Genomic DNA, 56,399 nt, shown 5'->3' on the forward strand with positions numbered 1-56,399 from the left:
GTCTGGGTGGGGGGCGGGGGGGTGGAGGGGCCGAACCCCCCGCTGTTGTACGGCCCCGGCTGACCCTGCGGCTGGTACGGCGTCTGCACCCCGCCGTGCTGCGGCTGGGAATTGGCGTCGACCGGCGGGAAGACGGCCTGTCCGACGCCCGCGCCGCTGTTGGCGGGCGGGCCGCCGCTGATGATGATCGGCGAGGCGCCGGAGGCGACGCCGGAACCGCCTATGCGGGTGCACTCGTCGTGCATCGCCTCGGCGGACGGGAAGCGCTCGTTGGGGTTCTTCTTCAGCGTGCGGGCGACCATCGCGTCCACCGCCGGAGGGATGGACTGGTTGATGGAGGAGGGCGACGGCGGCTCCTCCTGGACGTGCGCGTAGGCGATGGCCAGCGGCGAGTCGGCGTCGAACGGCAGCCGCCCGGTGAGCAGCTCGAAGAGCATGATGCCGACCGAGTACAGGTCGGAGCGGGCGTCCACCCCGCGGCCGAGGGCCTGTTCCGGCGAGAGGTACTGCGGGGTGCCGACGACCATGCCGGTCTGTGTCATGGATGTCACACCGGACTGCATGGCGCGCGCGATGCCGAAGTCCATGACCTTGACCACACCGCGCTTGGTGAGCATCACGTTCCCGGGCTTGATGTCCCGGTGCACGAGGCCCATCTCGTGGCTGACCTCGAGGGCTGCCAGTACGTCGCCGGTGATCTTCAGCGCCTTCTCGGCGGGCATCGCGCCGAACTGGGCGATGTCCTCGTCCAGGACCGTGCGCAGCGGCTTGCCCTCGACGTACTCCATGACGATGTACGGCACCATCGCGCCGTCGATCTCGTCCTCGCCCGAGTCGAAGACCGAGACGATGTTGGTGTGCGTCAGCTTCGCGACCGACTGCGCCTCGCGGCGGAACCGTTCGCGGAAGGACTGTTCCCGGCCGAGTTCGGTGTGCAGCGTCTTGACCGCGACCTGGCGGTCCAGCACGGAGTCGTAGGCGAGATAGACAGAAGCCATCCCGCCGGCGCCCAGCAGTGAACGGAGCTGGAAACGCCCCCCGCCGACCATGCGGCCCAAGTAGTTGCCGGCCGCCTGTGCGCCGTCGTCGCTCATCTGACTGCTTCCCCCTCGGCGGCGCTGCCCCCGTGCAGGTACGTTGAGTGATCCTTGACCCTGATACTGGCCCAAGTTTGCCCAGGGGCTCGGTCACGTCAAGTTCGTTGCCCGTTCCGTGACCGAATGCGCATACGCCCTTCGCGAGCGGCGCCCCGGACGGTCCCACGAGCGTAGAGGGTGCGTTCGCGCAGGTGTGCGCTGGGTCGGCGAGACCGACTTGCGGGGTGGCTTCTCAGCTTGTTGGATGACCACTCCTTGGCTTCGGTATTCCGTCCCACCCATTCCACCCCCCGCGTGCCTGTAGCCTCCTTGTGGGGAGTATCCACCGCGCGCAAGCCCGCGGATTCGAATCAACGGCGAGGACTGATGGCACAGACGCAAGCCGCCGGGGGCCCTTCGGACCCCGACGCGACGGGCGGCGGCTCCCTGCCCGATTCGCCGGAATTGTGGGGCAACAACGGCCTGGTCGGCGACGGCAGGTACCGCCTGACGCACCGCCTCGGCCGTGGTGGCATGGCCGAGGTCTTCGGCGCCGAGGACCTGCGCCTCGGCCGTACGGTCGCGGTCAAGCTGCTGCGCTCGGACCTGGCCGAGGACCCCATCTCCAAGGCGCGCTTCACGCGCGAGGCCCAGTCCGTAGCGGGCCTCAACCACCACTCCGTGGTCGCGGTCTACGACTCCGGCGAGGAGTTCATCGGCGGCAACGTCACGCCGTACATCGTGATGGAGCTCGTCGAGGGCAGCACGATCCGCGATCTGCTGCTGAACGCCGACGCGCCGCCGTCGGACCAGGCGTTGATCATCGTCTCCGGGGTGCTGGACGCGCTGGCCTACAGCCACCAGCACGGCATCGTGCACCGCGACATCAAGCCCGCGAACGTGATCATCACGCGGGACGGCGCGGTCAAGGTGATGGACTTCGGTATCGCCCGCGCCCTGCACGGCGCGTCCAACACCATGACCCAGACCGGCATGGTGATGGGCACCCCGCAGTACCTCTCCCCCGAGCAGGCACTCGGCAAGACCGTCGACACCCGCTCCGACCTGTACGCCACCGGCTGTCTGCTGTACGAGCTGCTGACGCGCCGTCCGCCGTTCACGGGTGAGACGCCGCTGTCGGTCGTCTACCAGCACGTCCAGGACGTTCCTGTGCCGCCGTCCGAGGTCTCGGACGGCGCGCCGCCGGAGCTGGACGGCCTGGTGATGCGGGCGTTGGCCAAGGATCCGGACGACCGGTTCCAGACGGCCGAGGAGATGCGCGGGCTGACGCAGTACGGGCTGCAGATGCTGCACGAACAGGGCAGCCACACCGGCGGCCTGTGGAATACCGGCCCGACGGCGCACCTCGGGGCCTCCACCCCGGCCATGGGCGTCCCGGGCGCCGGCGCGCGCCCGCACCCCTCGCACTCCGACACCTCCCAGATGGGCGCCCCGCTGCTGGCGGGCCCCCGGGACGACGACGGCGGCTTCGATGGCGGTCACCGGCGCGGGCGGGGCCGCGGCAGCGGCGGTGGCGGCAAGGGCGCCCGGTACACGCTGTTCGCCCTCCTGGCGTTGATCGCCATAGCGGGCGGCATCATCTTCGCGCTCAAGGCCAACAACGACCCGGGCGACAAGCCGGACAACGTCAAGCCGAGCACCTCGCACTCGAAGTCCCACAAGCCCTCCGACAAGCCGTCGCCCACCCCGACGGAGAACGACGAGGAGCAGCCGGGCACCACGGGGGACACCGGCGATGCGACCCCGAGCGATCAACCCACCGAGACGACGCCGTCCCAGACCGGTGACCCGAGCCAGACGCAGCCGTCCCAGACCGGTGACCCGAGCGAGACGGGCAGCGCCGACGGGGGTTCGGGCAATGGTGGTGGCGGCAGCAAGCCGACCAAGACCTCGGAGCCGACCCCCACAGATGGCGGCGACAGCCAGGGCGGCGGCACCGGATCGGCCGACTCCGGCGCCGTCGCCGGCACGGAGGAGTAAGCCTTCTGCGGCGGGGCCGTCCCGGGGCCCCGCGGGTCCCTCCCCGGGCGCCGCTCCCGGCGCTCCCACGCCCTGCGGCGCCGTGCCGTCAGCCGCGTGTTGACCCGTTGTCCACGCCTGGTTGACGAGGCGGCGCCGGGCCGTCGCGGACCTCTACGATGCGGCCGTGCAGCCGTCTTCCCCCGCCCTCACGGAGGGCACGCTCCACTCTCTGTTGCGGCAGTACGACGGTGCCGGGGAGCCCCTCTCGTGCACACCGGTCTCGCACGGACTGCTCAACCGCGGCTACCGCCTGACGACCACGCGCGGCTGCTACTTCCTCAAACACCACCTCGACGGCCGGGCCTCGCTCGGCCGGATCGAACGCCAGCACCGGGCGACCGCCCGGCTGGGCGCTGTGGGGCTGCCCGTCGTACCGGTGGTGGCGGGGGCCGACGGCCGTACCGTCATCGTTGCCGAGGGGCGGTGCTTCGCGCTGCACCCGTGGATCGAGGGCACCCACCGGCACGGCAGCGAGCTGACCGCTGGGCAGTCCCAGGAGCTGGGCGCCCTGCTGGGGCGGGTCCACGTCCGGCTGGCCCGGGTGATACGCGAGGCGCGGCCGGAGCAGTCCGGCCACGAGAGCGACCATGAGAGTGGCCACGAGAGCGGCCACAAGAGCCACCATGAGAGCGGCCACGAGAGCGGCCATGAGAGCGCCGACCCGGCTGCGACGTACGACATGATCGGCGCGCTGCTGGAGCGGGTCAGGGCCCGCCGCAACCGGGACAGCTTCGACGAGTTGGCCGAACACCGGCTCACCGAGCGCCGCGAGCTGCTGCGCCGGTACGCGGGGGAGCGGCCCGGTGCGGTTCCGGCGCGGTTCACCGGCTGGGTGCACGGGGACTTCCACCCGCTGAACCTGCTGTACGCGCCCGCGGGCCGCCGCCCCCGGCCGGTGGCGATCCTGGACTGGGACCGGATGGGGGTGCAGCCACGGGCCGAGGAGGCGGTGCGCGGCGCGGCGATCTTCTTCCTGCGCCCCGGCGGCACGCTCGACCTGCGCAAGGTGCGGTCCTTCGCCCGCGCGTACCGGGGCAGTGCGGGCGCTTCCCGTGCGGAGCTGGCCGCCGCCGTGCACCGGGTGTGGTGGGAGCGGCTGAACGACTTCTGGATGCTGCGCTGGCGCTATCAGCTGCGCGATGCACGGGCCGATCCGCAGTTCCCCGCTGCGGCGTCACTGGTCGTGTGGTGGAGCGGCCACTACGAGGCAGTACGCTCCGCTTTCCGTGACTGAACGCTCCGCCTTCTGTGACTGAGCCGAGCGTGGTTGCTGCGGAGATCGCCATTTCCGCCGGACTCTCGCCGGAAGTGGTGGCGGGATCAGCCGGAACGTCCGGTTTGAATACCTTCTCGGTCTCACATACTGATCCGCCCTTCACTCTTCCCGGGCTCCCGCGCCCCGGGTTACCGTGCGGGTGTCCGCGGCTCGCGAGGCCGTGACCAGTGATGTCCCGACTTCTCGCACAACTGCTTGGATTTCCTCGTTCTTACTTGGATATCCGAGCAAAGTTGCAGGTCAGGGCCGCCTCGTGCGTCTATGGAGTTGCCAGCCATGGCTGGGGCGTCCCGACCGGGGTCGGGACAGCGGGCCGCGACCGGGACAGCAGTCACCACCCGGTGCCGATCGCGACGCTCCCACCCCGTGCGCCGCACGGGACCGGGCGAGCCTCCCCCCGCCAGTGGGCGGGGGAGCCCCAGGTCACCGGCAATCCCGGCGGCCGGACAGACGGAGGAGCACACGTGACCGTGGAGAGCACTGCAGCGCGGAGCACCGCGCGCCGCAGCGGCACCGGAGGAAAGCGCGCCACCCAGGCCGCCCGCAACGGCAAGGCCGCCGAGAACGGCACGGCGGAGGCCCCCGAGCGCGCAGCCGCCTCTGGGGGTACCTCCCGGCCGGAGGCCGGGGGAGAACCCGGGAAGAGCTCGGCGAAGACCCCGGCAAAGAGCGCCCGGAAGCCCGCGGCCAAGAGCACCGCGAAGGCCGCCTCCAAGGCCCCCGCGAAGGCGGCCCCGAAGGCCCCCGCGAGGAGCAAGGCCCCAGCAAAGAGCAAGACCGCAGCGAAGACCCCGGCGAAGACCCGTACCCGCGCCGGCTCCCGGGCCCGTGCGGGCGGTTCCGGGCAGACCGAGCCCGAGCTGGTCCAGCTGCTGACGCCCGAGGGCGAGCGCGTCAGCCACCCGGAGTACGACGTCGACCTGAGCGCCGAGGAGATCCAGGGCCTCTACCGCGACATGGTGCTGACCCGGCGCTTCGACGCCGAGGCCACCTCGCTCCAGCGGCAGGGCGAGCTGGGGCTGTGGGCCTCGCTGCTCGGCCAGGAGGCGGCGCAGATCGGCTCAGGGCGTGCGCTGCGCCCGGACGACTACGTCTTCCCCACCTACCGCGAGCACGGCGTCGCCTGGTGCCGCGACGTGGACCCGACGATGCTGCTGGGCATGTTCCGCGGGGTGAACAACGGCGGCTGGGACCCCAACAGCAACAACTTCCACCTCTACACGATCGTGATCGGCTCCCAGGTGCTGCACGCCACCGGGTACGCGATGGGCGTGGCCAAGGACGGCGCCGACTCGGCGGTGATCGCCTACTTCGGTGACGGTGCCTCCAGCCAGGGCGACGTCGCCGAGGCGTTCACGTTCTCAGCCGTCTACAACGCGCCGGTCGTCTTCTTCTGCCAGAACAACCAGTGGGCGATCTCCGAGCCCACCGAGCGCCAGTCCCGGGTGCCGATCTACCAGCGCGCCCAGGGCTTCGGCTTCCCCGGCGTCCGGGTGGACGGCAACGACGTGCTGGCCTGCCTCGCGGTGACCAAGGCCGCCATCGAGCGGGCCCGCGCGGGCGAGGGCCCGATGCTGATCGAGGCGTTCACCTACCGGATGGGTGCCCACACCACCTCCGACGACCCCACGCGCTACCGCAGCGACGAGGAGCGCTCCGCGTGGGAGGCCAAGGACCCGATCCAGCGGCTCCGCAGCTATCTGGAGGGTGCGAACCTGGCCGACGACGCCTTCTTCGCCCGTATCGACGAGGAGAGCGAGGCGATGGGGCAGCACGTGCGTGAGGCGATCCGTACGATGCCCGACCCCGACACCATGGCGATCTTCGAGAACGTCTACGCGGACGGACACGCGCTGGTCGACGAGGAGCGAGCCCAGTTCGCCACGTATCTCGCCTCGTTCGCCGACTCCGACTCGCACGAGGAGGGCCGCTGATGGCCGCCACCGGCACGGCCCCCGCGACGGCCGTCCAGAAGCTTCCGGTCGCCAAGGCGATCAACCTCTCGCTGCGTACGGCGATGGAGAACGACCCCAAGGTCCTGATCATGGGCGAGGACGTCGGCAAGCTCGGCGGCGTCTTCCGGGTCACCGACGGTCTGCAGAAGGACTTCGGTGAGGACCGCGTCATCGACACCCCGCTCGCCGAGTCCGGCATCGTCGGTACGGCGATCGGGCTGGCGCTGCGCGGCTACCGTCCGGTCGTCGAGATCCAGTTCGACGGCTTCGTCTTCCCCGCCTACGACCAGATCGTCACCCAGCTCGCAAAGATGCACGCGCGGGCCCTCGGCAAGATCAAGCTGCCGGTCGTCATCCGTATCCCCTACGGCGGTGGCATCGGCGCCGTCGAGCACCACAGTGAGTCCCCGGAAGCGCTGTTCGCGCACGTCGCGGGGCTCAAGTGTGTCTCGCCCTCGAATGCGGCGGACGCCTACTGGATGATGCAGCAGGCCATCGAGAGCGACGATCCGGTGATCTTCTTCGAGCCGAAGCGGCGCTACTGGGACAAGGGCGAGGTCGATCCCTCCGCCATCCCGGCCCCGCTGCACTCGGCGAAGATCGCCCGCCAGGGCAGCGCGGCGACGCTCGCCGCGTACGGACCGATGGTGAAGGTCTGCCTGGAGGCGGCAGCCGCCGCCGAGGAGGAGGGCAACTCGCTGGAGGTCGTGGACCTGCGCTCGATGTCCCCGATCGACTTCGACACCCTGCAGCGCTCCGTGGAGAAGACCCGCCGCCTGGTACTCGTCCACGAGGCCCCGGTCTTCCTCGGCACCGGAGCGGAGATCGCAGCCCGCATCACCGAACGGTGCTTCTACCATCTGGAAGCACCGGTGCTGCGTGTCGGCGGGTTCCACGCGCCGTACCCACCGGCCCGGCTGGAGGACGAGTACCTGCCGAACCTCGACCGGGTGCTCGATGCCGTCGACCGCGCGCTGGCGTACTGAGGGAGAGCCGTGACGATGACCAACAGCGCACAGACCGGACAGACGGCCGCCGGTATCCGTGAGTTCAAGATGCCCGACGTGGGCGAAGGGCTGACGGAAGCCGAAATCCTCAAGTGGTACGTACAGCCCGGCGACACCGTCACCGACGGGCAGGTCGTCTGCGAGGTGGAGACGGCCAAGGCCGCCGTCGAACTGCCCATCCCGTTCAACGGGCTCGTGCACGAGCTGCGGTTCGCGGAGGGTACGACGGTCGACGTCGGCACCCCGATCATCACCGTCGACACCGGCGGCCCGGCCGGCGGCACCGGCGCGGGCACCGCTTCCGCGGCCCAGCCCGCGATGGAGACGGGCGCCGGAGCGGCGGCCGAGGTCGCCCAGGAGGCGGCGTCCGCCGCCACGGAGGCCGCCGAAGCGGAGGCCGCAGCTGAGGGAGAGGCCGAGGGAGAGGCCGAGCCGGAGGGGCGGCAGCCCGTACTGGTCGGCTACGGCGTCGGCACCAGCTCCACCAAGCGGCGCCCGCGCAAGCCGGTGCCCGGTCCCGCCGAGGCGCCCGCCCCGGCCCCGGCTGCGGAGCCCGTCGTTCCGGCGCCGGGCAGTAACGGTCATGGCGCGGTGCGTCCGCTGGCCAAGCCCCCGGTACGCAAGCTCGCCAAGGACCTCGGCGTCGATCTGAGCACCGTCACCCCGACCGGCCCGGACGGGATCATCACCCGCGACGACGTACACGCGGCCGCGGCCCCCGAGCCCACCCCCGCCGCCGCGGAGCCCGCGGCGGCCCCCGCGGCGGAACCCGCCGTCGCGGCTCCCGGCGTCAGGGAGACCCGTATCCCCGTCAAGGGCGTACGGAAGGCCACCGCGCAGGCGATGGTGGACAGCGCGTTCACGGCGCCGCACGTCACCGAGTTCGTGACCGTGGACGTCACCCGGACGATGAAGCTCGTCTCGGAGCTCAAGCAGGACCCGGACATGGCGGGCGTCCGCGTCAATCCGCTGCTGTTCGTCGCGAAGGCGTTCCTGCTGGCCATCCGGCGCAATCCGGAGGTCAACTCCGCCTGGGACGAGGAACGTCAGGAGATCGTCCGCAAGCACTATGTGAATCTGGGCATCGCGGCGGCCACCCCGCGTGGTCTGATCGTCCCCAACATCAAGGACGCGCAGGACAAGACCCTGCCCGAACTGGCGTCCGCCCTCTCGGATTTGGTCGCCACCGCACGTGAGGGCAAGACGAGTCCCGCCGCGATGAGCGGGGGCACGGTGACGATCACCAATGTCGGCGTCTTCGGTGTGGACACCGGTACGCCGATCCTCAACCCCGGCGAGTCCGCCATTCTGGCCTTCGGCCAGATCCGCGAACAGCCCTGGGTGCACAAGGGCAAGGTCAAGCCGCGCCACGTCACCACGCTGGCGCTCTCCTTCGACCACCGCCTGGTCGACGGCGAACTCGGCTCCAAGGTCCTGGCCGACACCGCGGCAGTGCTGGAGCGCCCCAAGCGGTTGATGACCTGGGGCTGAGCCCGCTCCCATTCCGCCGGGCCCTCGCCGTACACCCTCGGCGGCGGGGGCCCGGCCGCGTCCACATGGCGGAAGCCATCCCTCACGTATGCGTGTTGTATCTATGGTGTGCACATGGCTTCCCCCACACCCGTCACAGCGCAAGCCCTCAAAGAGGCCCGGCGGCAACCGCCGGCTGCTGAGCGGGTGTACGCCCACGTCAAGCAGGCGGTGCTGGAGCGGCGGTACGAAGGCGGTCTGCTCCTCACCGAAGGTGAACTCGCAGCGGCTGTGGGAGTCTCGCGCACCCCCGTGCGTGAAGGGCTGCTCCGCCTGGAAGTCGAGGGCCTCATCCGGCTGTACCCGAAGAAGGGCGCGCTGGTGCTGCCGGTCTCCGCGCAGGAGATCGAAGACGTCGTGGAGACCCGCCTGCTGGTGGAGCAGCACGCGGTGCGCCGCGCGGTCCCGGTGTCGCAGGCGCTGGTCGACCGGCTGGAGGAGACCCTGGCCGAGCAGATCGCGCACGCGGAGGCAGGCGACCTGGCCGCCGTCTCCGCCGCCGACCGCTGTTTTCACGCCACCATCGTCGAGGCCACGGGCAATCAGATCCTCACCCGCCTCTACGACCAGCTCCGGGACCGCCAACTGCGGATGGGCGTCGCCGTGATGCACGCGCACCCGGAGCGGATCGCCAAGAACATCACCGAGCACGCCGACATCCTGCGCACCCTGCGCGAGGGGGACAGCGAGGCCGCGGCACGCGCGGTGCACCAGCACGTGAGCCGTGTACGCCACCTGGTGCGCGGTGAGGACCTCCGCGAGGCTTTCCCCGGGGACAAGGACATCCGCGAGCACGGTGATCCGCGATGAGTGCGACGCCCTCCGCGGATATCCGGCTGCCCGGCGACCCGCCGGGCGGCCCCCGCGCGCTGTGGGTGTGGGGGATCGGCGTCGCGGTCTACTTCGTCGCCGTCACCTTCCGCACCAGCCTCGGCGTCGCGGGCATCGACGCCGCCCACCGCTTCGACATCAACGCCTCCGCGCTCTCCAGCTTCTCGATCCTCCAGCTGCTGGTGTATGCGGGGATGCAGATACCCGTGGGCCTGCTGGTGGACCGCTGGGGGACGCGCCGCGTCCTGCTGCTGGGCATCCTGCTGTTCACCGCGGGCCAGTTCGGCTTCGCGCTGTCCTCCGCGTACGGCACGGCGCTGGCCTTCCGCGCGCTGCTGGGCTGCGGCGACGCGATGACGTTCATCGCCGTACTGCGGCTGGGCGCACGCTGGTTCCCCGCGCGCCGGGGGCCGATGATCGCGCAGGTCGCCGCGTTGATCGGGATGTCAGGCAACCTCGTCACCACGCTGGTGCTCGCCCGGGTCCTGGAGACGTTCGGCTGGACGCCGACGTTCGCGGGGAGCGCGGCGGGCGGGTTCGTCATCCTGCTGCTGGTGATCTTCTTCCTGCGGGACCAGCCGGAGGGGCACGAGTCGCCGTCCGTCCCGAAGGGCGGCGACAGCGGCCACGGCCCGGGTACGGGCTACATCCGGCGGCAGATCGGCGCCGCGTGGCGGGAGCCGGGCACCCGGGCCGGCATGTGGGTGCACTTCACCTGCCAGTTCCCGGGGATGGTCTTCCTGCTGCTGTGGGGCATGCCGTTCCTGGTGGAGGCCCAGGGGCTGGGCAAGAGCACGGCGGGCGAGCTGCTGACTCTGGTGGTGGTCTCCAACATGTGCTGCGGGCTGGTGTACGGGCAGGTCATCGCCCGCCACCACGCCGCGCGCACCCCCCTGGTGCTCGGCACCGTGTCCGCCACCGCGGTCGCGTGGGCGGCGACCCTCGCTTGGCCGGGGCAGGCGCCGATGTGGCTGCTGGTACTGCTGTGCGTCGTGCTCGGCGCGTGCGGGCCCGGCTCGATGATCGGCTTCGACTTCGCCCGCCCCGCCAACCCGCCCGAGCGGCACGGCACCGCCTCCGGCATCGTCAACATGGGCGGCTTCACCGCTTCCATGACGACGCTGTTCGCTGTCGGCGTACTGCTCGATCTGACGGGCGGCAACTTCCGGATCGCCTTCGCCTGCGTGTTCGTCCTCCAGGCACTGGGCCTGCTGCAGTTCGCCCGGCTGCGGGGGCGCGCCGTGCGGCGGGAACGGGAGCGCGTGGTGGCCAGCCGGGTGGAAGCGGTCCACGTGCCTGTGTAGCGGGCTGCCCCTGTCTCGCCGTCGCAGGCTGCGAGTCCGTTGTGGCTGGTCGCGCAGTTCCCCGCGCCCCTTAATGGCTTACCCGCGAAGCTTGGGCAGTCTGCTCCCCCAAGCTCTTCGAGCAGGGGGTACCCCCAGGGGCGCAGGGTGGGCAAGCGCAGCCCCCATGCCGGGTACGCAAGATGCGACGGGCAAACGCTAGGGCGTCACCGCGAAGTGCTTCAGGATGGCGCCGGCCAGCTCCGCGTCCCCGTCAACCTTCACGTGCTCCGAGACGGCCTCTGGCCGCACGCGGCCGGCGGCGAGCCGGGAGTAGGTCTCCCAGTCCATCGCAAGGGTGGCGGCGGGTCCCAGTGAGACGCTGCCGTCCACGGAGCCGTTGCCGGCCGGGTCCACCCGTACCGTCCGCATGAATTCCACGGGTCCGCTCACATCGAAGACCACGGCGCAGTTCGGCGGTGCCCCCGCATCCTGGGCGACGACCTTCGGCAGCCGGGAGAGGAACTCGTCCCGTGCCACGTGCGCGCCCGCGGAGTCCAGGTTGCCCGGCTTGTCCAGTGCGCGCCGCAGATCCTGCTCGTGCACCCACACGTCGAAGGCGCGCAGCATCAACTGCCGCTCCAGCGGCAACTTGCGGGGGCCGAACGGCAGCACGCTGTTGGCCTCGGCGTCCGGGCCGCGCTTCTCGTTCCGCAGCTGCCGCGAGCGGCGGATGAGGGTGTACTCGAACTCGCTGGTCATCTCCGGCCCGGTGTGGTGGCGCCGCACATCCACCTGCACTTCCATATGCCGGCTGACCTCGTCGCGGACGTGGTAGATGTCGCGGGGGAGCGAGTGGATGGGCCTGGGGTCTCCCAGCAACTCGCACTCGATGCCGATGATGTGGGAGACCACATCGCGGACCGACCACCCCGGGCATTCGGTCCGCCCGTTCCACTCCCCTTCCACGAGCGGAGTGACCAGCTCGGATATGGCTTCCATGGACTGCGTCCAGGCGTCAACGTAGGGCTGAAGGCTTGGGTGGTCGGTCACGGGACCCCTCGGCGTTGCGGTTCGTTCGCGGTCTGGACAGGGCAGGGTGCTGATGCTGGGTGCTCTCAAGTTACGCTGCGCCCGGGCACCCCGGCAGTGCTTTTGGGACGATGCTAGGCCCAATCGACCCCCTCGATCGCATGGACGGTGGTACGGTGCGCGCTTCCCTCTTGCAGATTCACGTAGACCCGGATGAGTCAGTCGCATCCCGCCGGGAACGGGTGTCTTCCCTCGTACGCGCACAAGCCGGTGCCGACCTGGTGGTACTGCCCGAGCTGTGGCCCGTCGGCGCCTTCGCGTACGAGCGTTTCGCCGCGGAGGCCGAGGACGCGGATCCGGCCACCGGCCCGACGGCGCTCGCCATGTCGGCGGCGGCGCGGGACGCGGGCGTATGGCTGCACGCGGGTTCCATCGTCGAGAAGGCTCCCGAGGGCGGCGCCCTCTACAACACCTCCCTGGTCTTCTCCCCCACCGGCGAACTCGCCGCCACCTACCGCAAGATCCACCGTTTCGGCTTCGACCGGGGCGAGGCCACCTTGATGTCCGCGGGCACCACCCCGGTCACGGTGGCCCATCCACAGGCCACCCTCGGCCTGGCCACCTGCTACGACCTGCGCTTCCCCGAACTCTTCCGCGCCCTGATCGATGCCGAGCCCGAGGGCGCCCGCGTGCTGGTCGTCCCCGCCGGCTGGCCCGCCAAGCGAGCCGACCACTGGACCCTCTTCGCCCGCACCCGCGCCGTGGAGAACCAGTGCTTCGTCCTCGCCTGCGGCACCGCGGGCAGCCACGCGGGCGTCGCCCAGGCCGGCCGGAGCGCCGTCATCGACCCCTGGGGCACCATCCTCGCGGAGGCCGACGGCGCCGAGGAGACCACCGTCACCGCCGACCTCGACCTCTCCCAGATCGACAAGGTCCGCGAATCCTTCCCCGTCCTCAAGGACCGGGTGCTCTGAGACTCGGGGCCGGCTCGGGGCCCCGCCGCCGTCCCGTGAGCCGGAATGGCACCCTTGACGGTATGACCCATCGCGCCCGCGTCCGCGCCCCTGAGCTGCACGGACGGTCCTGGATCAACACCGGCGGCGAGGAGCTCGACCTGGCCGGGCTCCGGGGCCGGATCGTGGTGCTCGACTTCTGGACCTTCTGCTGCATCAACTGCCTGCACGTCATCGACGAGTTGCGTGAGATGGAGGAGCGGCACCAGGACACGGTGGTCGTGATCGGGGTGCATTCGCCGAAGTTCGTGCACGAGGCGGAGCACGCTGCCGTGGTGGACGCGGTGGAGCGGTACGGGGTGGCACACCCGGTGCTGGACGATCCCGAGCTGGCGACCTGGAAGCAGTACGCGGTGCGGGCGTGGCCGACGCTGGTGGTGATCGATCCGGAGGGGTACGTGGTCGCGCAGCATGCCGGGGAGGGGCATGTGCACGCGATCGAGAAGCTGGTCGGTCAGCTGGAGGCGGAGCACGAGGAGAAGGGGACGCTGCGGCGGGGCGAGGCGCCGTTCACTGCGCCGGAGCCGGTCGCCGGTGAGCTGCGCTTCCCGGGGAAGGTGCTGGCGCTGCCTCAGGGCACGTTCCTCGTCTCGGACACCACGCGGCACCAGCTGGTGGAGCTGGCCGCGGACGGGGAGACGGTGCTGCGGCGGATCGGTGCCGGTGAGCGGGGGCTGGTGGACGGCGCGGCGGAGGTCGCGCGGTTCAACGAGCCGCAGGGGCTGGCGCTGCTGCCGGACGGCGGGGTGCTGGTTGCGGACACCGTCAACCACGCGCTGCGCCGCCTCGATCCGGCTACCGGCGCGGTGGTGACCGTCGCGGGGACCGGTGCGCAGTGGTGGCAGGGCGCCCCCACGAGCGGTCCCGCGCGCGAGGTGGCGCTCTCCTCACCGTGGGACGTGGCGTGGTTCGCGGGACAGGCATGGATCGCGATGGCCGGGGTGCACCAGTTGTGGACGTACGACCCGGTGACCGGGACCGTGGCCGTCGCGGCGGGTACGACGAACGAGGGGCTGGTGGACGGGCCCGCCGCCGAGGCGTGGTTCGCCCAGCCGTCCGGGCTCGCCGTCGCGGCGGACGGCACCCGGCTGTGGGTGGCCGACTCGGAGACAAGCGCTTTGCGGTGGATCGAGCGCGAGGGGGACGGATTCGCGGTCCGTACCGCCGTCGGCACCGGCCTGTTCGACTTCGGCCACCGGGACGGCCCGGCCGGTCAGGCCCTGTTCCAGCATCCGCTGGGTGTCACGGCGCTGCCCGACGGATCGGTCGCCGTCTGCGACACGTACAACCACGCGCTGCGCCGCTACGACCCGGCCACCGGCGAGGTGGGGGAAGTGAGCACGCTGGCCACGGACCTGCGCGAGCCGTCGGGCGCGGTGCTGGCCCCCGACGGCGCGGACGGTGCCCCGGAGATCGTCGTCGTCGAGTCGGCGCGGCACCGGCTGACCAGGCTGCGGCTGCCCGAGGACGCCGTACGGGTCGAGGCGGTGGCGCACCGAACGCAGCGGGCAGCCACCGAGGTGGCGCCGGGCGCGCTCCGGCTCGATGTCATATTCCGGCCCCCGGCCGGGCAGAAGCTCGACACCCGCTATGGCCCGGCAACCCGCCTGGTCGTCAGCTCGACCCCGCCCGGTCTGCTCGCCGCGGGCGAGGGGACGGGCACCGAGCTGCACCGCGAGCTGCGGCTGACCGGTGACGAGGGGACCGAGGGCGTGCTGCACATCTCGGCGATGGCCGCCTCCTGCGACGAGGAGGGGGAGTACCCCGCCTGCCATATGCACCAGCAGGACTGGGGAGTTCCGGTGCGGCTGAGTGCACAGGGCGCCGACCGGCTGCCGCTGGTGCTGGCGGGAATGGACGATGGATGACCGGAGTGCGGCTCACTCCCAGTGGTGCCTGTTGTACTCCTCGACCACCGGTGCGCCGGGGGCCGGGGGTTCGACGCGGCGGCGCTTGAGGATGCTGATGTACGTGCACAGACCGATGGTGCCGACGATCAGGAGGACGATGCCCATCAGGTCGATGTTGATCCCGCTGAGGTCGAGGTCGACGGCCAGCGTCAGAATCGCCCCCACGGCCATCATGCCGATGCAGATGATGATGCCCACGAGTGATGCCTCCAAGCTCGGTTGAGCCGAACCGGCTCTGTGGGCGAGCCGTTCACTTACCGAGCGCGAGTACCCGACCTGGGGGGACACATGCAGCGGTGTGTGTGCCTGGCGGGAGTTGTACGGCTTCACGGGAATTGGACCGGCGCCCGCTCACCTCGTTCCCCGGGCGGGGTCACTCCTCGGCGTCGACCGGCACCCCGAACCAGCGCAGGGCTATCGGCCGCGTGCCGGGTGTCGCCTCTTTCCGCCCGCGTGCGAAGCGATGCAGCAGCTCCAGATACGCGTCGTGGAACTCCGCCAGCTCCTCCCGGGTGAGGTGGAGGAGGCCGCGTGAACCGCGCATCCAGCCTTCGGCCTCCGGGTGTTCGAGGGCGTAGCGGCGGGCCAGCTCCAGGTCCTCCTCCATACGCAGCCGGTCCAGTTCTCCGAGGACGGCGCGCTCGGCCGCCGTCAGCTCGGCCTGCGGCGGTCGACGTACGTCCAGCCCGCGCACCCCGCGCCACCAGCGTTCACGTCCGTTCGCCGAGCGGTCGGGGTCGTCCTCGATGAAGCCGGCGCGCTCGAGTTGGCGCAGGTGGTAGCTGAGCGTTCCGGTGTTCTCGTCGAGTACGGCGGCGAGGGTGGTGGCCGTGGCGGGTCCCGAAGTGCCCAGGCGGCGGAGGATCTTGAGGCGCAGGGGGTGGGCGAGCGCCTTCAGGGAAGCAGGGTCGCTGACGGTGTGCCGTGCCTCGTCGCCCACGCCGACCCGCTCGTTCTCGTCTTGCTCGGTCATGAACCCAGCCTACTCGCAGAGCTTCCTCTGCAGTTTTTCCTCTGCAGAACTTTCGCTGCAGAGAAATCTCTGCAATGCTGGATGGGCGAGGCCGGGCGAGGAGCGTCCGGCCAACGGTGGAGGGGGCGTGCTGTGTTGGGATTCCGCGGGACACGTCGGATGGCAAGAGTCGTGGTCGGCGTTGCGGCGACGGTGGTGACGGCGGCGGGGCTTGCTGCGGCCCCGGCGGTCGCCGCACAGGAGGGAGACGCGGCCGAGCAGGGCAAGGACAGGGGGACGTTCACCGCCTGCCCCACCCGTGCGGAACTGCCCGACGGGGCCGACCCCGCGCAATGGCGGTGCGAGGTGCAGACGGCGACGGGAAGCCTGAAGGTCGGACGGCTGAACGTGCCCCTGGACAAGCCGCTCGTCGTCACACACGCCGAGGGGCGGATCGACGGCGAGTTCCGTCAGGTGTTCGGCGGGTTGAAGGCCGACCCGTACCCGGTGCCGGGCACACCGCTGCGTGTGAAACTGCGCTACGGAGGGTCGTTCGACTTCCACTCGGACGACGAGCGCGTCGGCGAACTGGCCCTGATAGTGGGCCTCGACGGCGGGCGGTCGCCGCTTCGGCTGCCGGCGGCCTGCGCCATAGGCAGCGACGCGGAGCCGGTTCAGCTGACGCTCAAGGCCGTTGGCGCCTCCGAGCCCGGTCGGCTGCCTGCCATGGAGGACCGCGCCTTCACCGCGCCCCGCACCTCGCACTGCGGGCGCATGGGTCCGGTCCTCGACCGCGCGCTGGCCCTGCCCGCATCGTCCGGGGAAAACCGCATACGTTTGGAGAATGACGAGCGCTCGATACGCTCCTACACCGAACTGCCCTGACGGCGGTCCGGGCCCGCCTGCCGCCCCGGACCCCGGCTCACTCAGCCAGGAACGCCGTGAGGCAGTTGGCCAGCAGGTAGGGGTCGTCGGCCCCGGCCAGCTCCCGCGCGGAGTGCATGGAGAGGATCGCCACGCCGATGTCGACGGTGGTGATCCCGTGCCGGGCCGCGGTGATGGGGCCGATGGTGGTCCCGCAGGGCACGTCGTTGTTGGAGACGAAGCTCTGCCAGGGCACGCCCGCCCGCTCGCAGGCCGCGGCGAACAGGGCGCGGCCGCTGCCGTCGGTGGAGTAGCGCTGGTTGACGTTGACCTTGAGGATCGGGCCGCCGTTGGGCAGCGGGTGGTGGCCCGGCTCGTGCCGCTCGGGGTAGTTGGGGTGCACGGCGTGGCCGGTGTCGGAGGAGAGACAGACGGTGCCGGCCCAGGCCCGCGCCCGGTCCTCGTACGAGCCGCCGCGGGCGAAGACCGAGCGCTCCAGCACCGAACCCAGCAGCGGGCCTTCGGCGCCGGTGTCGGACTGGCTGCCGTTCTCCTCATGGTCGAAGGCGGCCAGCACCGGGATCGTGCCGGGCTGCGTCTCGGCGCCGCGTGCCGCGACGGCGGTCAGCGCCGCGACGCCCGCGTGCACCGACAGCAGGTTGTCCATCCGCGGGCCCGCGACCAGTTCGCAATCGCGCCCCAGGTAGGCGGGGGGTTCGACGCTGTGCGTCATCAGGTCCCAGCCGGTGATCTCGTCGGCGGGCAGCCCGCTCTCCTCGGCGAGGAAGCGCAGCAGATCACCCTCGCGCGGCTGGCCGAGCCCCCAGACCGGGGTCATATGGCGCTGGCGGTTCAGCTTGAGGCCGTCGTTGACCTGCCGGTCGAGGTGGATGGCCAGCTGCGGTACGCGCAGCACGGCGCGGTCCACGTTCACCAGGTGGGTGGAGCCGTCGCGCAGAGTCAGCCGGCCGCTGATGCCCAGGTCGCGGTCGAGCCAGGTGTTGAGGAGGGCGCCGCCGTAGATCTCGACGGCGACCTGCCGCCAGCCGTGTGCGCCGGTGTCGGGCACGGGCTTGACCCGCAGGTTGGGCGAGTCGGTGTGGGCGCCGACGATCCGGAAGGGGGTGGCGGGCGTGGCGTTCTCGGGGACGTACCACGCGATGAGCGCTCCCCCGCGCAGCACGTACTTGCCGCCCGGTGCCGCGTCCCACGCCTCAGCCTCCAGCACCTGCCGGAAGCCTGCCTTCTCCAGCCGTGCGGCCGCGTTCGCCACCGCGTGGTAGGGGGAGGGGCTCGTGGCGAGGAAGGTCAGCAGACCGTCGGTGTGACCACGGTCGAACGGCGCGGCAGTGCTCATGTCCCCACCTTACGGTGCTCCCTGGCGGCGCTTCGGCCTGTGCGGGCGTACCCACACAACGGGAGCGCCCCGCTCCCATGGGGCGGAGCGGGGCGCGGAGCCGAGAGGGGCCGAAGGAGGCTCAGAACGCGTTCTCGTCGAGCTCCATCACCGAGAGGTCCACCGCGTCGGCCAGCTCGCGCTGGACGGCGACCTGCGGCAGCACGTTCGCGGCGAAGAACTTCGCCGCGGCGATCTTGCCCTGGTAGAAGGGGGTGTCCTTCGCGGAGGCGCCCGCCAGCTTCTCGGCGGCCACGGCGGCGCCGCGCAGCAGCAGGTAGCCGATGACGACATCGCCCGCGGCCATCAGGAAGCGGGTGGTGTTGAGGCCCACCTTGTAGATGGACTTGACGTCCTTCTCGGTGGCGGCCAGGTCGGTGAGCATGGTGCCGACGATGGCCTCCAGCTCGACGGCGGCCTTGGCGAGCTGGTCGCGGGAGCCGGCCAGCTCCTCGCCGCCCCGGGCGTCGGCGAGGAACTTCTTGATCTCCTCCGACAGCGCGGTGAGCGCCTGCCCCTGGTCGCGGACGACCTTGCGGAAGAAGAAGTCCTGGCCCTGGATGGCGGTGGTGCCCTCGTAGAGGGTGTCGATCTTGGCGTCCCGGATGTACTGCTCGATCGGGTACTCCTGCAGATAGCCGGAGCCGCCCAGGGTCTGGAGGGACTGCGCCAGCTGCTCGTAGGACTTCTCGGAGCCGTAGCCCTTCACGATCGGCAGCAGCAGGTCGTTGAGGCGGCGCGCGGCGTCGGCGTCCTCACCGCTGTGCTCCTTGACCAGGATCTCGTCCTGCACCGCGGCGGTGTAGAGGACGAGGGAGCGCATGCCCTCGGCGTACGCCTTCTGCGTCAGCAGCGCGCGGCGTACGTCGGGGTGGTGGGTGATGGTGACGCGCGGCGCGGTCTTGTCGGTGAACTGCGCCAGGTCGGCGCCCTGCACCCGCTCCTTGGCGTACTCCAGGGCGTTGAGGTAGCCGGTGGAGAGGGTGGCGATGGCCTTGGTGCCGACCATCATCCGGGCAAACTCGATGATCTTGAACATCTGCCGGATGCCGTCGTGCTTCTCGCCCAGCAGCCAGCCCTTGGCAGGAGCGTTGGCGCCGAAGGTCATCTCGCAGGTGTTGGAGACCTTCAGGCCCATCTTGTGCTCGACGTTGGTGGCGTAGACGCCGTTGCGCTCGCCCAGCTCGCCGGTCTCCCAGTCGAAGTCGTACTTGGGGACGATGAACAGCGACAGCCCCTTGGTGCCGGGGCCGTGGCCCTCGGGGCGGGCGAGGACGAAGTGCACGATGTTCTCGGACATGTCGTGCTCACCGGAGGTGATGAAGCGCTTCACGCCCTCGATGTGCCAGGTGCCGTCGGCCTGCTGGGTGGCCTTGGTGCGGCCCGCGCCCACGTCCGAGCCGGCGTCCGGCTCGGTGAGCACCATGGTGGAGCCCCACTGCTTCTCGGCCATCAGCTGCGCGATCTTGCGCTGCTCCTCGGTGCCCTCCTCGTGCAGGACGCCCGCGAAGGCGGGGCCCGAGGCGTACATCCACACGGCCGGGTTGGAGCCCAGGATCGTCTCGGCGAAGCCCCACAGCAGCGAGCGCGGAGCGGTCGTGCCGCCGATCTCCTCCGGGATGCCCAGCCGCCACCACTCGGCGTCCATATACGCCTGGTAGCTCTTCCTGAAGGTCTCGGGGACCGGTGCGGTGTTGGTGTCCGGGTCGAAGACCGGCGGATTGCGGTCACCGTCCTCGAACGAGGCGGCCAGCTCGTTCTCGGCCAGCCGCGCGATCTCGGACAGGACGCTCTTGGCGGTCTCGACATCCATCTCCGCGAACGGTCCGGTGCCGTACACCGTGTCGCGCCCGAGCACCTCGAAGAGGTTGAACTCGATGTCGCGGAGATTCGACTTGTAATGCCCCATGGCGACGGCTCCGTAGTGGCTCGCTCGTACTTGTCGGTAGTCCCACAGATGATGCTACCCGTCGGTAATAAGAAGCAACCCCTCGCCGCCCTTCTGTGACTCGTTACTCTCTTTAGCTATGTACGGTTACGACCAGACCGGTGCGCCGCCCGGACAGGGCCATGGACCGCAGCCCGGACAGGGTCACGGCACGCACGGCTATCAGCACGCCGGGCATGCCTCGCACCCCGGTCAGCAAGGTCACCAGGCGCCGCCCCCGCCTCCGTACGGAGCGCAGCAGCAGGCGCCACCGTACGGTCAGCCGGGGCCGCAGCAGCCGCTGTACCCCGAGCCGTCGCCGCCCTCCCTCCAGGAGGCGATCCGCGCCTTCACCACGGGCTCGATGGGCGCCGAGGACTTCCAGGGCATCTTCTCCACCTCGAAGGTGTACTGCCCGCGCGGCGACACCCCCGGTTTCCTCGCGCTGCACAACACCCAGCAGCCCGTCATCCCCATGTTCAGCACGCTCAAGGAGCTGCGCTCCTACGCGGGCAAGGAGTCGAAGTACTTCGTCATCACCGGCGCCGAGGTCCTCGACCTGCTGCCGTCGGGATACGGCTTCGTGCTCGACATGGAGGGCGAGCACCGGGTGGTCTTCGACGCCAAGGCGGTCGAGGAGATGGTGGACTTCGCGATGCGGCGGATGTACGGCTGACGCTGCCGCTGTCCCACTCCGATGGGAGCGCGCCGGCAGGGCGTCGGGTCAGTGCTCGTCGATCTCGAACCAGATGCACTTGCCCTCGCCGCGCGGGTCCACGCCCCAGCGGTCGGCGAGCATGCCCAGCAGCATCAACCCCCGCCCGGAGGAGGCCAGTTCACCGGGGCTGCGGCGGTGCGGCAGCTCGTCGCTGGAGTCCGAGACGTTGACCCGCAGCGTGCGCCTCTCCGCCTCGTTCCCCCGCGGCACGGTGATCTCCGCGACGAGGACCGCGTCCCCGTCCGTGTGCACCAGCACGTTCGTCAGCATCTCCGAGAGCATCAGCACGGCCCCGTCCACCTGGTCCGGGTCGGACCAGTCGTGCAGCAGGTCGCCGAGCTGGTGGCGGGCGACGGCGATCCGGTCCGGCTGGGCCTGGGCGACGGTCAGCACCGTACGCCGGGTGGCGACCGGCACGCCCGCCTCCGCAGGTCCCGCTCCCGTGGCGCTCCGGGCGAGCAGCAGCAGCGCGATGTCGTCCTCGCGCCGGTCGGCGAGCGGGCCCGCCGGGGCGCCGGCCGTGTCGGCCAAGCCGCCCTGCACCGCCCGTACGAGGGCGTCGGCCACCTGCTCCAGCGCCGGCCCCCCGCCGATCTGCGGCCCGGCCCGGTCGACCAGCTCCTCGACCACCGCGCTGATCCGCGCCCACCCCGTCTCCAGGTCGTGCCCGCCCGTCTCGATCAGCCCGTCGGTGCACATCAGCAGCCGCTCGCCGGGCTCCAGCACCAGCCGCGTGACGGGATAGTCCGAGTCGGGGTCGATCCCCAGCGGAAGGCCGCCCGCGGTGGCGTGGACCAGCAGGGGGCCGTCCGGCAGCTGCACCGCCGGGTCCGGGTGCCCGGCGCGGGCAACGTCCAGGGCGCCGGTCTCCGGGTCCACCTCGACATAGAGGCAGGTGGCGAAGCGAGGCTCGGGATGGTCGAGGTCCTCGCCGGCCATCCCGCCCGGTGGTGAGAGGTCCGGGGTCCCCTCGGCCGGCGCGGTGGGCGGCGGCGCGTTGACGCGTTCGGCGGCGCTCATCTCGTACAGGAAGCGGGAGGCGCGGGAGAGCACCGCGTCCGGGTGGTGCCCCTCGGAGGCGTAGGCGCGCACCGCCACCCGCAGCTGGCCCATGATCCCCGCGGCGCGTACGTCGTGGCCCTGGACGTCGCCGATGACCAGCGCGGTACGCCCCGAGGGCAGCGGGATGACGTCGTACCAGTCGCCGCCGATCTGCAGGCCCCCGCCGGTCGGTACATACCGGGCCGCCAGGTCCATGCCGGGGACCGCCGGGCTGTGCGCGGGCCGCATCACCCGCTGGAGCCGGGCCGACAGCTCGCGTTCCGACTCGTTCAGCATGGCCCGGGAGAGCGACTGCCCCAGCATCCGCGCCACCGTCGTCAGCACGGCGCGCTCGTCCGGGGTGAAGGCCACGGGCCGCGCGAAGGCCGCCATCCACGCGCCGATGGAGCGCCCCGCGACGGTCAGCGGCAGAAACGCCCACGCGGCGTGGCCCGGCTGCGTCTCGGCCGGGCGCGCGGCGGGGAAACGGTCCGCGTACTCCTCGGGGCTGTGCAGATACAGCGCGCGGCCGGTGCGTACCGCCTCGGCTGCCGGGTCCTCGTCCGCGAGGCGCAGCCGGGAGCCGCTGCCGCGCGGTCCATAGCCACCGCCGGGCACATAGGGGTGGCCGGGCCGGGCGGGGCCGCCGGGGGATGCGCCGTAGACGGTGAGCTGGTCGCCGCTGACGACGAAGACGGCCAGCGCCTCAGGGGAGAAGCCCGGCATGGCCAGCGACGAGGCCACCCGCAGCACGTCTGCCGTGGTGTACGCCTCGGCCAGCGCCCGCCCGGTGTCCAGCAGGAACGCCTCCCGGTTGCGCCGCCAGTCCCACTGGGCCGTCCCGGCCCTCCGGTCGCGGGTGCCCCGGGCGGCTGCGGGGGTGGCCGGGGCACGGCCTCGGCCGCGGCCTCCGCGGGCTCGGGGGCCCGGTCGCTGCCGCTCGCCGGACCGGGTGGCGGGGCCGCCGGCCGGGCGGGGGGCGGCCGCCTCCGGTTCGGGCACCTCGTAGAGCAGCCCGGTGAGGGCCGCGGTGGACTCGGGCACCGCTTCGCCCCGCGCGGTCACATCCCGGGCGGCGGGGCCTCCCGGGGTGGCCGGTACGGGGCGTACGACGACGCGTACGGTCCGCTCCACCTGCCCGTCCGCGTCCACCACCCGCAGCAGTGCCTCGGCCGTGGTGTCCTCGGCGAGGGCCAGAGTGACGATGCCCTGGAAGCCGACGTAGTCGACGGCGTGCAGCCGGGAGCGGACCGCGCTGCCGGAGAGCGTGATGTGGGTGTCCGTATGCGCATCCGAGGGCTCGACGGCGACCCCCAGGAGGCGGGCCGCACGGGAGTCCAGCGTCACCAGACCTGTGGCGTTGTCCCAGGTCCAGAGCCCGGCGCCCAGGGCAGCCAGGGCGTCATCGGTGCGCATTGCACCACTTTATGCAGAGTTCTTGGGGTTGCGGAAACGGGGGCGAAGCAGGGTAGCCCAGGGCGGTAGTCTGAGGGGTACTCCACTGTGATCCCTGAGCCGAACGACTTGGATGAATGATGCATCGGTACCGGTCCCACACCTGCGGCGAGCTTCGCGCCACGGACGTCGGCACTGACGTCCGGCTGAGCGGCTGGCTGCACAATCGCCGGAACCTGGGCGGCATCCTCTTCATCGATCTGCGCGACCACTACGGCATCGTGCAGCTGGTCGTGCGCGACGAGTCGAGCGAGATCAACCACCAGCTCAGCTCGCTGGCCAAGGAGAGCGTCGTCCGCATCGACGGCAAGGTCACCGCGCGCGGCGAGGAGAACGTCAACCCCGAGCTGACCACCGGCGAGATCGAGGTGGAGGTCGCCCAGATCGAGGTGCTGGGCGGCGCCGAGCAGATCCCCTTCACCATCAACGCCGAGGACGGCGTCAACGAGGAGCGGCGCCTGGAGTACCGCTTCCTCGACCTGCGCCGTGAGCGCATGCACCGCAACGTGATGCTGCGCAGCAAGGTCATCGCCGCCATCCGCGAGAAGATGGTCGCCCAGGGCTTCAACGAGCTGGCCACGCCGATCCTGTCGGCCACCTCCCCCGAGGGCGCCCGCGACTTCCTGGTCCCCTCCCGACTGCACGCGGGCAAGTTCTACGCGCTGCCGCAGGCGCCGCAGCAGTTCAAGCAGCTGCTGATGATCGCCGGGTTCGACCGCTACTTCCAGATCGCGCCCTGCTTCCGTGACGAGGATGCGCGCGCCGACCGTTCGCCGGGCGAGTTCTACCAGCTCGACATGGAGATGAGCTTCGTCGAGCAGGAGGATGTCTTCGGTGTCATCGAGAAGGTGATGACCGAGCTGTTCCAGGAGCTGGGCGAGGGCCGCGAGGTCACCTCGCCGTTCCCGCGCATCCCGTTCCGCGAGGCGATGGTCAAGTACGGCTCGGACAAGCCGGATCTGCGCGCGCGGCTGGAGCTGACCGACGTCTCCGACCTGTTCGCCGGCTCCGGTTTCAAGGCGTTCGCCGACAAGCACGTCCGCGCCCTGGCGGTGCCGGACACCGCAGGGCAGCCGCGCAAGTTCTTCGATTCGCTGGGCGACTTCGCCGTCGAGCAGGGCGCCAAGGGCCTGGCCTGGGTGCGGGTCACCGAGGACGGTTCGCTGAGCGGGCCCATCGCCAAGTTCCTCACCGAGGAGAACGTCGAGGCGCTCACCAAGGCGCTGGGCCTTGCCCCCGGCCACGCGGTCTTCTTCGGCGCCGGGGAGTTCGACGAGGTCTCCAAGATCATGGGCGCGGTCCGGGTCGAGGCCGCCAAGCGCGCCGGGCACTTCGAGGAGAACGTCTTCCGGTTCTGCTGGATCGTGGACTTCCCGATGTTCGAGAAGGACGAGGAGACCGGCAAGATCGAGTTCTCCCACAACCCCTTCTCCATGCCGCAGGGCGGGCTGGAAGCACTCCACACCAAGGACCCGCTCGACGTTCTGGCCTGGCAGTACGACATCGTCTGCAACGGCGTCGAGCTGTCCTCCGGCGCGATCCGGAACCATGAACCGGAGATCATGTTCGAGGCGTTCGGCATCGCGGGCTACTCCGAGGAGGAGGTCGAGCGCGAGTTCGGCGGCATGCTGCGCGCCTTCCGCTTCGGTGCCCCGCCGCACGGTGGTATCGCCCCCGGCATCGACCGCATCGTCATGCTGCTCGCGGACGAGCCCAACATCCGCGAGACCATTGCCTTCCCGCTCAACAACAACGCCCTGGACCTGATGATGGGCGCCCCCAGCGAGGTCGACGAGGCCCGGCTGCGGGAGCTCCACCTCTCGGTACGGAAGCCCCCGCAGGTGAAGCAGGCCGAGTGACCCGCGGGGGGCGCCTGCCTGCGGCCCGGCGCCCCCCGCTCGACCACCCGCCGCATGCGGTGACACATGATCGAGATCGCGATCAGCGCGGCCCGGTCCCAGCTCGGTGACCTGGTGCGGCGCGCGGCGCATTCACGGAAGACCATCGCGCTCACTGACGTCGCCGCCCTTCTGGTGTCACCGCAGGTGATCGAGGACTACGAAGACGCTCTGGCGCTGGCGGAATACGAGCGTCGTAAGGCCGAGAGAACGCTCGAGGCCGGCACGTCCCATGAGGACGTGGGCAAGATGCTCGGCCTGCGGCAGTGACCTACGGACCGACGACCGCCTGCCGGTAATGTGAAACCGTACGCAGCCCGCCCTGCCGCCGAGTGGAGGCGAACGATCATGACGGTGCACGCCCTGAGCCCCCGTCCCGGCCATCTGCGCGAGGTCGCGGAGGAGATCGAGAGGGCGACTGGCCTGCGCGTGGAGATTCTGGGAGGGAAGCTCGTGATGTCCCCGACCCCGCGCGGCAAGCACGCGGGAACGATCAAGAGGCTGTTCCGGCAGCTCTCGCCTCAGCTCCCGGACGGACTCGACGCTTACGAGATGTCCTCCATCGCGCTGCCGGGTGATCCGGACGACTACTGCACACCGGACCTCATCGTCCTGCCCACGGAGTGGGAGGAGGACGACGAATGGCTCGTCGACCCAGGCGATGTGGAGTTGGCGGTCGAGGTGATCTCCAAGTCGGAGAAGGCCAAGGATGTCACCGCCAAGAACGGCTGGTACGCGGCAGCCGGCGTGCGCACGCTGCTCGTCGTCGATCCGCGGGGTGGTGACTGGGCGCTGTATACGCACCCACGAGATGGTGTCTACCAAGGCGTTCTGCACGGCAAGTACGGCGAGGAACTGCCGCTCCCGGCGCCGTTCACCCGGCCCGTGGACACCTCGTGCCTCCCGGTGTACGGCGACAAGGCAGGGCCGGCCGCTGCGGGCTCCGGCCACTGACGCTCGGCGGCCGTCACTGCTGCGCGAACCGGTCCACCAGGACGTCCATCCGTCGTGACGCCTCCGCCCGGGGCAGCCGGCCCGAGCGGGTGAGGGCGACCAGGCCGTGCACGGCTGACCAGAACACCTCGACGAACAGCCCCGGGTCGGCATCCCCCGCAAGGTCGCCGAGCGTGCCGAGCAGCGCCTCGAACCCCTCGCGCAGCGGTGCCGGTGTTGCCGCGTCGGCGAACGGGAGACCGGTGTCGAGGAGGAACATCGCGTCGTAGAGCGCGGGATTGCGCTCGGCGAAGTCGACGTACGCCGTCGCGAGTGCGGCAACCGCGTCCCGTCCCACCGGCCCGTCCGCCACCGCGTGCCGGAGCGCCGCCGCCAGTTCGGTGAAGCCTTCCAGGGCGACGGCCCCGACGATCTCCCGCTTGCCGCGGAAGTGGCTGTAGAGAACGGGCTGGCTGTACTCGATGCGTTCGGACAGCCGCCGCGTGGTCACGGCGTCCCAGCCCTGGGACTCGGCGAGTTCGCGGGCCGTCGCGACGATCAGACGGTGGCGCTGGGCCCGTTCACGCTCCTTGCGTTCCTGTACCGACATGACTCGATGCTAGCACCGCTAGACAATCAAGCGGTGCGTTGGCTAGCATCGCGCCTCAAGCTAGCGGTGCTAGGAAGAGCTGCCGGGAGGAACGGCTTCCGGGAACCCTGGGAGGGGACATGGAGAACGCACTGGCTGTTGTCACGGTCGTGGTCGTCGGTCTGCTGGTGGGCGTGGAGTTCGCGGTGGGGGTCTTCTTCAACCCGATCCTCGACCGGCTGCCTGACAACGGCGGCCTTGCGGGCCGCAGCGACGGGGCCCGGGTCCTCGGCAAGGTGATGCCGGTCTGGTACATCGGCTCGGTCGTGCTCGGTGTGCTGTGGGCCGCGCTCGCCTGGGGCGGCGCGGCGGCGGGCCTCGTCACCGCGGCCACGGCCCTGCTCGTCCTGAGCGTGCTGATGTCCATCGTCCTGCTGGTCCCGATCGCCTCCCGCGGCGCCCGGTGGACCCCGGAGAGCGTTCCGGCGGACTGGAAGCAGCAGATCGGCCGCTGGGACCGGTTCCACTATGTGCGCATCGGTGTCATCGTCACGGCCTTCGCCCTGATGGTCGTCGGCCTGGCGTGAAGCGCCGCGGGAGGGGGCGCGCCCCGCATGCTGCGGGCAGGGGCACCCCCTCACCGGCGCCTTACTTGGGCTCTTCCAGCCTCGGGAAGAGGGCCGCACCCTTGGTGACGGTGGCACCGACAGGGAGGCGCCCCCACTGCGCGGCGTCCACGATGCGCTGCTCGGCCAACCGGCCAAGGGCCGGCCCGGCGCCGAGGGTCTCCCAGAGCTTGGCGCTGGACTCGGGCATCACCGGATTGAGCAGAACCGCACAAGCGCGCAGCGCCTCCGCTGCGGTGTAGAGGATCGTGGCGAGACGGGCCTGGGCCTCGGCCGAGGCGTCCTTGGCGACCTTCCACGGCGCCTGCTCGGTGAGGTAGCCGTTGACCTGCTTGATGAAGTCGAAGATCGCGGCGATGCCGCCCGCGAAGTCGAGCTGCTCGCCGATCCGCTCGTCCGCCTCGCGCACCGCCTTGGCCAGGCCGTCCGCGATGGCCTGCTCGGCCTCGCCGTGCGCCAGGGCCTCGGGCAGGGCACCGTCGAAGTACTTGCCGACCATGGCGGCCACCCGCGAGGCCAGGTTGCCGTAGTCGTTGGCGAGCTCGCTGGTGTAGCGGGCCGAGAAGTCCTCCCAGGAGAAGGAGCCGTCCTGGCCGAAGGCGATGGCGCGCAGGAAGTACCAGCGGTAGGCGTCCACACCGAAGTGGTCCGTCAGCTCGTGCGGCGAGATGCCCGTCAGGTTGGACTTGGACATCTTCTCGCCGCCGACCATCAGCCAGCCGTTGGCGACCACCCGCTTGGGCAGCGGCAGCCCGTTGGCCATCAGCATCGCGGGCCAGATCACCGCATGGAAGCGGAGGATGTCCTTCCCGACCAGGTGCACATCCGCCGGGAAGGTCGAGCCGAACTTCTCCGGGTCCGAGCCGTAGCCGACAGCGGTGGCGTAGTTGAGCAGCGCGTCGACCCATACGTAGATGACGTGCTTGTCATCCCACGGGATCTTGATGCCCCAGTCGAAGGTGGAGCGGGAGATCGACAGATCCTCCAGGCCCTGCCGGACGAACTGCATGACCTCGTTGCGCGCCGACTCGGGCTGGATGAACTCCGGGTGCGCCTCGTAGTGCTCCAGCAGCTTCTCGCCGTAGGCGGAGAGCTTGAAGAAGTAGTTCTCCTCCTGGAGCATCTCCACGGGCTTCTTGTGGATGGGACACAGCTTCTGTCCCGCGTACTCGCCCTCGCCGTCGAGGAGTTCGCCGTAGGTCTTGTACTCCTCGCAGGGCACGCAGTACGGGCCCTCGTAGCCGCCCTGGTAGATCTCACCGCGGTCGTACAGGTCCTGGACGAACTCCTGGACGCGGTCGGTGTGCCGCTTCTCCGTGGTGCGGATGAAGTCGTCGTTCGCGATCTGCAGGTGCTTCCAGAGGGGCTTCCACGACTCCTCGACAAGCTTGTCGCACCACTCGCCCGGACTGACCCCGTTGGCCTCGGCGGTGCGCATGATCTTCTGACCGTGCTCGTCCGTGCCGGTGAGGTACCACACCTTCTCGCCGCGCTGACGGTGCCAGCGGGTGAGCACGTCGCCTGCGACGGTCGTATAGGCGTGGCCCAGGTGGGGAGCGTCGTTCACGTAGTAAATGGGGGTCGAGACGTAGTACGCCTCGGTGCCCGCCTGCTCTGATCCAGTGGCCGCCATACCCGAATCCTATCGGCCGTGTGCCATCCGTTTTCCCGCCGGTTTTCCCGCCGGGTTTCCCGTCGGTGTTTCCACCCTCCCGGCCACGGAGCGTCAAGGTGCCGAGCGATCGGTCACTCCTGGTGGGGGCCGTCGCAGCCGAAGAACAACGGTCATCGTTCGGCTACATGCGTGCACTCAGACGGCGACGAACGCTCAATTACCGCCGCGACGCGGGCACGATGCGGCCTGGGCAAAGCGTTGGCCCCTTGACGGGGACGCTGGCTGCGGCAATGCCGCCCCGCCGACGGGGGGCGACGCACGGTGATGCGCCGGGTGCGTCGTGTGCAATGTGGCGGTCGAGCGACGACAGTGACGGCGAAGGAGGTGGCGGCGTGCAGTCCGAGGGGCCCAACCCCGGTACGTGTTGCCGCTGCGATCTGCCGGTGCGGCACCGCGCCCTGATCGCGATCATCGAGACGGGCTCCGGGCCCGGCGGCAGCGCGTACGCCTGCCTGCCCTGCGCCCGTGACTATGCGAAGACCTCGCTCGCCCCGGAGTGGATCGGCGAGACGATCGCCCACGCGGAGGCCATGCGGGTGGCTTTCGACGACGAGGAGTGCGCGGCCACGGGCCGGGGCGAGGGCTCCCCCAGCCTCCGGCCGGAAGGTGCCCCCAGGCCCTGAGCCGTGTCCGGCGGAAGGAAGGGCTCCCAAGCGAAGGGGATGCGCCCCGACAGGGGCGCGGGGAACTTCGCGACCGGCCACGCCCCACCCGCAGTCCGCGTGCTTCGGGCAGGAGCGCCGCCTTACCGGCACAAGCGGACGAGCACGGCTCTCAGGCTTCGCGGGTGATCGCGTGTTCACCCGGGGTTCACCCTGAGGTCGTTCCTTCGCGCATCCGTGCGCCTAGCGTCACGGCGGCGTACGGCGTACAAGCGCACACCGCGCCATCGCGCACACCGCGCATACCGCGCACAGACCGGAGGAACGACGATGCGAAAGCCGCTGCCGCTGCTCACTTCGCACCCCACGGGAAGATCAGCGATGACCTGCCGCTACCGCTGCGGCGACGCCTGCTTCCATGAGGTGCCCAACACCAGCTCCAACGAGTACGCAGGCGACGTCATCGCCCGGGCCCTCTCGCGCCGGTCGGTGCTGCGCGCCGGTGCCGTCGTCGGTGTCGCCGCCACGGCCGTGGGCACCGGGGTCACCGGTCCCGGCTCCGGTTCCGGGACCGCGTCGGCCGCCGTACCGGCCGCCAAGGGCGACAAGGCGGGCGGCCGGCCGGCCAAGGGCCTGCGGTTCGAGCCGGTCGCGCCGAACACCGCGGACAAGGTCACCGTCCCCGAGGGGTACGGCCAGAACATCGTCATCCGCTGGGGCGAGCCCATCCTGCGCGGGGCGCCGGACTTCGACCCCGAGCGGCAGAGCGCCAAGGCGCAGGCGGGACAGTTCGGCTACAACAACGACTTCCTCACGCTGCTGCCGCTGTCCTCGCAGCAGCGCGGCCAAGGCGCCGACCAGCTCCTGGTGGCCAACCACGAGTACACGGACGAGGTGCTGATGTTCGCCGGGTACGACCCGGAGAAGCCCACCCGCGAGCAGGTCGAGATCGCCTGGGCGGCGCACGGCCTGTCCGTCGTCGCCGTGGCCGGCCAGGAGCGTACGGGCGCGCTGCGTGCCGTACCCCGCCACCCGCTCAACCGGCGGATCACCGCCACCACCCCGTTCGAGGTCACCGGGCCGGCCGCGGGCGGCGCGCTGCTGCGCACCAAGGCCGACCCGCGCGGGCGCCGGGTGCTGGGCACGCTCAACAACTGCTCGGGCGGCACCACCCCCTGGGGCACGGTGCTCTCCGGCGAGGAGAACTTCAACCAGTACTTCGCCAACGCGGAGAAGGTGACCGACCCCGAGCGCGCCGCCACCCTCAAGCGGTACGGCGTGGTGGGCGGGGCCAGCGAGCGGCGCTGGGAGGAGTTCGACGAGCGGTTCGACCTCACCAAGGAGCCGAACGAGGTGCACCGCTTCGGCTGGGTGATCGAGCTTGACCCGTACGACCCCGACTCCACGCCCCGCAAGCACACCGCGCTCGGCCGCTTCAAGCACGAGGCGGCCCAGCCGCGGCTGTCCTCGGACGGGCACGCGGTCGTCTACATGGGCGACGACGAGCGCTTCGACTACTTCTACAAGTTCGTCTCCAAGAAGACGATGCGCCGCGGGACAAGCGCCGAGGACCGCCGCCACAACATGTCCCTGCTGGACGAGGGCACCCTCTACGTCGCCAAGCTGACCGGCGACAGCCCGGCCGAGGAGATCGACGGAAAGGGCACGCTGCCCGAGGACGGCGAGTTCGACGGCACCGGCCGGTGGCTCCCGCTGGCCAGCGGCGACAAGTCGTTCGTCGAGGGCATGACGGCCGAGGAGGTGTACGTCTTCACACGGCTGGCCGCCGACAAGGCGGGCGCCACCAAGATGGACCGCCCCGAGGACGTCGAGGCCAGCCCGCGCACCGGCCGAGTGTATGTGGCGCTGACCAACAACACCGACCGCGGCAAGGACGGCAAGCCGGGGCCCGACGAGGCCAACCCGCGCAACGCCAACAAGCACGGGCAGGTGCTGGAGCTCGCCGAGCGCGGCAACAACCCCACCTCGCGGACCTTCTCCTGGCGGCTCTTCCTGGTCTGCGGCGACCCGGAGGACCCGGGCACCTACTTCGGCGGCTTCCCCAAGGACCAGGTCAGCCCGATCTCCTGCCCGGACAACGTCACCTTCGACGCGTTCGGCAACCTGTGGCTGTCCACGGACGGCAACCAGCTGGGCTCGCACGACGGGCTGTTCGGCGTGGCCACGGCCGGATCGCGGCGCGGTGAGGTGAGGCAGTTCCTGACCGTCCCGACGGGCGCCGAGACCTGCGGACCGGTGGTGCAGGACCGCCGGGTGCTGGTCTGCGTGCAGCACCCCGGGGAGGTGGACGGCGCCTCGGTCGAGAAGCCCGCCTCCACCTGGCCGGACGGACCGGGCACATATGTCCGCCCCGCGGTGGTGGCCGTCTGGCCGAAGGACGGCTCCGAAGTCGGACGGTGAGGTGCAGGACCGCGACGTACCGTCGCGAAGCGTGAGGGCGGGCCCCGTCGGCGGTGACCGGCGGGGCCCGCCTGCTGCGGGAAACTGCGCGGTGGCGACTCCCCTGGGCCCGTGCGAGGGTGACAACAAGGACAAGAGGGCCGAAAGCTCCCCCAGCCTCCGGCCGGGGACCCCCAGGCATTGCGGGTGCAGCCATGGAGCGAACCAGGATTCTGATCGTCGGCGGCGGCTTCGCCGGGGTCGAGTGCGCACGCGGACTGGAGCGTGGTCTGCGGCCCGAAGAGGCGGAGATCAGTCTCGTCACCCCCGCCAGCTACGAGCTCTATCTCCCCCTGCTCCCCCAGGTCGCGGCCGGGGTGCTCACCCCGCAGTCGGTCGCGCCGCCGCTGCGCAGGCTGCTGCGCAGGACCTCCATCGTCCCCGGCATGGTGATCGGGATCGATCCGCACGGGAAGATGTGCGTGGTCCGGCTCATCAGCGGCGAGACCGTCAACCAGCGCTATGACCGGCTGATCCTCACCCCCGGCAGCGTCACCCGCAGCTTCGACATCCCCGGACTCGACGAGCAGGCACGCGGCATGAAGACGCTCGCCGAGGCCGCCTACATCCGCGACCATGTGATCGCCCAGCTCGATCTGGCGGCGGCCACCACCAACGCGCAGGAGCAGAAGGAGCGGTTGCAGTTCGTCGTGGTCGGCGGCGGCTACGCGGGCACCGAGACCGTCGCCTGCCTCCAGCGGCTCACCAACTCCGCCGCAAAGCGCTATCCGCGGCTCGATCCCGACCTGATCAAATGGCATCTGCTGGACATCGCGCCCAAGCTGATGCCGGAGCTCGGCACGAAGCTGGGGCGGCGTGCCCAGCAGATCCTGCGCGAGCGCGGCACCGATGTCTCGCTGGGTGTCTCCGTGGCCAAGGCCGAGGAGCGGCGGATCACGCTGACCGACAACCGGGTGCTGCCCTCCCGCACCCTGATCTGGACGGCAGGCGTCGCCGCCAGCCCGCTGATCGGCACCCTGGACGCGGAGACGATCAAGGGGCGGCTGGTCGTCAACGCCGACTTCACGGTGCCGGGCCATCCGGGCGTGTACGCGCTGGGCGACGCGGCAGCCGTACCCGATCTGACGAAGGTCGGCGGCGCGGTGTGCCCGCCCACCGCACAGCACGCCAGCCGCCAGGGCAAGCACATGGCCCGCAATCTGATCGCCGCGCTGCGGGGCGAGCCCATGACGCCCTACCGGCACAAGGACCTCGGTCTTGTGGTGGACCTCGGCGGCACGGACGCGGTGGCCCGCCCGCTCGGGTACGAGTTCTCCGGGTTCCGCGCGCAGGTCATCGCGCGCGGCTACCACCTGATGGCGCTGCCCACCTTCACCGCGAAGGCCCGCACGGTGGCGAACTGGAACCTCAACGCTCTGACCGGGGACGACTTCCTGCGCACCGGCTTCCTCTCCCGCCGCCCCGCCACCCTCCAGGACATGGAGGCCACGGATGCCTACCTCACTCAGGAACGAGCCCGGGAGCTGACGCCATGAGGTGGTTCTTCCGCACCGTGGTCGGCGCCGTCATCCGGGAGATCGTCCGCGCGTTCTCCCGTGGTGGCCGCTGAGCCTTGACTTGAAGTGAGGTTGAAGTCGGAGGGTGGGGATCTCGCAGCCAGTGAGAGCCCCGAGCCGGAAGGCACCACCATGCACGCCGTCGTCCTGCACACGTTCGGCCCCGCCGAGAACCTCCGTTACGAGACACTGCCCGACCCCGAACCGGGCCCGGGACAGGTGCGGATCGCCGTCCGCGCCGCCGGGGTCCATGCCATCGAGACCGTCCTGCGGGCCGGGGTGACCGAGGGGCTCGTACCACCGCTGCCCGAACTGCCCGCCGTGTTCGGCGGCGAGGTCTCCGGCGCCGTCGACGCGGTCGGCCCCGACGTCGACCCGGGCTGGCTGGGCCGCGACGTGGTGACCGCGAGCGGCACCCCCGGCGGCTACGCGGAGCTCGCCCTCGCTGATGTCACGGAGCTGCTGGAGCGGCCCGCCAACCTTGGCCACGAGGCCGCCGTCGCGGCGGTGGTGACGGGCGGGACGACGGTCGGCGTGCTCGCCCAGGCGGAGTGGGGGACGCAGGACGTGGTGCTGGTCAACTCCGCGGCCGGCGGCATGGGACGGCTCCTGGTGCAGCACTTCCACGCGCTGGGCGCGGTGGTGATCGGCGCCGCCGGCGGCCCCGCGAAGGCGGCGGCCGTCCGCGAACTGGGTGCCGACCTGGCCGTCGACTACAACCTGCCCGACTGGCAGCGGACGGTTGCCGACTGGCTGGCCGGGCCGGGTGGGGGCCGCACCCTCACCGCCGTACTGGACGGGGTCGGCGGCGAGAAGGCCCGCACCGCATTCGGACTGCTCGGCGCGGGCGGCCGCTTCGTGACGTACGGCGCCATTTCCGGTACCCCGTTCCTCCCCTCCCCCGACGAGCTCGCGGCCCGCGCCGTCACACACGTGGACGCGCTGGGTGCCCTGCTCGCCCACCCCGAGCGCACCCCCGCCTACCGTGCCGAGGCCCTCGCCCGTACCGCCGCCGGTGTCTTCTCCCACACCACCCACCCCTTCCCCCTCTCCGACGCCGCCCAGGCCCACAAGGCCCTCGAACAGCGGGAGACGACGGGGAAGGTCGTCCTGATCCCGTAGGGGGGCCTGCCCGACACCTGCAGACTGCAGGCGCGTTGTGGCTTGTCGCGCAGTCCCCCGCGCCCCTGACGGGGCGCGTCTCCCTGCGAAGCTTGGGCAGTCTGCTCCCCCAAGCTCTTCGAGCAGGGGGTACCCCCAGGGCGCAGGGTGGGCAAGCGCAGCCCCCGTGCCGGGTACACAAGATCCGCGGGGCAAGACCTGGCGCCGTAAGTCCGCCCGGCCGGGGAAGACGTGCCGCCGGTCTGGCCCGAGGAGCCCGGCAGCCGGCAGAAGATGCTGCACCTGGATCTGCTGGTACCGGATCTCGCGGCGGCGGTGCGGGAGGCCGTCGCCGCGGGGGCCACGCTCGCGCCGGAGCAGCCGCAGGACGACGTCCGGGTGCTGCTCGATCCGGCGGGCCATCCCTTCTGTGTCTTCCTGCAATGAGTGTCCTGGAATGCAAGGTTCCGGAATGCCTGCTCTTGTTCCGAAACGACCCGGTGGCCGCGTGGGGGCACGCATTCGGTGGGGGAATCCGGGCACAGTTGGGGGAGAGCAAGGAACGACGAGAAGTCTGAGGAGCCCGCATGCCCACGGTGCCGGTGGTGCGCAGCCTGCGCAGAGTGGTGCGGCCACGCGCGTCGCGTCCGGGGGTGGACCTGTCGCATCCGGCGCGCTCGCCGCTGGGCACCTCCGTTGTGAGCTGCGTCGCCTACGACCGCGAGGGCACGCGGCTGATGGCGGAGTGCGGTATCGCGGACGCGCTGGCCTGCGTCCGCAAGGGCGGGAGCAGCCGCGAAGGGGGCGGCTTCGTCTGGATCGGTCTGCACGAGCCGACGGAGGCCGAGTTCGAGGGCATCACCGAGCTGTTCGGGCTGCACCCGCTCGCCGTGGAGAACGCCCTGGAGCCGCACCAGCGACCGAAGGCCGAGTGGTTCGGCGGCGACATGATGTACGCCGTCTTCAAGACGGTCACCTACGTGGAGCACGAGAAGCTGACCGCCACCAGCGAGGTGGTGGACACCGGCGAGATCGTCGTCTTCACCGGCGCCGACTTCGTGATCACCGTACGGCACGGCCGGCACGGCTCCCTCGGCCCGCTGCGCGAGGCGCTGGAGACCGAGCCGGAGCGGCTGGCACAGGGCCCGGCGGCCGTGCTGCACGCGATCGCCGACCACGTCGTGGACGACTATCTGCTGGTCGCGGACGAGGTGCAGACCGACATCGACGCCCTGGAGAGCGATGTCTTCGCCTCCGAGACCCCCTCCGGAGGAAGCAGCAGCGGCGGGCTGTCCGGCACCGGCCGTATCTACCAGCTCAAACGCGAGCTGCTCGAACTCAAGCGCGCCACCCTGCCGTTGGCCCGGCCGCTGGAGTTGCTGTCCGACCGACCCAACCGCCTCATCGACCCCGAGATACGCAAGTACTTCCGGGACGTCGCCGACCACTTGGCCCGCGTCACCGAGCAGATCGCCTCCTTCGAGGCGCTCCTCGACTCGATCCTCCAGGCCCATCTGGCGCAGGTCTCCACAGCCCAGAACGAGGGCATGCGCAAGATCAGTGCCTGGGTTGCCATCGTCGCGGTCCCGACGATGGTGTGCGGCATCTACGGGATGAACTTCGACCACATGCCCGAGCTGCGCTCGCCGCTCGGCTATCCGCTGACCCTCGTCGTCATCACCGCCACCTGCGTGGCCATGTACCGCGCGTTCCGGAGGAATGGCTGGTTGTGAACCTGGGCTGGTGAGGGGGCGCGTGAGGGGGAGCCCCTTGCCGGCTCCGGCAGGCTGCGGGTGGGTTGTGGCTGAGCGCGCAGTTCCCCGCGCCCCTGACGGGGCGCGGTTCGGAAATCCCGAACCCTGGATCCGGGTGCGGGCTCCATCGCGCGGGTGACCTGCGATTCCGTAGCGTCGTCGGCATGGTGAACGCAGACAACGAACGGCCGCCCGCCGCACTGGTGCTGACCGGAGTGACCCGGCGCTACGGGCGGCGCCGGGGCGCCGTAGACGCGCTGCGCGGTGTCGACGTGGAGCTGGCACGGGGCAGCTTCACGGCGGTGATGGGGCCCTCGGGATCGGGCAAGAGCACCCTCTTGCAGTGCGCTGTCGGCCTGGACCGGCCGACCCGGGGCAACGTACGGATCGGGGGCCAGGAGCTGACGCGGATGGGCCGCCGCGCCCTCACCCGGCTGCGCCGGGAGCGGATCGGCTTCGTCTTCCAGTCCTTCAACCTGCTGCCCGCGCTGACCGCGGAGCAGAACGTGGGGCTCCCGCTGCGGCTGGCGGGCACCGGCACCCGCCGGGCCCGCACCGCGGCCCGGGACGCGCTGGCCCGCGTCGGTCTCGCCGACCGCGCCCACCGCCGTCCCGCCGAACTCTCCGGCGGCCAGCAGCAGCGCGTCGCCCTCGCGCGGGCGCTGGTCACCGAACCGGAGGTCGTCTGCGCCGACGAACCGACCGGGGCGCTCGACCCGACGACCGCCGAGGAAGTGCTGGCGCTGCTGCGGCAGTCGGTGGACGAGCTGGGCGCCACGGTCCTGATGGTCACGCACGACCCGGCGGCGGCTGCCCACGCCGACCGGGTGCTGTTCCTGGCGGACGGCCTGGTCGTGGACGAGTACACGGCCGCCGCCGGGATAGGGGAGGCCGGGTCCGGAAGCGGCAGGGGGAGCGCTTTCGGGCTCGGCAGCGGGGGCGCGGGTCCCGCCGTCCTACGGGGGGACGGCGGGGCCGCGGCGCACATCGCCCGGCGGATGCGGACCCTCACCGGCCCAGAAACCGGTGCCGCGCCGGAGGGCGACCGGGCGGAGGTGGCTGTATGACCACCGGACTCGCCAGGGCCTCCGTGCGGGCGCGGCCCAGCGCCTTCGCCGGGGTGTTCTCCGTGCTCGTGCTCTCCGCGACCGTCGTCACCGCCTCCGTCGCCATGCTGCGGACCGCCGCCGGGATCCCGGCGGGGGAGGCGCGGGAGGCGGTGAGCACCATGGGGGCGGGCTTCACCGTGGTGACCGTCTACCTGTCGGTCTTCGTCATCGCCCAGGTCATGGCGCTCACCGTGGCCGCGCGGGCGCGGGAGAACGCGGTGCTGCGCGCTGTGGGGGCGCTGCCGTGGCAGATCCGGCGTACGGTCGCCACCGAGGCGCTGTGCACGGCACTGCCCGCGCTGCCCGTCGGCTACGGACTCGGCTGCGTACTCGCATACGAGTGGCGGGACGGGATGGCCACGCACGGGCTGTTGCCGCACGGCGTCCCCCTCACCGTCGGCTGGCCGCCCGCACTCGCGGCGGCAGGCGTGCTGTTCGTCACCTCGCAGCTCGGCGGGCTGCTGGCCGCGCATCGCGCCGCGCGGGCCCGCCCGATGGACGCGCTCGGCGAAGCGGCGGGCGCCCGCCGCGGGGTGACGCTCACCGGGGTCGTCCGCGGCATCGGTGCCGTCCTCGCCCTGTTCGGCGCCGCCGTGCTGACGGCGATCACCGCCGCGGGGCCGCGCGAGGACGTGGGGGAGCATCTGCCGCTGGTGCTGCTCGCCTACCTGGTCGGGGTCGGGTTCGCGGGGCCCGCGATCGGGCGGACGGCAGCGCGGCTGCTGGCCGTGCCGGTACGGCTGTTGACGCTGCCGCGTGCGCTGGGCGGCGGAGCCGCCGCCGAGCTGGCGTTCGCGCAGGCCCGCGCCACCTCCCGGCGGCTGTCGTCGGCCATCACGCCGGTCGCGCTGGTCGTGGCGTTCACGCTGGTCAAGCTGGCGGCGCTGGCAGCGGTCGCCGAACCGTCCTGGGTCGACCTGTTCGCGACGGTCCTCTACGCGACCTTCGCCGCCTTCGCCGCCGCCAACACCATGGTGCTGCTCAGCACCGAACGCCGCCGCGAGGTCGCACTGTTGCGCGCGGTCGGCGCGGGCGCGGGGCAGGTCCTGCGGATGCTGGTGGCCGAGGCCCTGACCGTCACCTGCGCCGGCTTCGGCGCGGGCGTCGCCGTCGCCCTCGCGGTGACGCTGCCGCTGGGCGACGCCGCGGGAGCTTCGCTCTCCGCGCTGCCGTTGACGACCTGGGCGGGCACGGGGGCTGGAGTGCTCGCCCTGGCCTTGGCCGCCACTCTGGCCCCCCTGCCGGGCCACTTGCGGCGGGCACCGGGGTGAGGGGACCCTCTTCGGTTTGTGGGCAATCGTTGCGCTGGGCTGGGGGAAGAACCGCCGCCCGCAACCGGGAATGGTGACTGTGACAGCAGCTCTCGATCTCATCGGCATCCCCGCAACGCGGAAAGCCCGACGAGCAGCGGCGTACGCCCTCGCAGGGGTCGTCCCCGCCCTGCTGGGCGTCCCCGCACTGGCGCTGCTCGCAGTGGGTGCGGCCCTGTGCGTGACCCGCGCGGGGCTGCCGGTGCTCTCCCTCGGGCTGACGGCCGTCCGCGGGCTGACGGCCGTGCACCGGGTGCTGCTGCGCGGGCTGCTCGGCGAGGACGTACCGGCGCCGCCACGCGCCCACCCGTTGCGGGCAGCGAACGACGCGGCGTCCTGGAGATGCGCGGCGTACGCCGTGATCAACGCGCCCCTCGGCGTGCTCCTCTTCGTCGTCCAACTGCCGGTGCGGCTGTACGGGTTGGCGCTGCTGTCGTACCCGCTGTGGTTCCGCGCCGTGTGGCAGAACGGGCACCACGGTCTCGAACTCACCGGCACCGTCCCGCTCGACAGCTGGCCCCGGGCGATGGCCGTTGCCGCCGCCGGGCTGGTGCTGCTGGTGGCGGCCGGCTGGGCGGGGCGCCAACTGACCGCGCTGGTCCGGCTGCTGGCCCGTACGCTGCTCGCCCCGCCGCCCAGCGACGACCTGGCCGAGCGCGTGCACGATCTGGAGGAGACCCGCGCCCTGGCCGTACGGGACTCCGCGGCCACCCTGCGCCGTATCGAACGCGACCTGCACGACGGCGCGCAGGCCCGCCTGATCGCCCTCGCCATGGCGCTGACCCGCGCCAAGGAGGCGCTCCGCGCGCCCGAACCGTCCCCGGCGAACGCCGCCAAGGCCCGCGATCTGGTGGAGCAGTCCCTCGGCACGGCCCGTACCGCGTTGGGCGAGCTGCGCGATCTTGTACGCGGCATCCACCCGCCCGTCCTCGACAAGGGCCTGGCCCCCGCTCTGGCGTCCCTCCGCTCGGACATCGAGTCCCCTTCGCTGCGGGTGGAGTTGCGGTCCGAACTGCTGTCCGGGCCACGCCCGCCCGAGGCGGTGGAGACCATCGCCTACTTCTGCGCGGCCGAGCTGCTGACCAACGCCGCCCGGCACGCGGACGCCGAACGCATCGTGGTCAGCGCCTGGATACAACTCGAGAGCCCTGACCGCGTCCTGGTGCTGGTGGTCGAGGACGACGGCCGGGGCGGGGCGACCCCCGTCCCGCCCGCACCTGGCGGCTCCTCCGGACTGCGGGGCCTGTCCGAGCGGGTACGTACCGTGGACGGCACACTGTCCCTCGACAGTCCGCCCGGCGGCCCGACGACAGCGACGGTCCGCCTGCCGTTCGCCGCAGCACAGTTCGCCGCACCACAGCAGGAGACGACGACGTGACGACCCCGACAGGACCAGCACTCCGGCTGGTGATCGCCGAGGACGCGGCCGTCGTACGGGAGGGGCTGGTCGGGCTGCTCACCGACCGGGGCCTGGAGGTGGCCGCGGCGGTCGGCGACCCGGACGCGCTGCTGGCGGCCGTGGAACGTACCCGCCCGGATGCCGTCGTGGCGGACATCCGGATGCCCCCCACGCACCGGGACGAGGGGCTGCGCGCTGCGGCCGAACTGCGCCGCCGTCACCCCCGGTTGGGCATCCTGCTGTTCTCCCAGTACATCGAGACCAGCTACGCGCACACCCTCCTCGCGGACGGCCCGGCCGGTATCGGGTATCTCCTCAAGGACCGCGTACTGGACGTCGACGAGTTCGTGGAGGCACTGCACCGGGTGGTGGCCGGTGGCACCGCGCTGGACCCGGACGTCATCTCCCGGCTGCTGCGGTCTCGTCCCACCCTCGCGGCACTCACCCCCCGCGAGCACGAGACCCTCGCGCATATGGCCGCGGGGCTCACCAACGCGGCCATCGCCACCCGGATGGACATCTCCCAGCGGGCGGTGGAGAAGCACACGGCCACCATCTTCGACAAGCTGGAGATCCCGCGTACGACGGCCACCCACCGCCGCGTCCAGGCGGTGCTGCACTATCTGGAAGACCGCTACCAGGAAGGCCAGGAGGGCGACCCGCACTGACGGGCCGCCCTCCTGGCAAGATCCGGCAGCGCTACAACACCAGCGACAGCAGCAGCAACAGCACCAGCGCGACGACGGAGATGATCGTCTCCATCACCGACCAGGACTTGATCGTCTGGCCGACGTTCATCCCGAAGTACTCCTTCACCAGCCAGAATCCGGCGTCGTTGACGTGGCTGAAGAAGAGCGACCCGGCGCCGACGGCGAGTACCACCAGCGCGGTCTGCGTCGTGGACATGTCGGTGGTCAGCGGGCCGACGAGTCCCGCGGCGGAGACCGTGGCCACCGTCGCGGAGCCGGTCGCCAGCCGGATGCAGACGGCGATGATCCAGCCGAGCAGCAGCGCGGGGACGGACCAGTCCTTGGAGAGGTCCAGGATCATCTGGCCGATGCCGACGTCGACCAGCGTCTGCTTGAAGCCGCCGCCTGCGCCGACGATCAGCAGGATGCCGGCGATCGGCCCGAACGAGCCCGCCACGGTGGAGGAGAGCCGGTCCTTGGTGAAGCCCGCGGCCCTGCCGAGGGTGAACATCGCGACCAGCACCGCCACCAGCAGCGCGATCATCGGGTCGCCGACGACGTCCATGACGCGCTGCACGGTGTCTTCGGGGTCGTCGATGACGATGTCGGCGAGCGCCTTGGCGAGCATCAGTACGACCGGCAGCAGCACCGTCGTCAGCGTGCTGCCGAACCCGGGCCGCCGGTCCAGCTCCGCGCTGGCGCGCTCGGGCACGACCCCTTCGGGCGGTGTGGTGTCGACCCAGCGCGCGGCCACCTTGCCGAACAGCGGCCCTGCGACGACGAGGGTGGGGATACCGACGACGAGGCCGAGACCCAGCGTCACGCCCAGATTGGCGTTCATCGCGTCGATGGCGACCAACGGGCCGGGGTGCGGCGGCACCAGCCCGTGCATCACGGACAGCCCGGCGAGGGCGGGGATGCCGACGCGCATCACCGAGTAGTTGCCGCGCTTGGCCACCAGCAGCACCACCGGGATCAGCAGGACCAGCCCGACCTCGAAGAACATCGGCAACCCGACGATGCCCGCGATCAGCGCCATCGCCCAGGGAATGCTGCGCCTGCTCGCCCTGGCCAGGATCGTGTCGACGATCTGGTCGGCACCGCCGGAGTCGGCGAGCAGCTTGCCGAGGATGGCACCCAGCGCGATGAGGACGCCGACGCCGGAGACGGTGTCCCCGAGGCCGGTGCTGAAGCTCTCGATGGCCTTGTCGAGCGGCGCCGCCGCCACGGCACCCAGCGCGAGGGTGCCGACGGTCAGCGCCAGGAACGCATGCAGCTTGAACCGGGTGATGAGAACGACGATGACGGCGATGCCGACCAGGGCGGCGATCCCCAACTGGGCGTTGCCGGCGGACGTGATGGGGTCCGGTTGCTGCGACCCCGCGGCCAGCATCTCGGCACTGAGATGGCGCACGGCTCTTCCTTCTTCGCGGTGGGTGGGTCAGGGGGGTGGGTCGGGGAGGGGTCAGAAGTTGCTGACCGACTGGACGGTATGCGCACGGGGCAGCGACCCCAGCCCGGCCAGGGCCCGCCCGGTGACGGCGTGCGGCCCGGGTGCGACATCGATCACGACGCCGGGCTCGTCCGGCGCCAGCGGTTCGAGGGTCGCGAACTGCGAATCGAGCAGCGCGACCGGCATGAAGTGATCCGCGCGCCCGGCCATCCGCCGGGCGATCAGCGCGCGGTCGCCGGTGAGGTGGAGGAAGACGGTTCCGGGGGCGGCGGCCCGCAGCCGGTCGCGGTAGGCCCGCTTGAGCGCCGAGCAGCTGACGACCCCGCCGAGCCCCTCGCGGCTGTGCGCCCAGGCGCCGATCGCATCCAGCCACGGCGCCCGGTCGGCGTCGTCGAGCGGGGTTCCGGCGGACATCTTGGCGACGTTGGCGGGCGGGTGGAAGGCGTCTGCCTCGGCGTACGGCACGCCGAGCGCGTCGGCGAGCAGCCGCCCCACGGTGGTCTTGCCGGTGCCCGCCACTCCCATGACGACCACGACGTCCTGACCGGTCTTCCCGGTCGTCTCGCTCCGCACCTCATCTCACCGTCCTCATCGACATCGACCTTGGCGCGGAGGACACTCAACCCCATAGGTCACACGTATTCAATAGTTGGAAACCAATTAGTCATACTTAATTGCCCGTGACGAGGAGCACGTAGGCTGAACGTCCCGGGCGTTCGCCGAGCGCACGGGGAGGGGTGGAGACGACCGGGGAGACGCATGACCAGCCACGACGAGGGCGCCGACGGCTCGGAGCAGGGCCAAGGACCACGGGTGCGCGAGCGCGGACTGCACGGCAGGGTGCTCGCCTCGCTCGGCCCCGCGATCACAGCGGGTGAGTACCCGCCGGGCACGGTGCTGCTCACCGAGGAGCTGGCAGCGCGCTACGAGGTCTCCCGCACGGTGGCGCGGGAAGCCGTACGGGTGCTGGAGTCCATGCACCTGGTGGAGTCGCGCCGCAGGGTCGGGGTCACCGTGCTGCCCCCCGAGCAGTGGAACGTCTACGATCCGCAGGTCATCACCTGGCGCCTCGCCGGCGCCGACCGGGGCCGCCAGCTGCGCTCCCTCACGGTGCTGCGCTCGGCCGTCGAACCGGTCGCGGCCCGCCTCGCCGCCGAGCAGGCCACTCCCGAGGAGTGCGCCGCGCTGACCGAGCACGCCCTGGGCATGGTCGCCACCTCGCGCGGCGGGCAGCTCGACAACTACCTGGTGCACGACATCGACTTCCACCGTGCCGTGCTGCGCGCCTCCCGCAACGAGATGTTCGCCCGCCTCGGCGATGTCGTCGCGGCCGTCCTCACCGGCCGTACCCAGCACGACGTGATGTTCAGCGACCCCCGCCAGGAGGCCGTCACCCTGCATGTCCAGGTGGCCGAGGCCGTCCGCGAGCGCGACGGCGCCCGCGCCGAACGCATAATGCGCACCATCACCGAGGACGCCATGGCGGAGCTGGACGTACTGGCGCCGTAGCTGCCTGCGGCTCGCCCGAAAAGGTCACGCGGTCACTGGCAGGTGCCTTCCAGAGCGCGGGCCCGCGCGGAGGCGTCGACGATGAGCTCATGGCAGAGCCCTCCGGCGACACCTCCCCGCCACGCCCCGGTGCCCCGTCCTGGGCGTGGCCGCTGCTGGGCCCGGCTGTCGCGGTGCTCTTCGTGGCGTACTTCCTGCTGCCGGCGCAGGTGCTGGGGCCCGAGCGGCCGGCGCTGAGCTGGACTGTGTTCATCGTCGTGCTGGCGGCCATCGCCGCGCTGCTGCTCAAGCACATGCGGGACGCGATGTTCGACCGGCCCGGCACGGTCGTGGCGCTGGTGTCGCTGATGTGCTTGTCGGTGCTGGTGTTCTCCTCGGCGTACTTCGTGATCTCGCACGATCCGGGCGAGTTCCACGGCCTGCGCACCCGGCTGGACGCCTTCTACTTCACGCTGCTGACCCTGGCCACCGTCAGCTACGGCGACATCCAGCCACGCGGTCAGTCCGCGCGACTGCTCATCCTGCTCCAGATCCTCTACACACTGGTCTTCCTCACCGCCGCCGCGACCTCCCTCACGGGCAAGCTGCGCCGCACCGCAGCAAGCCGCCCCCCACGAGGGAGGGCCCGGAAACGCGGTCCCGGCTGAGTCACCGCCGACGACGCGGGCAACTACCGCCACCGGCGCGGCGGGTGCGGCACGGCCCGCATCGCGCGAGGCGCCGTCCCGCGCACCCCGGCGCTGTCAGTCCCCCGTGCGAGGATGCGAAGCGGCCTTGCGAACGATCGCTTACGGGGATGGCCGTCCGAGCCACGTCAGCTGAGTCAGGGACAGGGGCAAGACGATGCGTACTGTGACCATCACCGGAAGCCGCACGGCGGGGCACCACGACTCCGCCCACTATGCGCAGCTCTTCACGGCGTATTTGGCGCCGTTCGCGGCCGACGCGCACTTCTACCTCGGCGGCGCCCGCGGAATCGACAGCCTCGCGCTGACATGGCTGGCGAACGAGACGAGCGCCTGGCTCACCGTGGCCGTCCCCGGCACGCTGGACCAGCAGCCGCCCGAGGCAAGACATGCGGTCAACCGCGCCTGGGACCGCCTCGCGGAGGTCGTCGAACTCGGCGCCGACCCGCTGGACGACGCCGCGTATCTGGCCCGCAACCGGTGGATGGTGGACCGCTCCAGCATGGTGATCGGTTTCCCGGTCGGCACCAGCACCCAGTCCGGCACCTGGCAGACCCTCGACTACGCGTCCCAGCGGGGAAAGGCCCGGCTGATCGTGCCGACCTAGTACTCCAGCGGGGGCGGCGCTGCGTCTCCGTGGCCGATGCCGCGCGACGGCGAGGCCGGAGACGGCAGTTACCGCCCCCACCACATCCCGCTCCGTGGCGCTACAACTTGATCGAGCTCGCCTTGTTGTCGAAGCCGTTGTTCGTCAGGTCCTTGTCCTCACTCTCGGACTGTGCGGTGTAGCCCGACGCACCGGCGCAGTTGGCGCGGTCGTACATCTTCACGCTGTAACTGGTGTTGTTCACCATCGAGCTTGCCTTGTTGCTGAAATCGTCGGTGGACAGATTCCAGCAGCCGAGCCCGTCGTGGACGTAGGCCAGGCCACGACCCTCGAAGTCGTCGTGCTCGTACAGGCAGAGGTACCGGGATGTGCAGTTGTCGCCGGTGACGGCCTGCGTGGTGGCCTGCGCGGTCGAGGGCAGGCCGATCAGGCTCGCGGCGCCCAACGACAGGGCACCTATACCCATAGCGATTTTGCGCTTCACTAGTGCAATCCTCCATAGCAGTGCTGCACGTGCGATGACCCCCGTGGCCTGCCGCCGTGTCAGCTGGGGCTGGAGGATCTTAGCCTTCGACACGATGACGCAGATGCGATTCAAGAAGACTCGGAGGGCTGGCGTGCACCCCTTCGCAGATGTGCAGGCGTCCATTTCAGTTCCACCACAGCGCCAGCACATGTCAGCGGCATGCCTGGGCAGTGGCCACCGTATGCAGAGGAGCAGTTGTGAAGAGAGGGCGATCTCGATGTCGTCGGGAAGGGGCTGCTCGACCTGTTCCAACTGCTCGCGCTCGACGACGAGTGGCTGCGCGAGATCTCGCCCTTCGAGCTGCAACTCGAACGGTAGTGCCCGGCGGCCCGGGATTGGAGCCGGGTGGCCGGGGCACTCGGGCAGCGGAGGTGAGAAGACATGGGTGCCTTGCTACTCGTACTGCTGCTCGCGCTGATCCTTTTCGGCGCGGGGTTCGCGCTGAAGGCGCTGTGGTGGATCGCGGTGATCGTGCTCGTCCTGTGGCTGCTCGGGTTCTTCGTGCGGCCTGCGGTCGGAGGGCGGCGCGGGCGCTGGTACCGCTGGTAGGCGAGGGCTGCCGGCAGGAGCGGCGCTGTCCGCTCCTGCCGGCAGCCAATGGGTCGTAAGGTCACATACATGGACACAACCGCCCTCCTCACGGACGCCTTCACCCGCGTGAACGGCGAGGTCCACTCCACGCTCCGCGGCATCAAGAAGAGGCACCTCAACGAACAGCTCGACCCGGCGACCAACAGGGTGAGCTGGCTGATCTGGCACCTCACGCGGGTGCAGGACGACCACCTCGCCGACGCCGCCGGAACGCAGCAGATCTGGCACGCAGAGGGGTTCGAGGAGCGTTTCGGGCTGCCCCTCCCCTCCGACGACACCGGATTCGGCCACGCGCCCGCGGACGTGGCCGCCGTCCGGGTGGACTCGCCGAAGCTGCTGCTGGAGTACCACGACGCGGTGCACGAACAGACTCTCAACTATCTGGGCACCCTCAATGCCCGGTCGCTCGACCGCATCGTCGACGACGCGTGGGACCCGCCGGTCTCGCTCGGGGTACGCCTCGTCAGCGTCATCGGCGACACCATGCAGCACGTCGGTCAGGCGGCCTTCCTGCGCGGCGTGCTGGAACGCCGCTGAACCCAGATCAAGCCCCAGCCGCAGCACCAGAGCCGAAGAGAGGCGCGCCCCGTGATCCCCCAGCGCACCGCCACCAGCTCAACCCTCACCCTGCATGTCAACGACACCGCGCACACCGTCACCGTCGACCACCGCGCCACCCTCTTGGACGTACTGCGCGAACAGCTCCACCTCACCGGCAGCAAGAAGGGCTGCGACCACGGCCAGTGCGGCGCCTGCACGGTGCTGCTGGAGGGGCGCCGCGCGAACAGCTGTCTGCTGCTGGCGGTGGCGTACGACGGCGCGCATCTGACCACCGTCGAGGGGCTCGGCGACGAGGAGCACCCGCACCCGCTCCAGCAGGCGTTCCACGAGCGGGACGCCTTCCAGTGCGGCTACTGCACACCGGGCCAGATCGTCTCGGGCGTCGGCATGCTGTCCGAGGCCGCCGAAGGCCACCCTTCGCACGCCACTCCGGCCGCGGCACTCCAGCGGGCCACCGGCGCTCCGGTGGAGCTGGACCGCGACGAGATCCGCGAGCGGATGAGCGGCAACATCTGCCGGTGCGGCGCCTATCCGCACATCGTCGAGGCGATCGAGGACGTGATGGCGTACACCGGCGGGCACAGCGATGCCGCGCACGCCCCCCGCCGCAGCGACTCCGACGCCGTACCGGCGAGGTGAGCGTGCGATGAAGCCCTTCACCTTCGAGCGCGCCACCAGCCCCGAACAGGCGGTCTCCGCGTTCGCGGCGCAGCCCCACGCGCGCTTCCTGGCGGGTGGTACCAATCTGGTGGACCTGATGAAGCTCGGCGTCGAGACGCCCGAGCACCTCATCGACGTCTCCCGGCTGCCGCTGAACGACATCGAGCCCACCGCCGACGGCGGCCTCCGTGTCGGCGCCAACGTCCGCAACACCGACCTGGCCGCGCACACATCCGTCTGCCGAAGCTATCCGGCGCTCGCCGAGGCGTTGCTGGCCGGCGCCTCCGGGCAGCTCCGCAATCTGGCCACCACCGGCGGAAACCTTCTCCAGCGCACCCGCTGCCCCTACTTCCAGGACCTCTCGGCGCCCTGCAACAAGCGCGAGCCGGGCTCGGGCTGTTCGGCGCGGGAGGGAGTCAACCGGGACATGGCGGTACTGGGCCACTCCGAGCACTGCGTGGCCACCCACCCCTCGGACATGGCGGTGGCGCTGGCCGCCTACGACGCGGAGGTGGAGCTGCTGGGGCCGGAGGGGAGCCGGACGGTGCCGGCGGCCGAGTTCCACCGGCTGCCCGGTGACACTCCGCAGCGGGACACGGTGATCCGGCCCGGCGAGCTGATCTCGCACGTCACCCTCCCGCCGCCGCCCGCCGGTGCCCGCGCCGCCTACCGCAAGGCCCGCGACCGCGCCTCGTACGCTTTCGCGCTCGCCTCGGCCGCCGCCGTTCTCGCGCTGGACGGCGACGGGACCGTACGGCATGCCGCGCTCGCGTTCGGCGGGCTGGCGCACCGGCCGTGGCGGGCACGTACCGCCGAGCGGATGCTGATCGGCGCGCCCGCCGACGCCGAGACCTTCGCCCGCGCCGCCGACGCCGAACTGTCCGATGCCCGTCCGCTGTCCGACAACGCCTTCAAGGTGCCGCTGGCCCGCAACGTGGCCGTACATATGCTCACCGCCTTGGCCGGTGACGCCCCGAACCGCCCCGCAGGGACGTGAGGACGAGGACGATGGCCGTAGACGACACCACAGACACCACCCGCACCGGCCGCACCGCCGAGCGCGTCCTGGGCTCGCCCGCTCTCCGCCGCGAGGGCCCCGCCAAGGTCACCGGCACGGCGCGCTACGCCGCCGAACACACCCCGCCGGACTGCGCATATGGCTGGCCGGTGGCCGCGGCCGTGCCGCACGGCGGCGTCACCGTCATCGACGACAGCGAGGCCATGGCGCTGCCCGGCGCGCTCGCCGTCCTCACCCATGAGAACGCGCCCCGGCTCGGCGAACCCGACGACCCCACCCTCCACCTGCTCCAGACTCCACGGGTGCCGCACCGCGGCTGGTACGTGGCGCTGGCCATCGGCGAGACGCCGGAGGTGGCCCGCGAGATGGCGCGGGAACTCCGCGTCAGCTACGACGAGGAACCGTACGACGTGCTCGTACGCGCCGACCACCCGGAGCTCTACTCCCCGGAGCAGGCCAACGGCGGCTATCCCGGCGCCCGCGAGGCGGGCGACTTCGATGCGGAGTACGCCGCGGCACCGCACCGCTTCGACCTCACCTACACCCTCGGCCCGCTGCACAACCACCCCATGGAGCCGCACGCCGCGACCGCCGTGTGGGAGGGCGGGCATCTGATCGCCTACGACTCCAGCCAGGGCGCCACCCTGGTGAGCGAGACGCTGGCCGCGATGTTCGACCTCGACCCGCGACAGGTCACCGTCGTCGCCGAACACGTCGGCGGCGGCTTCGGGTCCAAGGGCACCCCGCGTGCTCCGGTGGTGCTTGCCGCGATGGGTGCCAAGCACACCGGGCGCGCCGTCAAGGTTGTCCTGCCCCGCCGGGAGCTGCCCTTCGTGGTCGGCCACCGTGCCCCCACCGTCCAGCGGCTGCGCGTCGGCGCCCGCGACGACGGAACGCTGGCCGCGCTCGGCCACGAGGTGGTCACCCACACCTCCGTCATCAGGGAGTTCGTGGAGCAGGCCGCCGTGCCCTCGCGGGTGATGTACGGCGCCGACGGCAGCCGCACCGGACACCGCGTCGTCGCGCTGAACGTCCCCACCCCCTCCTGGATGCGGGCCCCCGGCGAAGCACCCGGCATGTACGCGCTCGAATGCGCCATGGACGAGGTGGCCACCGCGCTGGACATCGACCCGATCGAGCTGCGGCTGCGCAACATCCCCGACCGGGAGCCCGACAGCGGCAGGCCGTTCAGCAGCCACCACCTCGCCGACTGCCTGCGCGAAGGCGCCCGCCGCTTCGGCTGGGAGCGCCGCGACCCGCGCCCCGGCGCCCGGCGCGACGGCGAACTGCTGCTGGGCACCGGCGTGGCAGCGTCCACCTACCCGGCGTACGTCGCCCCGTCCACCGCCTCCGTCCAGACGATGGGCGACGGCGCCGGGCCCGCCTATCACGTAAGGATCAACGCCACCGACATCGGCACCGGAGCCCGCACCGTCCTCGCCCAGATCGCCGCCGACGAGCTCGGCGTCCCGCTGGACGCCGTCCGGATCGACGTCGGCAGCAGCGATCTGCCCACAGCCCCGCTGGCCGGCGGCTCCTCGGGCACCGCCTCCTGGGGCTGGGCCGTCCACAAGGCGTGCCGCGAGCTGCGGGAGTCGGGCGGCACCATCGTCACCGTCGACACCACCAGCGACGTCCAGGCCCAGGAGGAGTATGCGCGGCACGCCTTCGGCGCCGTCTTCGCGGAGGTCTCCGTCGACGCGGTGACCGGCGAGGTGCGGGTACGCCGGCTGCTCGGCGTCTTCGCCGCGGGCCGCATCCTCAACGCCCGTACGGCCCGCTCACAGTTCATCGGCGGGATGACGATGGGCCTGGGCATGGCGCTGACCGAGCACAGCTCGCTGGACGCCCGGCTCGGCGGCTTCGTCGAGAAGGACCTGGCGGGCTATCACGTCCCTGCACACGCGGACGTCCCCGACATCGACGCGCACTGGATCGAGGAGCACGACCCGCACCTCAATCCGGTCGGCGGCAAGGGCATCGGCGAGATCGGCATCGTCGGCACCCCGGCCGCTATCGCCAACGCCGTCCACCACGCCACCGGCCGGCGCTACCGCGAACTCCCCCTCACCCCGGACCGGGTGGGCCTGATGGGGTGAGGGGGAGCGGGGCTCTGGGACGTGAGCGGAGTTCGGCGGCTGCTTACTGCTGCTTACGTCCTTGTGCTCACTTCCCGGAAGCCAGGGTGCTCACCTGCTCGTGGGACGTGAGGAACGGGGCCGTGGTGTTGACCCGCGAATACCCCTGAGCAAAACCGTCGTCGGAATACAGTTCCGCCCAGCTGTCCGACACCTTGACGCCGTGCTTGTCCGCGATGTGCTGCAGGATCTTCTCGTTGTCCTGAACGTCCCTGCGGGCCATTTCGTCGTAGATCTTTCCGGCTGCGTCCGCCTTCTCGACGGTTTCGTCGAACTTGAGGTGCTGTGCGTCGAAGTCGCTGGCCCACGCGCTTTCGGCACTGCCGATGAGGCTCGAGACGACCACGGCCGAGACAGGGTTGCCGGCGAACCTCTGCATCGCGGAAGCGCCGTACACAATGGTGCCGAAGGCGCCGTTGCCCCACATGCGTCCACTCAAAGTCGCAGCGTCGAACTCCTTGGCCTCCCGGACCGCGGGCCCGATGATCGCCTCCTGCCGCCCGATGGCCATGGTCCCGGACACCTCGCCCGAGGTCCGGAGAATTTCCTCCACCGTGTTTTCCCTGCTGGCGTTGTACCTCTCGTTCGCGGGGAGGTCGCCGGCGAGGTGGTGCTCGAGTACCTGGCTGGTATAGGTCTTCTGCCCGTAGGTCAGCGCCGCGTTCGCGTCGGGATCCTGACCGACCTGGACGAGGAAGCGTGTCGCGTCGGCGTGGTTCATCTCGGCCTGATGCCCCTGCATCGGGAAGAGCTGGTCGCCGTGGCTTCCGTCCTTGATGGCGCGGAAGATGTCGGGCGTGTACTCGGCCGCTGCTTTGCCGAGGTATTCGTGCATGCCGGGCTTGAGCGTGAAATCATCCTCGACGTTCGCGGTCTTCTTGATGATCCGGCTCATCAGCTCGGCCTGGTCCTTGGTGTGCGGGGGGACATCCTTCGGCATCGGCTCGTCGAAGGGGTGCCCGGTGGTGGCCGAGTTCAGCGCGTGGGACATGGCCTGGACGCCGCCCTTGACGTCCTTCAGCTTGCCGTCGTCGGCGACCTCGCCGTCCTCGGGCCAGTCCCGCTTCGAGGTGAAGTAGTCGAAGTTCTCCTTGTCCTTGAAGAACTCCGTGGACGCCTCCGGGTTGTGCCCCAGGGCCTCCATGAACCCTGTGACAGGGTCCTCGCCCGCGTCGTTCTTCGGGCCGAAGTTGAGAAACGCGGAGTCGGACAGGCCGCCGCTGATCCACTTGCTCGTCGGATCGTTCGTCGGGCCGTTCATGGCCGGCTCTTTGTCCTTCTCCATGAGTTTGTTGCCGTAATCATGGAGGAAGTCCTTGTCCCACTTCCCCGTTCGCATCAGATTGCTGAGCACCTGGGCGTTGTAGGGGCCCTTGTCCGCGTACGGGCTGCCCTTCGCTTCCTCGGCGTTGATGCGATTCATGCTGATGTCCAGCATGTCCTTCTTCCACTTCGCCATTTCTGGCGAGTCGGACTGGCTGGCCAGTCCGAGCACGGGCCCGAGATTGTCCTGGAGCGCGGCGAGACGGTTGATCTCTGCCTTGCTGCGCTCCACCTGGACAGAGCCCGCGGCACCGTTCTGCTTGTACTCCGGCTTGGCCATGTTGAACCAGAAGTCCAGCGCCCCCTTGGGGCCCATTCCGAGGGCGAACTTCTCGGCGAAGTCCGGGTTGTTGGCATTCTTGGCGAGGATGCCGTTGAGCCTGGACAGCTCCTTCGGGCTCATCTCGGTGCCCTCGTCCTTGGCCAGGTGCAGGGCGGTTTTGAGGTCTTGCTTCGTCTCCTTGTCGACGTCCGCCAAGTGGCCGTAGACGTTGTCGTTGAAGCCCTTGCCCGCCGGGTTGAGCAACAGGGCGGTCTTGAGATCGTGGTCGGCGTCGCTCGCCTTTTGGATGGCTTTTTTGATGCGGTCGTTGTACGCAGCGATCGCCGTATCGAACTCAGGCTTGTGCTTCGCGCTGGTCCGGGAGTCAACATCGGCCGGCGGGTCGTATTCGACCGTGCCCGTCTTCTCGTTCAGCTTCAGCCAGCTCTTCCCGCCACCCTTCGGCTCGGTCAGTGCCGTCTCAATTGCCTCGAGCTCCTTCTTGGCGGCCTCGATCTTGGCGAGTGCGTCGGACATGACCGTGCTGGTCTTCTGAGCCTGCCCGGCTGCCTCCAACACCTGGTTCTGGACGCCGGTGAAGGCTTTGAAGGCCGCGTCCTTCGCATCGCCGTGCCATCCGGACTGGTGGGTGCTCAGCGGTTTGGTGACGGTGCGGTCGAAAGTCCTGTGGAACTCCCGGAATGCCTTGGGGAGTTTGACCCATTCGCGCACCGCCTCGCGCAGCGGCGTCAGATTGACGTGACGGACTGTCGTGTAGTCGAGGGTGTGCTCGCTCATCGGCCGGCCTCACTCCAGGAATTCGGCTCGAACGTCGGTGTCGACGTCGGCGGGTGGGGGCCGTACAGCGGCTTCTGCGTCAAGTTCGGGTACAGGGGATTCTGCGGTGTGGTCAGGTCCGGACCCCCCGGACGGTACAGAGGCGGCTTCGGGTTGAGGAGATCGTTGAGCGACGGCTTGCCTTCCTTCTCACGCCGCTCGCGTGCGACCTTCTCCACCTCCTCCTTCGTCCACGCGTCGGTCGTCTTGAATTCGTCGGCGGCCTTGTCAAGCGTCTTCGCCACGCTCGCGTACCTCTTCTTCAGGTACGTCATCTGGCCGCGCCACATCTGCTGGAACTCCTTGAACGCCTCGTCGCTGACGAAGCCCTTCATGGAGCCGGGGACCTGTTCGGTCTCCCGCATGGCAGCGTTGTCAACCTTTTGAAAGGAGGTGCTGAGGACCTCTCTGACCTTCTTCGCATGACCGCGCAGTACGTCGTCCGTTACCTGGAGCCACTTTCCGTCGCCCTTCCCCCCGCCCTGGTCGCCGCCCCCCTTCCCCCCTGCGCCGTTCAGCTGCATCGAAGTCGACTGTGTGGCTCGGGCGTTCGCTACCAAGCCCGCCCATTCCTCTCCGAAAGACATAAATCCCCGCTCCCGTCGGTGAACACCTCCGACCTCCAATGAACGTACAAGAAAACTCGATGTGCGTCTCCCGAAGAACCTGTGAAGAACGGAAACTTGACTCATCCCGGACACACAGCCGTCCGGTGTCGGCCACCACAGGCATCCTGCCCGCGGGTGAGGCGGAAAATTCGGATGCCGACCGAGCGGCGCCGGGTCACTATGCCCCTATGTCCGACGCGATGACCGCCTTGGTGACCGAGTGAGATCCGGGCCGAGCGGCGCCCGCTACTACCGTGTGGACTGCGAGAACGGGATAACCGTCGACGACCCCTCCGAGGACTCGCTGGTCATGCTGATCGGCGACCTCGACGAGGTCGACAACACCTTTCTGGTCCTGCAGCCGGACGGGGGCTCCGATTCCTGGTTCGCCACGGTCGCCGTACTGGAGGAGGGCGGCTACGACGTCGTACGGCGCGATCCGGACCGCGGCGAGCACGAGGTCACGACAGAGACGAGCGCTGCCCGCATCGCGCAGGAGCTGACAATCTGGGCCGCCCGCCGCTTCCACCCGTCACCGCGCGCGTGAGCGGGGGACCGAGCCGCCGCCCGAGCCCGCACCGGCGCCGCCCCGCTCCCCGAGCGCCAGCCGTACCGCCTCCAGCGCGCCGGCGAAGGAGACCTCGCTCAGTACGCCGGGGGCCGCCACCTGGTCGCCGACGAGGTAGCGGCCCTCGCCGCGGTCCACGGCGGGGCGGTCGCGCCAAGTGGTGCCCGGGACGTCCACCGCGCCGGTCCGGCCGTCCGCCGTTGCCTCCGTACGCCGTACGACGCGTTCCCGCCATCCCGGGAATCCCAGGTCCAGCAGGTGTTCCGCGCGGGAGAGCGCGGCGGCCCGCGGCTCGTCGGGGGCCAGGGGGAACTGGGCCTGGAGCAGCGACTGTCCGGCAGGTGCCAGCGAGGCGTCGCTCGCCGTGAACCGTTCGATCCACCCCGGCGCGTCCAGGTCGGAGACCACGAAGGCGTCTCCCGTACGGGCTTCCAGCACCAGGTCCAGCAGCGCCGTATGCCCGCTCGGCCAGCTCAGCCCGGGGTCGTCCAGCAGCGCACGGGCCACCGTCAGCGGGGTGGCGACCACGACGGGGCCACGCCGGGCCGCCTCCCCGAGCGCGTCGGCGTCCACGCGTGCCCGCAGCTCGACACGTACGCCCAACTCCCGTGCACGCGCGGCCATCCGCTCCACCAGAGCCGCCCAGCCGCCGCGTGGATAGTGCGCCTCGGGTGGCAGCTTCGAGGCGCGCCGCATCCGCTCGTGCGTGAACGCCGCCGACAGCTCGCCCGGCGCGTGGTGGAAGGTGGCGACCGCCGCGAAGTTCGCTGCCGCCCGCGCCGTGTCCTCTCCCAACTGCTCGGTGGCCCACTCCAGATAGGGCACCTCGACGGGGGCGCTCCGCCTGCGCCGCAGCCGCAGCAGCGCGGCCGGCGGGGTGCTGCGCAGCGTGCCCCCGTGGTGGTAGCGCACCCGCAGCCCTTCCCTGAGCGGTACCCGGGCCATCGGCGGCAGCAGGCTCCGCTGCTTGAGCCAGCGCCAGTGCGGTCCGCCGTTGTAGAGCGCGTGCGGGCCCTCGTTGGTCCGGTACGGCCCGTCCGCCGTGCGCGCCCGCCCGCCGAGCGTGCCCCGTGCCTCGTACAGCGTGACCTCGGCGCCTGCCTCGGCGGCGGCCAGCGCGGCGGTCAACCCGCCGAGACCGCCGCCGACGACGGTGAGGTGAGGGGCGTGAGTGGCGTGAGGGGCGTGTGCCATGGGAGTCTCCAGCTTCCGCGACCGGATCTGCCTGCTCCCTCAGCGACGAACGGGAGCGCCCCGGATGTGACATCGCTCCGTCGCCGCACCGCACCGGCTGTCACCGACCTGGGTGCTCACCGCCCCCGGAAGTGCTCCACCAGCCGTGAGTAGCTGTCGCCACCGTGGCCGGCGTCGATCGCCTGCTCGACCAGGTCCAGGGTGTAGCGCGGGAACGTGGTGTCCACCCCGCGCGCGGCGCACTCCCGCACCAGGTCGGCCACCGAGGGCCGGTGCGCGGACAGAGCGCCGTACTCGGTCGCGTACGCACCGCTGTCGATCTCGCCCGCGAGCAGGGGGAAAAGCCCCAGCAGCGCGGTGAGGGAGGGGTTGGCCCGGTCCAGGAAATCGGCGACCGGCACGCCCTCGTCGGAGAGCAGCGCCGCAGCGTGCAGGAATCCGTTGAGAGCGCCCCACATGGTGCCGTGGACGGCCATCCCGTACAGCGTCGGAACCCCGGCGTCGGCGCCGAGCAGAGTCCCGCGTCCGCCGATCAGCCGTAGCGCGGCCGCATAGCGGTCGTACAAGGTGCGGGAGCCGCCGTAGAAGACGACCGCCTCCGGGCTGCCGACCCCGGGGGCGATGGTCATGATCTGTCCGTGCAGATACGCGGCTCCGCGCTCGGCCGCCCACGTGGCAACTGCTCTGACCTCCTGTGATGTGCCGTCCGTCAGATTCAAGACGGCCCGCCCGGCGAGCGCGTCCCCGGCCGTCTCCAGCAGCTCGCGTGCCGTCTCGTTGCCCTGCACGCTGACGACGACGAGTTCACCGCTCCGCACTGCTTCCCGTACGTCGGACGCCTGGCGCGCCCCCTTCGCCACCCAGGGGTCCGCCTTGGCCGCCGTACG

At 70.9% G+C, this 56,399-nt stretch carries 50 protein-coding genes (1 of these 50 running past the window's edge); 34 read left to right on the forward strand and 16 right to left on the reverse strand.

Annotated elements, in window-relative coordinates; translation table 11 throughout:
- On the reverse strand, positions 1–1,094 hold a 1,094-nt coding region (locus ACTWQF_RS29835; RefSeq protein ID WP_443282852.1), incomplete at its 3' end, for a protein kinase domain-containing protein.
- Positions 1,095–1,463: 369 nt separating this feature from the next.
- On the opposite strand from ACTWQF_RS29835, the gene ACTWQF_RS29840 reads away from it, so the two are divergent.
- The 7 genes from ACTWQF_RS29840 (at position 1,464) to ACTWQF_RS29870 (ending at position 11,022) form a co-directional block, all read left to right on the forward strand.
- Positions 1,464–3,077, forward strand: coding sequence for a protein kinase domain-containing protein (locus ACTWQF_RS29840; RefSeq protein ID WP_443282853.1), 1,614 nt, complete (start codon positions 1,464–1,466; stop codon positions 3,075–3,077).
- A 166-nt stretch (positions 3,078–3,243) separates the two neighbouring features.
- Positions 3,244–4,353, forward strand: a complete 1,110-nt coding sequence (locus tag ACTWQF_RS29845; RefSeq protein ID WP_443282854.1) for a phosphotransferase — start codon at positions 3,244–3,246, stop codon at positions 4,351–4,353.
- Between the two features lie 506 nt (positions 4,354–4,859).
- Positions 4,860–6,329 carry a pyruvate dehydrogenase (acetyl-transferring) E1 component subunit alpha gene (gene pdhA / locus ACTWQF_RS29850; protein WP_443282855.1) on the forward strand — a complete coding sequence of 490 codons (1,470 nt, stop codon included), beginning with the start codon at positions 4,860–4,862 and terminating at the stop codon, positions 6,327–6,329.
- Complete coding sequence (locus tag ACTWQF_RS29855) at positions 6,329–7,336, forward strand: alpha-ketoacid dehydrogenase subunit beta (RefSeq protein ID WP_443247508.1); 1,008 nt, start codon at positions 6,329–6,331, stop codon at positions 7,334–7,336. The genes pdhA and ACTWQF_RS29855 overlap by 1 nt, the downstream gene beginning before the upstream one ends.
- A 15-nt stretch (positions 7,337–7,351) precedes the next feature.
- Complete coding sequence (locus ACTWQF_RS29860) at positions 7,352–8,848, forward strand: dihydrolipoamide acetyltransferase family protein (RefSeq protein ID WP_443282856.1); 1,497 nt, start codon at positions 7,352–7,354, stop codon at positions 8,846–8,848.
- 114 nt (positions 8,849–8,962) lie between these two features.
- The gene (locus ACTWQF_RS29865; protein WP_443282857.1) at positions 8,963–9,697 is read left to right on the forward strand and encodes a GntR family transcriptional regulator; all 735 of its coding nucleotides are present in this window, start codon (positions 8,963–8,965) and stop codon (positions 9,695–9,697) included.
- Positions 9,694–11,022, forward strand: coding sequence for an MFS transporter (locus ACTWQF_RS29870; RefSeq protein ID WP_443282858.1), 1,329 nt, complete (start codon positions 9,694–9,696; stop codon positions 11,020–11,022). Before ACTWQF_RS29865 ends, ACTWQF_RS29870 begins: the two co-directional genes overlap by 4 nt.
- 198 nt (positions 11,023–11,220) lie before the next feature.
- On the opposite strand, the gene ACTWQF_RS29875 is transcribed toward ACTWQF_RS29870, so the two are convergent.
- On the reverse strand, positions 11,221–12,054 hold the full coding sequence (locus ACTWQF_RS29875) for a maleylpyruvate isomerase family mycothiol-dependent enzyme (RefSeq protein WP_443282859.1): 834 nt from the start codon (positions 12,052–12,054) through the stop codon (positions 11,221–11,223).
- A 155-nt stretch (positions 12,055–12,209) separates the two neighbouring features.
- On the opposite strand from ACTWQF_RS29875, the gene ACTWQF_RS29880 reads away from it, so the two are divergent.
- Complete coding sequence (locus tag ACTWQF_RS29880) at positions 12,210–13,007, forward strand: carbon-nitrogen family hydrolase (RefSeq protein WP_443282860.1); 798 nt, start codon at positions 12,210–12,212, stop codon at positions 13,005–13,007.
- Between the two features lie 62 nt (positions 13,008–13,069).
- The gene (locus tag ACTWQF_RS29885; protein ID WP_443282861.1) at positions 13,070–14,914 is read left to right on the forward strand and encodes an NHL domain-containing thioredoxin family protein; all 1,845 of its coding nucleotides are present in this window, start codon (positions 13,070–13,072) and stop codon (positions 14,912–14,914) included.
- Positions 14,915–14,926: 12 nt separating this feature from the next.
- Here ACTWQF_RS29885 and ACTWQF_RS29890 read toward each other — a convergent pair whose 3' ends face one another.
- Together ACTWQF_RS29890 and ACTWQF_RS29895 are read right to left on the reverse strand one after the other, a co-directional pair.
- On the reverse strand, positions 14,927–15,154 hold the full coding sequence (locus ACTWQF_RS29890) for a hypothetical protein (RefSeq protein WP_443247515.1): 228 nt from the start codon (positions 15,152–15,154) through the stop codon (positions 14,927–14,929).
- Positions 15,155–15,329: 175 nt separating this feature from the next.
- On the reverse strand, positions 15,330–15,929 hold the full coding sequence (locus ACTWQF_RS29895) for an ArsR/SmtB family transcription factor (RefSeq protein ID WP_443282862.1): 600 nt from the start codon (positions 15,927–15,929) through the stop codon (positions 15,330–15,332).
- A gap of 159 nt (positions 15,930–16,088) precedes the next feature.
- Here ACTWQF_RS29895 and ACTWQF_RS29900 point away from each other — a divergent pair, with 159 nt between their 5' ends.
- Positions 16,089–16,793 carry a hypothetical protein gene (locus ACTWQF_RS29900; RefSeq protein WP_443282863.1) on the forward strand — a complete coding sequence of 235 codons (705 nt, stop codon included), beginning with the start codon at positions 16,089–16,091 and terminating at the stop codon, positions 16,791–16,793.
- Positions 16,794–16,830: 37 nt separating this feature from the next.
- Here ACTWQF_RS29900 and ACTWQF_RS29905 read toward each other — a convergent pair whose 3' ends face one another.
- Together ACTWQF_RS29905 and ACTWQF_RS29910 are read right to left on the reverse strand one after the other, a co-directional pair.
- The gene (locus ACTWQF_RS29905; RefSeq protein ID WP_443282864.1) at positions 16,831–18,129 is read right to left on the reverse strand and encodes a M18 family aminopeptidase; all 1,299 of its coding nucleotides are present in this window, start codon (positions 18,127–18,129) and stop codon (positions 16,831–16,833) included.
- A 121-nt stretch (positions 18,130–18,250) separates the two neighbouring features.
- Complete coding sequence (locus ACTWQF_RS29910; RefSeq protein WP_443282865.1) at positions 18,251–20,077, reverse strand: acyl-CoA dehydrogenase; 1,827 nt, start codon at positions 20,075–20,077, stop codon at positions 18,251–18,253.
- Positions 20,078–20,195: 118 nt separating this feature from the next.
- On the opposite strand from ACTWQF_RS29910, the gene ACTWQF_RS29915 reads away from it, so the two are divergent.
- Positions 20,196–20,771: an SseB family protein gene (locus ACTWQF_RS29915; protein ID WP_443282866.1), complete on the forward strand. Its 576-nt coding sequence runs from the start codon at positions 20,196–20,198 to the stop codon at positions 20,769–20,771.
- A 48-nt stretch (positions 20,772–20,819) separates the two neighbouring features.
- Here the strand turns inward: ACTWQF_RS29915 and ACTWQF_RS29920 are convergent, their stop codons facing one another.
- The gene (locus ACTWQF_RS29920) at positions 20,820–23,270 is read right to left on the reverse strand and encodes an ATP-binding SpoIIE family protein phosphatase (RefSeq protein ID WP_443282867.1); all 2,451 of its coding nucleotides are present in this window, start codon (positions 23,268–23,270) and stop codon (positions 20,820–20,822) included.
- Positions 23,271–23,389: 119 nt separating this feature from the next.
- On the opposite strand from ACTWQF_RS29920, the gene aspS reads away from it, so the two are divergent.
- From aspS to ACTWQF_RS29935, 3 genes are all read left to right on the forward strand, one after another.
- Positions 23,390–25,168 (forward strand): aspartate--tRNA ligase, encoded by a 1,779-nt coding sequence (gene aspS, locus ACTWQF_RS29925; RefSeq protein ID WP_443282932.1) that lies wholly within the window; start codon positions 23,390–23,392, stop codon positions 25,166–25,168.
- A gap of 66 nt (positions 25,169–25,234) precedes the next feature.
- Positions 25,235–25,477, forward strand: a complete 243-nt coding sequence (locus ACTWQF_RS29930) for a type II toxin-antitoxin system prevent-host-death family antitoxin (protein ID WP_443282868.1) — start codon at positions 25,235–25,237, stop codon at positions 25,475–25,477.
- A gap of 78 nt (positions 25,478–25,555) precedes the next feature.
- A complete protein-coding gene (locus tag ACTWQF_RS29935) occupies positions 25,556–26,161 on the forward strand; it encodes a Uma2 family endonuclease (RefSeq protein WP_443282869.1) in 606 nt (201 codons plus the stop codon).
- Positions 26,162–26,174: 13 nt separating this feature from the next.
- Here ACTWQF_RS29935 and ACTWQF_RS29940 read toward each other — a convergent pair whose 3' ends face one another.
- Positions 26,175–26,750, reverse strand: a complete 576-nt coding sequence (locus tag ACTWQF_RS29940) for a TetR/AcrR family transcriptional regulator (protein ID WP_443282870.1) — start codon at positions 26,748–26,750, stop codon at positions 26,175–26,177.
- Between the two features lie 119 nt (positions 26,751–26,869).
- On the opposite strand from ACTWQF_RS29940, the gene ACTWQF_RS29945 reads away from it, so the two are divergent.
- A complete protein-coding gene (locus ACTWQF_RS29945; protein WP_443282871.1) occupies positions 26,870–27,316 on the forward strand; it encodes an anthrone oxygenase family protein in 447 nt (148 codons plus the stop codon).
- Positions 27,317–27,377: 61 nt separating this feature from the next.
- On the opposite strand, the gene metG is transcribed toward ACTWQF_RS29945, so the two are convergent.
- Positions 27,378–28,988: a methionine--tRNA ligase gene (metG, locus tag ACTWQF_RS29950; RefSeq protein WP_443282872.1), complete on the reverse strand. Its 1,611-nt coding sequence runs from the start codon at positions 28,986–28,988 to the stop codon at positions 27,378–27,380.
- Positions 28,989–29,362: 374 nt separating this feature from the next.
- On the opposite strand from metG, the gene ACTWQF_RS29955 reads away from it, so the two are divergent.
- The 10 genes from ACTWQF_RS29955 to ACTWQF_RS30000 all read left to right on the forward strand — a co-directional run bounded on the left by ACTWQF_RS29955 (position 29,363) and on the right by ACTWQF_RS30000 (position 40,950).
- Positions 29,363–29,653 (forward strand): hypothetical protein, encoded by a 291-nt coding sequence (locus ACTWQF_RS29955; protein ID WP_443282873.1) that lies wholly within the window; start codon positions 29,363–29,365, stop codon positions 29,651–29,653.
- A gap of 309 nt (positions 29,654–29,962) precedes the next feature.
- Complete coding sequence (locus ACTWQF_RS29960; protein ID WP_443282874.1) at positions 29,963–32,053, forward strand: PhoX family protein; 2,091 nt, start codon at positions 29,963–29,965, stop codon at positions 32,051–32,053.
- Between the two features lie 194 nt (positions 32,054–32,247).
- Complete coding sequence (locus ACTWQF_RS29965; protein ID WP_443282875.1) at positions 32,248–33,588, forward strand: NAD(P)/FAD-dependent oxidoreductase; 1,341 nt, start codon at positions 32,248–32,250, stop codon at positions 33,586–33,588.
- 153 nt (positions 33,589–33,741) lie between these two features.
- Positions 33,742–34,731: a zinc-binding dehydrogenase gene (locus ACTWQF_RS29970; RefSeq protein WP_443282876.1), complete on the forward strand. Its 990-nt coding sequence runs from the start codon at positions 33,742–33,744 to the stop codon at positions 34,729–34,731.
- 231 nt (positions 34,732–34,962) lie between these two features.
- Positions 34,963–35,157, forward strand: coding sequence for a VOC family protein (locus tag ACTWQF_RS29975; RefSeq protein WP_443282877.1), 195 nt, complete (start codon positions 34,963–34,965; stop codon positions 35,155–35,157).
- Between the two features lie 140 nt (positions 35,158–35,297).
- A complete protein-coding gene (locus ACTWQF_RS29980) occupies positions 35,298–36,443 on the forward strand; it encodes a magnesium and cobalt transport protein CorA (protein ID WP_443282878.1) in 1,146 nt (381 codons plus the stop codon).
- Between the two features lie 185 nt (positions 36,444–36,628).
- Positions 36,629–37,531 (forward strand): ABC transporter ATP-binding protein, encoded by a 903-nt coding sequence (locus tag ACTWQF_RS29985; RefSeq protein WP_443282879.1) that lies wholly within the window; start codon positions 36,629–36,631, stop codon positions 37,529–37,531.
- Positions 37,528–38,844, forward strand: a complete 1,317-nt coding sequence (locus ACTWQF_RS29990) for an FtsX-like permease family protein (protein ID WP_443282880.1) — start codon at positions 37,528–37,530, stop codon at positions 38,842–38,844. The genes ACTWQF_RS29985 and ACTWQF_RS29990 overlap by 4 nt, the downstream gene beginning before the upstream one ends.
- Positions 38,845–38,923: 79 nt before the next feature.
- The gene (locus ACTWQF_RS29995; protein ID WP_443282881.1) at positions 38,924–40,261 is read left to right on the forward strand and encodes a sensor histidine kinase; all 1,338 of its coding nucleotides are present in this window, start codon (positions 38,924–38,926) and stop codon (positions 40,259–40,261) included.
- Entirely contained in the window at positions 40,258–40,950 is a 693-nt protein-coding gene (locus ACTWQF_RS30000) for a response regulator transcription factor (protein WP_443282882.1), read from the forward strand. The genes ACTWQF_RS29995 and ACTWQF_RS30000 overlap by 4 nt, the downstream gene beginning before the upstream one ends.
- Before the next feature lie 31 nt (positions 40,951–40,981).
- On the opposite strand, the gene ACTWQF_RS30005 is transcribed toward ACTWQF_RS30000, so the two are convergent.
- Both ACTWQF_RS30005 and ACTWQF_RS30010 read right to left on the reverse strand, forming a co-directional pair.
- Positions 40,982–42,385 (reverse strand): GntP family permease, encoded by a 1,404-nt coding sequence (locus tag ACTWQF_RS30005; RefSeq protein ID WP_443282883.1) that lies wholly within the window; start codon positions 42,383–42,385, stop codon positions 40,982–40,984.
- A gap of 51 nt (positions 42,386–42,436) precedes the next feature.
- Positions 42,437–42,949, reverse strand: coding sequence for a gluconokinase (locus tag ACTWQF_RS30010; RefSeq protein ID WP_443282933.1), 513 nt, complete (start codon positions 42,947–42,949; stop codon positions 42,437–42,439).
- Positions 42,950–43,183: 234 nt separating this feature from the next.
- Here ACTWQF_RS30010 and ACTWQF_RS30015 point away from each other — a divergent pair, with 234 nt between their 5' ends.
- The 3 genes from ACTWQF_RS30015 to ACTWQF_RS30025 all read left to right on the forward strand — a co-directional run bounded on the left by ACTWQF_RS30015 (position 43,184) and on the right by ACTWQF_RS30025 (position 45,226).
- Positions 43,184–43,933, forward strand: a complete 750-nt coding sequence (locus tag ACTWQF_RS30015) for a FadR/GntR family transcriptional regulator (RefSeq protein ID WP_443282884.1) — start codon at positions 43,184–43,186, stop codon at positions 43,931–43,933.
- A gap of 89 nt (positions 43,934–44,022) precedes the next feature.
- On the forward strand, positions 44,023–44,580 hold the full coding sequence (locus ACTWQF_RS30020) for a potassium channel family protein (RefSeq protein WP_443282885.1): 558 nt from the start codon (positions 44,023–44,025) through the stop codon (positions 44,578–44,580).
- Positions 44,581–44,776: 196 nt separating this feature from the next.
- The gene (locus tag ACTWQF_RS30025; protein WP_443282886.1) at positions 44,777–45,226 is read left to right on the forward strand and encodes a hypothetical protein; all 450 of its coding nucleotides are present in this window, start codon (positions 44,777–44,779) and stop codon (positions 45,224–45,226) included.
- Between the two features lie 100 nt (positions 45,227–45,326).
- Here ACTWQF_RS30025 and ACTWQF_RS30030 read toward each other — a convergent pair whose 3' ends face one another.
- Positions 45,327–45,692 (reverse strand): peptidase inhibitor family I36 protein, encoded by a 366-nt coding sequence (locus ACTWQF_RS30030; protein WP_443282887.1) that lies wholly within the window; start codon positions 45,690–45,692, stop codon positions 45,327–45,329.
- A 441-nt stretch (positions 45,693–46,133) separates the two neighbouring features.
- Here ACTWQF_RS30030 and ACTWQF_RS30035 point away from each other — a divergent pair, with 441 nt between their 5' ends.
- The 5 genes from ACTWQF_RS30035 to ACTWQF_RS30055 all read left to right on the forward strand — a co-directional run bounded on the left by ACTWQF_RS30035 (position 46,134) and on the right by ACTWQF_RS30055 (position 50,681).
- Positions 46,134–46,301: a DUF5670 family protein gene (locus ACTWQF_RS30035; RefSeq protein WP_443282888.1), complete on the forward strand. Its 168-nt coding sequence runs from the start codon at positions 46,134–46,136 to the stop codon at positions 46,299–46,301.
- A gap of 69 nt (positions 46,302–46,370) precedes the next feature.
- Positions 46,371–46,880, forward strand: coding sequence for a mycothiol transferase (locus tag ACTWQF_RS30040; protein WP_443282889.1), 510 nt, complete (start codon positions 46,371–46,373; stop codon positions 46,878–46,880).
- A gap of 51 nt (positions 46,881–46,931) precedes the next feature.
- Positions 46,932–47,543, forward strand: a complete 612-nt coding sequence (locus ACTWQF_RS30045) for a (2Fe-2S)-binding protein (RefSeq protein WP_443282890.1) — start codon at positions 46,932–46,934, stop codon at positions 47,541–47,543.
- Positions 47,544–47,550: 7 nt separating this feature from the next.
- Positions 47,551–48,561, forward strand: coding sequence for an FAD binding domain-containing protein (locus ACTWQF_RS30050; RefSeq protein WP_443282891.1), 1,011 nt, complete (start codon positions 47,551–47,553; stop codon positions 48,559–48,561).
- A gap of 11 nt (positions 48,562–48,572) precedes the next feature.
- Positions 48,573–50,681 (forward strand): xanthine dehydrogenase family protein molybdopterin-binding subunit, encoded by a 2,109-nt coding sequence (locus ACTWQF_RS30055; RefSeq protein WP_443282892.1) that lies wholly within the window; start codon positions 48,573–48,575, stop codon positions 50,679–50,681.
- A 67-nt stretch (positions 50,682–50,748) separates the two neighbouring features.
- Here the strand turns inward: ACTWQF_RS30055 and ACTWQF_RS30060 are convergent, their stop codons facing one another.
- Together ACTWQF_RS30060 and ACTWQF_RS30065 are read right to left on the reverse strand one after the other, a co-directional pair.
- The gene (locus ACTWQF_RS30060) at positions 50,749–53,103 is read right to left on the reverse strand and encodes a hypothetical protein (protein ID WP_443282893.1); all 2,355 of its coding nucleotides are present in this window, start codon (positions 53,101–53,103) and stop codon (positions 50,749–50,751) included.
- Complete coding sequence (locus ACTWQF_RS30065) at positions 53,100–53,666, reverse strand: WXG100 family type VII secretion target (protein ID WP_443282894.1); 567 nt, start codon at positions 53,664–53,666, stop codon at positions 53,100–53,102. The genes ACTWQF_RS30060 and ACTWQF_RS30065 overlap by 4 nt, the downstream gene beginning before the upstream one ends.
- A 304-nt stretch (positions 53,667–53,970) precedes the next feature.
- Between ACTWQF_RS30065 and ACTWQF_RS30070 the strand changes: the two genes are divergently transcribed.
- A complete protein-coding gene (locus ACTWQF_RS30070; protein WP_443282895.1) occupies positions 53,971–54,297 on the forward strand; it encodes a hypothetical protein in 327 nt (108 codons plus the stop codon).
- Here the strand turns inward: ACTWQF_RS30070 and ACTWQF_RS30075 are convergent.
- The gene (locus ACTWQF_RS30075; protein WP_443282896.1) at positions 54,283–55,512 is read right to left on the reverse strand and encodes an NAD(P)-binding protein; all 1,230 of its coding nucleotides are present in this window, start codon (positions 55,510–55,512) and stop codon (positions 54,283–54,285) included. The two genes, ACTWQF_RS30070 and ACTWQF_RS30075, sit on opposite strands and share 15 nt — an antisense overlap.
- Before the next feature lie 116 nt (positions 55,513–55,628).
- A protein-coding gene (locus ACTWQF_RS30080; protein WP_443282897.1) for an NAD(P)-dependent oxidoreductase crosses the window boundary here: on the reverse strand, positions 55,629–56,399 show its 3' portion. The gene runs 123 nt beyond the window's last position; the window shows 771 of its 894 coding nt (coding positions 124–894); its start codon lies off the right edge, out of view — the gene reads right to left on this strand; it ends in the stop codon at positions 55,629–55,631.

It is taken from the genome of Streptomyces sp. 8N114 (genome assembly GCF_052245835.1).
Lineage (GTDB): Bacteria > Actinomycetota > Actinomycetes > Streptomycetales > Streptomycetaceae > Streptomyces.

What these genes read in the sequence shown, in the direction of transcription:
- ACTWQF_RS30055 (WP_443282892.1), top strand. Translation starts at nt 48,573, where the DNA reads ATGGCCGTAGACGACACCACAGACACCACCCGCACCGGCCGCACCGCC.
- ACTWQF_RS29865 (WP_443282857.1), top strand. Translation starts at nt 8,963, where the DNA reads ATGGCTTCCCCCACACCCGTCACAGCGCAAGCCCTCAAAGAGGCCCGG.
- ACTWQF_RS29870 (WP_443282858.1), top strand. Translation starts at nt 9,694, where the DNA reads ATGAGTGCGACGCCCTCCGCGGATATCCGGCTGCCCGGCGACCCGCCG.
- ACTWQF_RS30040 (WP_443282889.1), top strand. Translation starts at nt 46,371, where the DNA reads ATGGACACAACCGCCCTCCTCACGGACGCCTTCACCCGCGTGAACGGC.
- aspS (WP_443282932.1), top strand. Translation starts at nt 23,390, where the DNA reads ATGCATCGGTACCGGTCCCACACCTGCGGCGAGCTTCGCGCCACGGAC.
- ACTWQF_RS29945 (WP_443282871.1), top strand. Translation starts at nt 26,870, where the DNA reads ATGGAGAACGCACTGGCTGTTGTCACGGTCGTGGTCGTCGGTCTGCTG.
- ACTWQF_RS30020 (WP_443282885.1), top strand. Translation starts at nt 44,023, where the DNA reads ATGGCAGAGCCCTCCGGCGACACCTCCCCGCCACGCCCCGGTGCCCCG.
- ACTWQF_RS29900 (WP_443282863.1), top strand. Translation starts at nt 16,089, where the DNA reads ATGGCAAGAGTCGTGGTCGGCGTTGCGGCGACGGTGGTGACGGCGGCG.
- ACTWQF_RS29920 (WP_443282867.1), bottom strand. Translation starts at nt 23,270, where the DNA reads ATGCGCACCGATGACGCCCTGGCTGCCCTGGGCGCCGGGCTCTGGACC.
- ACTWQF_RS29860 (WP_443282856.1), top strand. Translation starts at nt 7,352, where the DNA reads ATGACCAACAGCGCACAGACCGGACAGACGGCCGCCGGTATCCGTGAG.
- ACTWQF_RS29980 (WP_443282878.1), top strand. Translation starts at nt 35,298, where the DNA reads ATGCCCACGGTGCCGGTGGTGCGCAGCCTGCGCAGAGTGGTGCGGCCA.
- ACTWQF_RS29960 (WP_443282874.1), top strand. Translation starts at nt 29,963, where the DNA reads ATGCGAAAGCCGCTGCCGCTGCTCACTTCGCACCCCACGGGAAGATCA.
- ACTWQF_RS29985 (WP_443282879.1), top strand. Translation starts at nt 36,629, where the DNA reads ATGGTGAACGCAGACAACGAACGGCCGCCCGCCGCACTGGTGCTGACC.
- ACTWQF_RS30075 (WP_443282896.1), bottom strand. Translation starts at nt 55,512, where the DNA reads ATGGCACACGCCCCTCACGCCACTCACGCCCCTCACCTCACCGTCGTC.
- ACTWQF_RS30010 (WP_443282933.1), bottom strand. Translation starts at nt 42,949, where the DNA reads ATGGGAGTGGCGGGCACCGGCAAGACCACCGTGGGGCGGCTGCTCGCC.
- ACTWQF_RS30065 (WP_443282894.1), bottom strand. Translation starts at nt 53,666, where the DNA reads ATGCAGCTGAACGGCGCAGGGGGGAAGGGGGGCGGCGACCAGGGCGGG.
- ACTWQF_RS30025 (WP_443282886.1), top strand. Translation starts at nt 44,777, where the DNA reads ATGCGTACTGTGACCATCACCGGAAGCCGCACGGCGGGGCACCACGAC.
- ACTWQF_RS29970 (WP_443282876.1), top strand. Translation starts at nt 33,742, where the DNA reads ATGCACGCCGTCGTCCTGCACACGTTCGGCCCCGCCGAGAACCTCCGT.
- ACTWQF_RS29935 (WP_443282869.1), top strand. Translation starts at nt 25,556, where the DNA reads ATGACGGTGCACGCCCTGAGCCCCCGTCCCGGCCATCTGCGCGAGGTC.
- ACTWQF_RS30035 (WP_443282888.1), top strand. Translation starts at nt 46,134, where the DNA reads ATGGGTGCCTTGCTACTCGTACTGCTGCTCGCGCTGATCCTTTTCGGC.
- ACTWQF_RS29940 (WP_443282870.1), bottom strand. Translation starts at nt 26,750, where the DNA reads ATGTCGGTACAGGAACGCAAGGAGCGTGAACGGGCCCAGCGCCACCGT.
- ACTWQF_RS29855 (WP_443247508.1), top strand. Translation starts at nt 6,329, where the DNA reads ATGGCCGCCACCGGCACGGCCCCCGCGACGGCCGTCCAGAAGCTTCCG.
- ACTWQF_RS29910 (WP_443282865.1), bottom strand. Translation starts at nt 20,077, where the DNA reads ATGGGGCATTACAAGTCGAATCTCCGCGACATCGAGTTCAACCTCTTC.
- ACTWQF_RS30060 (WP_443282893.1), bottom strand. Translation starts at nt 53,103, where the DNA reads ATGAGCGAGCACACCCTCGACTACACGACAGTCCGTCACGTCAATCTG.
- ACTWQF_RS29905 (WP_443282864.1), bottom strand. Translation starts at nt 18,129, where the DNA reads ATGAGCACTGCCGCGCCGTTCGACCGTGGTCACACCGACGGTCTGCTG.
- ACTWQF_RS29885 (WP_443282861.1), top strand. Translation starts at nt 13,070, where the DNA reads ATGACCCATCGCGCCCGCGTCCGCGCCCCTGAGCTGCACGGACGGTCC.
- ACTWQF_RS30030 (WP_443282887.1), bottom strand. Translation starts at nt 45,692, where the DNA reads ATGGGTATAGGTGCCCTGTCGTTGGGCGCCGCGAGCCTGATCGGCCTG.
- ACTWQF_RS29895 (WP_443282862.1), bottom strand. Translation starts at nt 15,929, where the DNA reads ATGACCGAGCAAGACGAGAACGAGCGGGTCGGCGTGGGCGACGAGGCA.
- ACTWQF_RS29840 (WP_443282853.1), top strand. Translation starts at nt 1,464, where the DNA reads ATGGCACAGACGCAAGCCGCCGGGGGCCCTTCGGACCCCGACGCGACG.
- ACTWQF_RS29990 (WP_443282880.1), top strand. Translation starts at nt 37,528, where the DNA reads ATGACCACCGGACTCGCCAGGGCCTCCGTGCGGGCGCGGCCCAGCGCC.
- ACTWQF_RS30050 (WP_443282891.1), top strand. Translation starts at nt 47,551, where the DNA reads ATGAAGCCCTTCACCTTCGAGCGCGCCACCAGCCCCGAACAGGCGGTC.
- metG (WP_443282872.1), bottom strand. Translation starts at nt 28,988, where the DNA reads ATGGCGGCCACTGGATCAGAGCAGGCGGGCACCGAGGCGTACTACGTC.
- ACTWQF_RS30015 (WP_443282884.1), top strand. Translation starts at nt 43,184, where the DNA reads ATGACCAGCCACGACGAGGGCGCCGACGGCTCGGAGCAGGGCCAAGGA.
- ACTWQF_RS29930 (WP_443282868.1), top strand. Translation starts at nt 25,235, where the DNA reads ATGATCGAGATCGCGATCAGCGCGGCCCGGTCCCAGCTCGGTGACCTG.
- ACTWQF_RS29915 (WP_443282866.1), top strand. Translation starts at nt 20,196, where the DNA reads ATGTACGGTTACGACCAGACCGGTGCGCCGCCCGGACAGGGCCATGGA.
- ACTWQF_RS29965 (WP_443282875.1), top strand. Translation starts at nt 32,248, where the DNA reads ATGGAGCGAACCAGGATTCTGATCGTCGGCGGCGGCTTCGCCGGGGTC.